55 protein-coding genes and 1 riboswitch (1 of these 56 only partly in view) are annotated in these 56,469 nt (G+C 65.3%); of the genes, 22 read left to right on the top strand and 33 right to left on the bottom strand.

Translation table 11 applies throughout. The annotated features are described in order from the left end of the window. Positions 1-770, top strand: partial view of an adenosylmethionine--8-amino-7-oxononanoate transaminase gene (locus AC1DYM_RS16410; protein ID WP_477340099.1) — the 3' portion only. 601 nt of this gene lie to the left of the window's left edge; the window shows 770 of its 1,371 coding nt (coding positions 602-1,371); its start codon lies beyond the left edge, outside the window; the stop codon is at positions 768-770. Here the strand turns inward: AC1DYM_RS16410 and AC1DYM_RS16405 are convergent. After that, on the bottom strand, positions 767-1,393 hold the full coding sequence (locus AC1DYM_RS16405; protein WP_477340097.1) for a DsbA family protein: 627 nt from the start codon (positions 1,391-1,393) through the stop codon (positions 767-769). The genes AC1DYM_RS16410 and AC1DYM_RS16405 overlap by 4 nt on opposite strands. Before the next feature lie 82 nt (positions 1,394-1,475). On the opposite strand from AC1DYM_RS16405, the gene AC1DYM_RS16400 reads away from it, so the two are divergent. After that, entirely contained in the window at positions 1,476-2,210 is a 735-nt protein-coding gene (locus AC1DYM_RS16400) for a 16S rRNA (uracil(1498)-N(3))-methyltransferase (RefSeq protein ID WP_477340095.1), read from the top strand. A gap of 97 nt (positions 2,211-2,307) precedes the next feature. On the opposite strand, the gene AC1DYM_RS16395 is transcribed toward AC1DYM_RS16400, so the two are convergent. The 12 genes from AC1DYM_RS16395 to glyA form a co-directional block, all read right to left on the bottom strand. Next, positions 2,308-3,282, bottom strand: a complete 975-nt coding sequence (locus tag AC1DYM_RS16395; RefSeq protein ID WP_477340093.1) for a potassium channel beta subunit family protein — start codon at positions 3,280-3,282, stop codon at positions 2,308-2,310. A gap of 9 nt (positions 3,283-3,291) precedes the next feature. After that, a complete protein-coding gene (locus AC1DYM_RS16390) occupies positions 3,292-3,792 on the bottom strand; it encodes a phosphatidylglycerophosphatase A family protein (RefSeq protein ID WP_477340091.1) in 501 nt (166 codons plus the stop codon). Beyond that, entirely contained in the window at positions 3,789-4,742 is a 954-nt protein-coding gene (thiL, locus tag AC1DYM_RS16385; protein WP_477340089.1) for a thiamine-phosphate kinase, read from the bottom strand. Before thiL ends, AC1DYM_RS16390 begins: the two co-directional genes overlap by 4 nt. A gap of 35 nt (positions 4,743-4,777) precedes the next feature. Beyond that, complete coding sequence (nusB, locus tag AC1DYM_RS16380) at positions 4,778-5,227, bottom strand: transcription antitermination factor NusB (RefSeq protein WP_046969465.1); 450 nt, start codon at positions 5,225-5,227, stop codon at positions 4,778-4,780. Further along, positions 5,224-5,691: a 6,7-dimethyl-8-ribityllumazine synthase gene (gene ribH, locus AC1DYM_RS16375; protein ID WP_477340087.1), complete on the bottom strand. Its 468-nt coding sequence runs from the start codon at positions 5,689-5,691 to the stop codon at positions 5,224-5,226. Before ribH ends, nusB begins: the two co-directional genes overlap by 4 nt. Positions 5,692-5,732: 41 nt before the next feature. Next, on the bottom strand, positions 5,733-6,665 hold the full coding sequence (ldcA, locus tag AC1DYM_RS16370; protein WP_477340085.1) for a muramoyltetrapeptide carboxypeptidase: 933 nt from the start codon (positions 6,663-6,665) through the stop codon (positions 5,733-5,735). Further along, entirely contained in the window at positions 6,665-7,756 is a 1,092-nt protein-coding gene (gene ribB / locus AC1DYM_RS16365) for a 3,4-dihydroxy-2-butanone-4-phosphate synthase (protein WP_477340083.1), read from the bottom strand. The genes ldcA and ribB overlap by 1 nt, the downstream gene beginning before the upstream one ends. A 12-nt stretch (positions 7,757-7,768) precedes the next feature. After that, on the bottom strand, positions 7,769-8,410 hold the full coding sequence (locus AC1DYM_RS16360) for a riboflavin synthase (protein WP_477340081.1): 642 nt from the start codon (positions 8,408-8,410) through the stop codon (positions 7,769-7,771). A 125-nt stretch (positions 8,411-8,535) separates the two neighbouring features. Then, a riboswitch (FMN riboswitch) is annotated at positions 8,536-8,686 on the bottom strand. An 84-nt stretch (positions 8,687-8,770) separates the two neighbouring features. Then, positions 8,771-9,751, bottom strand: a complete 981-nt coding sequence (locus tag AC1DYM_RS16355) for a Gfo/Idh/MocA family protein (RefSeq protein WP_477340079.1) — start codon at positions 9,749-9,751, stop codon at positions 8,771-8,773. Beyond that, entirely contained in the window at positions 9,748-10,812 is a 1,065-nt protein-coding gene (gene ribD, locus AC1DYM_RS16350) for a bifunctional diaminohydroxyphosphoribosylaminopyrimidine deaminase/5-amino-6-(5-phosphoribosylamino)uracil reductase RibD (protein ID WP_477340118.1), read from the bottom strand. Before ribD ends, AC1DYM_RS16355 begins: the two co-directional genes overlap by 4 nt. Positions 10,813-10,853: 41 nt before the next feature. Beyond that, positions 10,854-11,369, bottom strand: coding sequence for a transcriptional regulator NrdR (gene nrdR / locus AC1DYM_RS16345; protein WP_477340077.1), 516 nt, complete (start codon positions 11,367-11,369; stop codon positions 10,854-10,856). A 3-nt stretch (positions 11,370-11,372) separates the two neighbouring features. Beyond that, the gene (gene glyA, locus AC1DYM_RS16340; RefSeq protein WP_477340075.1) at positions 11,373-12,629 is read right to left on the bottom strand and encodes a serine hydroxymethyltransferase; all 1,257 of its coding nucleotides are present in this window, start codon (positions 12,627-12,629) and stop codon (positions 11,373-11,375) included. Positions 12,630-12,874: 245 nt separating this feature from the next. On the opposite strand from glyA, the gene AC1DYM_RS16335 reads away from it, so the two are divergent. The 3 genes from AC1DYM_RS16335 (at position 12,875) to AC1DYM_RS16325 (ending at position 16,415) form a co-directional block, all read left to right on the top strand. Beyond that, positions 12,875-13,885 carry a hypothetical protein gene (locus AC1DYM_RS16335; RefSeq protein ID WP_477340073.1) on the top strand — a complete coding sequence of 337 codons (1,011 nt, stop codon included), beginning with the start codon at positions 12,875-12,877 and terminating at the stop codon, positions 13,883-13,885. A 128-nt stretch (positions 13,886-14,013) separates the two neighbouring features. Continuing rightward, positions 14,014-15,348, top strand: a complete 1,335-nt coding sequence (locus AC1DYM_RS16330; RefSeq protein WP_477340071.1) for a hypothetical protein — start codon at positions 14,014-14,016, stop codon at positions 15,346-15,348. Continuing rightward, positions 15,345-16,415 (top strand): hypothetical protein, encoded by a 1,071-nt coding sequence (locus AC1DYM_RS16325; RefSeq protein WP_477340070.1) that lies wholly within the window; start codon positions 15,345-15,347, stop codon positions 16,413-16,415. The genes AC1DYM_RS16330 and AC1DYM_RS16325 overlap by 4 nt, the downstream gene beginning before the upstream one ends. Positions 16,416-16,466: 51 nt before the next feature. Here AC1DYM_RS16325 and AC1DYM_RS16320 read toward each other — a convergent pair whose 3' ends face one another. After that, positions 16,467-17,516: a zinc metalloprotease gene (locus tag AC1DYM_RS16320; protein WP_477340068.1), complete on the bottom strand. Its 1,050-nt coding sequence runs from the start codon at positions 17,514-17,516 to the stop codon at positions 16,467-16,469. A gap of 238 nt (positions 17,517-17,754) precedes the next feature. Here AC1DYM_RS16320 and ettA point away from each other — a divergent pair, with 238 nt between their 5' ends. From ettA to AC1DYM_RS16305, 3 genes are all read left to right on the top strand, one after another. Then, positions 17,755-19,413: an energy-dependent translational throttle protein EttA gene (ettA, locus tag AC1DYM_RS16315; RefSeq protein ID WP_046969474.1), complete on the top strand. Its 1,659-nt coding sequence runs from the start codon at positions 17,755-17,757 to the stop codon at positions 19,411-19,413. A gap of 127 nt (positions 19,414-19,540) precedes the next feature. Continuing rightward, positions 19,541-20,353 (top strand): orotidine-5'-phosphate decarboxylase, encoded by an 813-nt coding sequence (gene pyrF / locus AC1DYM_RS16310; RefSeq protein WP_477340066.1) that lies wholly within the window; start codon positions 19,541-19,543, stop codon positions 20,351-20,353. A gap of 123 nt (positions 20,354-20,476) precedes the next feature. Next, positions 20,477-20,860, top strand: a complete 384-nt coding sequence (locus AC1DYM_RS16305; protein WP_046969476.1) for a hypothetical protein — start codon at positions 20,477-20,479, stop codon at positions 20,858-20,860. 21 nt (positions 20,861-20,881) lie between these two features. Here AC1DYM_RS16305 and def read toward each other — a convergent pair whose 3' ends face one another. After that, on the bottom strand, positions 20,882-21,418 hold the full coding sequence (gene def / locus AC1DYM_RS16300) for a peptide deformylase (RefSeq protein WP_477340064.1): 537 nt from the start codon (positions 21,416-21,418) through the stop codon (positions 20,882-20,884). Between the two features lie 148 nt (positions 21,419-21,566). Between def and AC1DYM_RS16295 the strand changes: the two genes are divergently transcribed. Next, a complete protein-coding gene (locus AC1DYM_RS16295; protein WP_046969477.1) occupies positions 21,567-23,642 on the top strand; it encodes a carbon starvation CstA family protein in 2,076 nt (691 codons plus the stop codon). 10 nt (positions 23,643-23,652) lie between these two features. Further along, positions 23,653-23,859 (top strand): YbdD/YjiX family protein, encoded by a 207-nt coding sequence (locus AC1DYM_RS16290; RefSeq protein WP_477340061.1) that lies wholly within the window; start codon positions 23,653-23,655, stop codon positions 23,857-23,859. 4 nt (positions 23,860-23,863) lie between these two features. On the opposite strand, the gene AC1DYM_RS16285 is transcribed toward AC1DYM_RS16290, so the two are convergent. Further along, positions 23,864-24,580, bottom strand: a complete 717-nt coding sequence (locus tag AC1DYM_RS16285) for a FadR/GntR family transcriptional regulator (RefSeq protein WP_477340059.1) — start codon at positions 24,578-24,580, stop codon at positions 23,864-23,866. A gap of 134 nt (positions 24,581-24,714) precedes the next feature. Here AC1DYM_RS16285 and AC1DYM_RS16280 point away from each other — a divergent pair, with 134 nt between their 5' ends. After that, on the top strand, positions 24,715-25,857 hold the full coding sequence (locus AC1DYM_RS16280) for an aldose epimerase family protein (protein WP_477340057.1): 1,143 nt from the start codon (positions 24,715-24,717) through the stop codon (positions 25,855-25,857). 10 nt (positions 25,858-25,867) lie between these two features. On the opposite strand, the gene AC1DYM_RS16275 is transcribed toward AC1DYM_RS16280, so the two are convergent. From AC1DYM_RS16275 to AC1DYM_RS16250, 6 genes are all read right to left on the bottom strand, one after another. After that, entirely contained in the window at positions 25,868-26,773 is a 906-nt protein-coding gene (locus AC1DYM_RS16275; RefSeq protein WP_477340055.1) for a DMT family transporter, read from the bottom strand. Continuing rightward, positions 26,770-27,630 carry a glycosyltransferase family 2 protein gene (locus AC1DYM_RS16270; protein ID WP_477340053.1) on the bottom strand — a complete coding sequence of 287 codons (861 nt, stop codon included), beginning with the start codon at positions 27,628-27,630 and terminating at the stop codon, positions 26,770-26,772. The genes AC1DYM_RS16275 and AC1DYM_RS16270 overlap by 4 nt, the downstream gene beginning before the upstream one ends. A gap of 16 nt (positions 27,631-27,646) precedes the next feature. After that, complete coding sequence (gene purL / locus AC1DYM_RS16265; protein WP_477340116.1) at positions 27,647-31,510, bottom strand: phosphoribosylformylglycinamidine synthase; 3,864 nt, start codon at positions 31,508-31,510, stop codon at positions 27,647-27,649. A gap of 149 nt (positions 31,511-31,659) precedes the next feature. Then, positions 31,660-32,409 carry a DsbC family protein gene (locus tag AC1DYM_RS16260; protein ID WP_477340051.1) on the bottom strand — a complete coding sequence of 250 codons (750 nt, stop codon included), beginning with the start codon at positions 32,407-32,409 and terminating at the stop codon, positions 31,660-31,662. A gap of 90 nt (positions 32,410-32,499) precedes the next feature. Continuing rightward, complete coding sequence (gene xerD / locus AC1DYM_RS16255) at positions 32,500-33,429, bottom strand: site-specific tyrosine recombinase XerD (protein WP_477340049.1); 930 nt, start codon at positions 33,427-33,429, stop codon at positions 32,500-32,502. Positions 33,430-33,459: 30 nt separating this feature from the next. Next, positions 33,460-33,813, bottom strand: coding sequence for a hypothetical protein (locus AC1DYM_RS16250; protein ID WP_477340047.1), 354 nt, complete (start codon positions 33,811-33,813; stop codon positions 33,460-33,462). 201 nt (positions 33,814-34,014) lie between these two features. On the opposite strand from AC1DYM_RS16250, the gene AC1DYM_RS16245 reads away from it, so the two are divergent. Next, a complete protein-coding gene (locus tag AC1DYM_RS16245; RefSeq protein WP_477340045.1) occupies positions 34,015-34,503 on the top strand; it encodes an RDD family protein in 489 nt (162 codons plus the stop codon). On the opposite strand, the gene AC1DYM_RS16240 is transcribed toward AC1DYM_RS16245, so the two are convergent. Together AC1DYM_RS16240 and AC1DYM_RS16235 are read right to left on the bottom strand one after the other, a co-directional pair. Beyond that, on the bottom strand, positions 34,496-36,514 hold the full coding sequence (locus AC1DYM_RS16240) for a hypothetical protein (protein ID WP_477340043.1): 2,019 nt from the start codon (positions 36,512-36,514) through the stop codon (positions 34,496-34,498). The two genes, AC1DYM_RS16245 and AC1DYM_RS16240, sit on opposite strands and share 8 nt — an antisense overlap. A gap of 58 nt (positions 36,515-36,572) precedes the next feature. Next, complete coding sequence (locus AC1DYM_RS16235; RefSeq protein WP_477340041.1) at positions 36,573-37,601, bottom strand: hypothetical protein; 1,029 nt, start codon at positions 37,599-37,601, stop codon at positions 36,573-36,575. Between the two features lie 204 nt (positions 37,602-37,805). On the opposite strand from AC1DYM_RS16235, the gene fusA reads away from it, so the two are divergent. Further along, on the top strand, positions 37,806-39,845 hold the full coding sequence (gene fusA / locus AC1DYM_RS16230) for an elongation factor G (RefSeq protein WP_477340039.1): 2,040 nt from the start codon (positions 37,806-37,808) through the stop codon (positions 39,843-39,845). A 331-nt stretch (positions 39,846-40,176) separates the two neighbouring features. On the opposite strand, the gene AC1DYM_RS16225 is transcribed toward fusA, so the two are convergent. Continuing rightward, positions 40,177-40,470 (bottom strand): hypothetical protein, encoded by a 294-nt coding sequence (locus AC1DYM_RS16225; RefSeq protein WP_477340037.1) that lies wholly within the window; start codon positions 40,468-40,470, stop codon positions 40,177-40,179. Between the two features lie 283 nt (positions 40,471-40,753). Further along, positions 40,754-41,224: an SET domain-containing protein gene (locus AC1DYM_RS16220; RefSeq protein ID WP_046979924.1), complete on the bottom strand. Its 471-nt coding sequence runs from the start codon at positions 41,222-41,224 to the stop codon at positions 40,754-40,756. A 146-nt stretch (positions 41,225-41,370) separates the two neighbouring features. Between AC1DYM_RS16220 and AC1DYM_RS16215 the strand changes: the two genes are divergently transcribed. The 3 genes from AC1DYM_RS16215 to AC1DYM_RS16205 all read left to right on the top strand — a co-directional run bounded on the left by AC1DYM_RS16215 (position 41,371) and on the right by AC1DYM_RS16205 (position 44,396). Next, positions 41,371-41,871, top strand: coding sequence for a hypothetical protein (locus AC1DYM_RS16215; protein ID WP_477340035.1), 501 nt, complete (start codon positions 41,371-41,373; stop codon positions 41,869-41,871). A gap of 42 nt (positions 41,872-41,913) precedes the next feature. Further along, positions 41,914-43,689 (top strand): acyl-CoA dehydrogenase C-terminal domain-containing protein, encoded by a 1,776-nt coding sequence (locus AC1DYM_RS16210; RefSeq protein ID WP_477340033.1) that lies wholly within the window; start codon positions 41,914-41,916, stop codon positions 43,687-43,689. A 230-nt stretch (positions 43,690-43,919) separates the two neighbouring features. Continuing rightward, entirely contained in the window at positions 43,920-44,396 is a 477-nt protein-coding gene (locus AC1DYM_RS16205) for a GNAT family N-acetyltransferase (RefSeq protein WP_477340031.1), read from the top strand. Between the two features lie 90 nt (positions 44,397-44,486). Here AC1DYM_RS16205 and AC1DYM_RS16200 read toward each other — a convergent pair whose 3' ends face one another. After that, the gene (locus tag AC1DYM_RS16200; RefSeq protein WP_477340029.1) at positions 44,487-45,242 is read right to left on the bottom strand and encodes a SapC family protein; all 756 of its coding nucleotides are present in this window, start codon (positions 45,240-45,242) and stop codon (positions 44,487-44,489) included. Between the two features lie 263 nt (positions 45,243-45,505). On the opposite strand from AC1DYM_RS16200, the gene AC1DYM_RS16195 reads away from it, so the two are divergent. Further along, positions 45,506-46,114 carry an HNH endonuclease gene (locus tag AC1DYM_RS16195; RefSeq protein WP_046968993.1) on the top strand — a complete coding sequence of 203 codons (609 nt, stop codon included), beginning with the start codon at positions 45,506-45,508 and terminating at the stop codon, positions 46,112-46,114. Between the two features lie 76 nt (positions 46,115-46,190). Then, positions 46,191-48,086 (top strand): 1-deoxy-D-xylulose-5-phosphate synthase, encoded by a 1,896-nt coding sequence (gene dxs / locus AC1DYM_RS16190; protein ID WP_477340027.1) that lies wholly within the window; start codon positions 46,191-46,193, stop codon positions 48,084-48,086. 21 nt (positions 48,087-48,107) lie between these two features. Here dxs and prmC read toward each other — a convergent pair whose 3' ends face one another. Continuing rightward, complete coding sequence (prmC, locus tag AC1DYM_RS16185) at positions 48,108-48,929, bottom strand: peptide chain release factor N(5)-glutamine methyltransferase (protein WP_477340025.1); 822 nt, start codon at positions 48,927-48,929, stop codon at positions 48,108-48,110. 50 nt (positions 48,930-48,979) lie between these two features. Here prmC and AC1DYM_RS16180 point away from each other — a divergent pair, with 50 nt between their 5' ends. Then, positions 48,980-49,843: an alpha/beta hydrolase gene (locus tag AC1DYM_RS16180; RefSeq protein WP_477340023.1), complete on the top strand. Its 864-nt coding sequence runs from the start codon at positions 48,980-48,982 to the stop codon at positions 49,841-49,843. A 50-nt stretch (positions 49,844-49,893) separates the two neighbouring features. Continuing rightward, positions 49,894-50,751: an alpha/beta hydrolase gene (locus AC1DYM_RS16175; protein ID WP_477340022.1), complete on the top strand. Its 858-nt coding sequence runs from the start codon at positions 49,894-49,896 to the stop codon at positions 50,749-50,751. Between the two features lie 135 nt (positions 50,752-50,886). Here the strand turns inward: AC1DYM_RS16175 and AC1DYM_RS16170 are convergent, their stop codons facing one another. Beyond that, positions 50,887-51,789: a phytanoyl-CoA dioxygenase family protein gene (locus AC1DYM_RS16170; protein ID WP_477340020.1), complete on the bottom strand. Its 903-nt coding sequence runs from the start codon at positions 51,787-51,789 to the stop codon at positions 50,887-50,889. A 143-nt stretch (positions 51,790-51,932) separates the two neighbouring features. Between AC1DYM_RS16170 and AC1DYM_RS16165 the strand changes: the two genes are divergently transcribed. Next, positions 51,933-53,051, top strand: a complete 1,119-nt coding sequence (locus AC1DYM_RS16165) for a Gfo/Idh/MocA family protein (RefSeq protein WP_477340018.1) — start codon at positions 51,933-51,935, stop codon at positions 53,049-53,051. A gap of 54 nt (positions 53,052-53,105) precedes the next feature. On the opposite strand, the gene AC1DYM_RS16160 is transcribed toward AC1DYM_RS16165, so the two are convergent. The 3 genes from AC1DYM_RS16160 to AC1DYM_RS16150 form a co-directional block, all read right to left on the bottom strand. Beyond that, the gene (locus AC1DYM_RS16160) at positions 53,106-54,128 is read right to left on the bottom strand and encodes a LacI family DNA-binding transcriptional regulator (protein WP_477340016.1); all 1,023 of its coding nucleotides are present in this window, start codon (positions 54,126-54,128) and stop codon (positions 53,106-53,108) included. A 17-nt stretch (positions 54,129-54,145) separates the two neighbouring features. After that, complete coding sequence (locus AC1DYM_RS16155; RefSeq protein ID WP_477340014.1) at positions 54,146-54,496, bottom strand: hypothetical protein; 351 nt, start codon at positions 54,494-54,496, stop codon at positions 54,146-54,148. A gap of 192 nt (positions 54,497-54,688) precedes the next feature. Next, positions 54,689-55,102 carry a hypothetical protein gene (locus AC1DYM_RS16150; RefSeq protein ID WP_477340012.1) on the bottom strand — a complete coding sequence of 138 codons (414 nt, stop codon included), beginning with the start codon at positions 55,100-55,102 and terminating at the stop codon, positions 54,689-54,691. Positions 55,103-55,348: 246 nt separating this feature from the next. Here AC1DYM_RS16150 and AC1DYM_RS16145 point away from each other — a divergent pair, with 246 nt between their 5' ends. Then, positions 55,349-55,780: a DUF4879 domain-containing protein gene (locus AC1DYM_RS16145; RefSeq protein WP_477340010.1), complete on the top strand. Its 432-nt coding sequence runs from the start codon at positions 55,349-55,351 to the stop codon at positions 55,778-55,780. Positions 55,781-55,842: 62 nt separating this feature from the next. Here AC1DYM_RS16145 and AC1DYM_RS16140 read toward each other — a convergent pair. Next, positions 55,843-56,469 (bottom strand): ERAP1-like C-terminal domain-containing protein (locus tag AC1DYM_RS16140; RefSeq protein WP_477340008.1); only part of this gene is annotated, 627 nt, incomplete at its 5' end.

The following is a 56,469-nucleotide window of genomic DNA, read 5'->3' as shown; positions in this document are numbered from 1 at the left end:
AAGAAATCGCGACACGGCGCCTTGGCGAGATGCGCGCCCTGCTCGAACGGCACGCGCACGAAACCTGCGCGGTGATCGTCGAGCCCCTGGTGCAATGCGCCGGCGGCATGCGCATGTACGACGCGTCGTACCTCACCGGGCTGCGCGCGCTCTGCGACGAGTTCCAGGTGCATTTCATTGCCGACGAAATCGCCGTGGGCTTCGGCCGCACCGGCACCTTGTTCGCCTGCGAACAGGCAGGTATCTCCCCGGACTTCATGTGCCTGTCCAAGGGACTGACCGGTGGCTTCATGGCACTCTCCGCTGTCGTCACCACGAACGATGTCTACCAGGCCTTCTACGCCGAATACGCGGCGGGCAAGGCCTTCCTGCACTCGCACAGCTACACCGGCAATCCGCTGGCCTGCCGTGCCGCCACCGCCACGATGAAGATCTTCCGCGATGACCCCGTGCTTGAGCGCAACCGCGTGCTCGCCACGCATATGGCGAAGCGAATCGCCTCGTTGGTCGATCATCCGCATGTCGCCGACGTCCGCCAGACCGGGATGATCGCGGCCATCGAACTGGTCGCCGACAAGAAGACCCGCGCGCCCTTCCCTGCCGCCGACCGGCGTGGCCTGCGCGTGTATCGTCATGGTCTCGAGCACGGCGCGTTGCTGCGGCCGCTCGGCAACATCGTGTACTTCATGCCGCCTTACGTGATCACCGAGAGCGAGATCGACTTCATGGTCGACACGGCCATCGCCGGCATCGAAAAAGCCGTGCGCTAGATACGCGACAGCCCCACCGGGAGATCGCCCAGCCGGGCCATCTCCGGGTCGTCGAACAGATCGGGATGAGCGAGGAAGTCCATGGCGAAATCGTGGGCGTCCGCACCCCAGAACAATTCGCTGCCGATGGCCAGCGTCGGCACGCCGAACACCCGCTGCTGCATGGCCAGCTCGAAGTTGGCCTGCAGCGAGGCCTTGACCTCGGGCGCCGCCAACGCGGCACGCACATCGGCGATCCCCAACGAGGCCGCCAGGGGTGCCAGGGCCTCCGCGGTATCCGCCGCGCGTCCGTGGGCCCAGATCCATTCGAAGATCGCACCAACCGCTTCGACGGTGCCGCCCGCCGCGACGCACAGCCGCAGGGCCGGCAGCGGATTGAAGGGATGGGTCGGCGGAAACCTCAACGGCACATTGGCCTGGCGCGCCCGCCACAGGGCATAGCGGTAAGTGAACTCGCGCTTGCCATCGATTTCCGCCGGGCCGCGCTGCTCCATCTGCTTGAGCAGGGCACCGAACAGGATCGGCCGTAGCGACACGTCATGGGTCTTGCACAGCTCGCGCACCGCCGGCCACTGCAGCCAGCTGAACATGGAAACGAAATCGAAGTACCAGGCGATCGGCATGCACGGGCTCCGTCGTGAAGGCCCGACGATAGCGAGCCGCGCCGCTCGCTACAATGGACGTTCCGTGACACAAGGCTCATTCATGCGAACCATCCGCATCCACGTCGACATGCCGCTGGCCAGCGGCCGTGAGGTCGCCCTGCCCGCCCAGGCCGGCGAACACGTGGCCCGCGTGCTGCGCATGGAGGTCGGCGCGCCCGTGGTGCTGTTTGCCGGCGACGACGGCATGGAATTCGATGCGACCCTGGCCTCGGTCGGCAAGCGCGAGGTGGTCGCTTCGGTCGGCGAAGGCCGTGTCGTCGCCAACGAGTCGCCCCTGTCGCTCACCCTCGTCCAGGGCGTGGCCCGCGGCGAGAAGATGGACCTGATCGTGCAGAAGGCGACCGAGCTCGGCATCGCCCGCATCGTTCCGGTGCTCACCGAGCGGTCGGAAGTGAAGCTGGACGCTGCCCGCAGCGAAAAGCGACTCGCTCACTGGCGCGCTGTGGCATCGAGCGCCTGCGAGCAATCGGGCCGAGCGCGCGTGCCGGTGGTCGAGGCGGCCCAGCCGCTGGCGGCGTGGCTTGGTTCACTGGGCGAAGGCGGCCCCATGCGACTGGCCTTGCTGCCTGAAGGCGCGAAGCGTCCGAGCGAACTTCAGCTGAGCGGCGCCGCCATCCTCGCCATCGGTCCGGAAGGTGGCTTCGGCGAGCGCGATCGCACGGCACTGGATGCCGCTGGTTTCATCGGACTGAAGCTGGGACCGCGCATCCTGCGCACCGAAACTGCCGGCCTCGCCGCGATCGCGGCGCTACAGGCCCTCTACGGCGATATCTAGAAAATTTGTGGGAGCCGATTCATCGGCGATGGGTGCTCGCCGTAACTTGGCCCGCTGTCGCGGGATCGCCGATGAATCGGCTCCCACAAGAGCGGGGTCAGGCGCCTGACAACGCGCTGTCGATCCGGTGCATCACGGCATCGTCGAACAACGCGACCGCATCGAGCGCCTTCAGGTTTTCTTCCAGCTGCGCCGTCTTGCTCGCTCCGAGGATAACGGTCGAAACATGCGGATTCTTCAGGCACCACGCCAGTGAGAAGCGAGCCATCGGCAGCCCGAGGTCCGCTGCAATCGGCGCCAACGCACGCACCGCCTTCAGCTTCGCTCCATCGTCTTCGAGCAGCGCATCGCGCAACCACGCGTTGCCGGGCTGTCCGAGTCGCGAATCGCCGGGCACGCCGTCGTTGTACTTGCCGGTGAGCAGACCCGACGCCAGCGGCGACCAGATTGTCGTACCCATGCCGTACTGCTCGTACAACGACGCGTACTCGCGTTCGACGCGCTCGCGATGCAGCAGGTTGTACTGCGGCTGCTCCATCGATGGCGCGATGAGATGATTTTCGCGTGCGACACGATGCGCTTCGGCGATGAGCTCAGCCGGCCATTCGCTCGTGCCCCAGTAGAGCACCTTGCCCTGGCGAATCAGCGTATCCATCGCCCACACGGTTTCCAGTACCGGTGTATCCGGATCGGGCCGGTGACAGAAGTACATGTCCAGGTAGTCGACCCGAAGACGCTCGAGTGCCTGGTGGCAGGCATCGAACACATGCTTGCGTGAAAGGCCACGCTGCGTCGGCTTCGGATCGGTAACGGCACCGAAATACACCTTGCTCGACACGCAGTACGCGTCGCGCGGCAGGCGCAAGTCGGCGATCACGTCGCCCATCAGGCGCTCCGCGTCGCCCGCGTTGTACGTCTCGGCGTTGTCGAAGAAGTTCACGCCGTTGTCGTAGGCCAGTGCGATCAGGTCACGCGCTTCGGAGCGGCCGACCTGTCGTCCGAAGGTGACCCAGGCGCCGTACGAGAGGGCGGAGATCTTCAGGCCGGTTGAACCCAGGCGACGGTATTCCATGGCGATTCCTTAGCGAACGAGCAACAGGACCAGATAAAGAACGATGCCGGCGAACAGACCGGCGATCACATCGTCGAGCATGACGCCGAAGCCACCCTTCACGCGTCGGTCGAACCACGCGATCGGCCAGGGCTTCCACACGTCGAAAAGACGAAACAGGGCAAAGCCGAGGATGACGGCCCACCACGGTGCAACCAGCGCGGGCAGGAGCGCGATCCAGAGCCCGACGAATTCGTCCCATACCAGGCTGCGGTGATCGTCGACGCCAAGGATGCGCCCGGCCACGTGACACGCCCATACACCGATCACGAAGGCGACCACGATGACACCGATCCACGCGGGTTCGGAAAGGCCGCGCAGAAGCAACCACGGCACGATGGCGGCAAGCGATCCGAACGTCCCCTGCGCCTTCGGCGCGAAGCCCGATCCGAAACCGCAGGCGATCCACCCGGCAGGCGATGCCATCAGGCGACGGCGGTCGGCGGGATCGAGGACGTACTTCGTGCTCATGCGACGAAGTGGTTCCAGCCGGCACGCGACAGCACCATCTCCGCACCGTCAAGGCCGAGCACGCGCACGCCGGCCCCTTCCACGATGCGCCCGATGCGTGTCGCACCGCCGCCAAGCCGGGCCATGTTCGCCGACACTTCGCCAGCGCGATCGGCCGGCACGGTAAAGCAGAGTTCGTAGTCGTCACCGCCGGACAGTGCGAAATCGAGGGTGTCGGCGTCTTCGAAATGCGTGAGCAACGCAGACGAGCGTGGCAGCATCGCGGCATCGATTTCCGCACCGACACCACTGGCCTTGCAGATGTGCCCGAGGTCGGCGACGAGCCCGTCGGAGACGTCGATGCACGCCGTGGCGATGCCACGCAGACCGTTGCCAGCGGCAACGCGTGGGGTCGGGCGATTGAGTCGCTCGATGAGTGCCGCATAGGGCGAGGCATCCGCCTCGGCGAGGCAACGAAGGCCAGCGGCCGCGTCACCGAGCGTGCCGGTGACCATGATCGCATCGCCCACGCGCGCGCCGGAGCGCAGCAGCGCGTCCCCCGGCGCGGTGAAGCCATGCACGACCACCGTGACGGTCAGCGGGCCACGCGTGGTGTCGCCGCCGATGAGGGCAAGGCGCAGCGGTGTCGCCAGTTCGGCGAACCCGCGTGCGAGGCCGTCGACGAAGGCTTCGTCGCTATCGGGCAGCGTGAGCGCCAGCAACGCCCAGGCCGGCGTCGCACCCATGGCGGCAAGGTCGGAGAGGTTCACCGCGAGCGCCTTCCAGCCGATATCGGCGGCGGCAGTCCCGACGGGGAAATGGACACCTTCGACGAGGGTGTCCACGGCAACCGCCAGTTCGCGACCGGCCGGGACGGCGACCACGGCGGCATCGTCACCGATGCCGGTCAGTACGTCGTCGCGGTGAACGTCCGTATGCCGGCGGATGCGATCGATCAGGTCGAATTCCATGCAGCTTCCTTAGCCCGCGAGGATTCGCGGCATGATCAGGATCGCTTCTCGGCCGTACGCCAATGTGTCGCGAGTTTGTCCAGGACCCCGTTCACATAGCTGTGGCCATGGTCCGCACCGAAGCGCTTGGTGGCCTCGACGGCTTCGTTGATGACCACGCGATACGGCACGTCCGGGCGATACTTCAGCTCGTAGGCACCCATGCGCAGGGCCGACAGCTCGATGGGGTCGATCTGTGACACTTCGCGATCGACGAACGGCTTGATCCCGTCGTCGAGTTCCTTCACGTGCTTTTCCACGCCGCGCAGGATGTCCTCGAAGTATTCGAGGTCGGCGACGACCATGTCCTGCTCGTGACGGAACTGCTCGATGACGTTACCCATCTTGCTGCCGCCGATCTGCCAGGCGTACAGCGCCTGCAGCGCGCGGCGACGCGCGCGCGAACGGGCGGCGAGGTCGATGCCGTGCGGGGGTGTGTTGTTCATTGATCGAGCTTCGCGTAGAGGTTGACCATCTCGATCGCGACCATGGCCGCATCCACGCCCTTGTTGCCGGCCTTGGTACCGGCGCGCTCGATGGCCTGCTCGATGCTGTCGGTCGTGAGGACGCCGAACGACACCGGCACGCCCGAGGCGTAGGCGGCCTGGCCGAGACCCTTGGCAGCTTCACCGGCCACGTAGTCGAAATGCGGGGTCGAGCCGCGGATGACCGCGCCCAGGCCAAGCACGGCGGCGTACTTGCCGGAACCGGCGATCTTATAGGCGGCCTGCGGGATTTCGAACGCGCCGGGCACGCGGATCAGGTCGATCGCGTCTTCTTTCACACCGTGGCGAACCAGCGCGTCACGCGCGCCCTCGACCAGGGGTTCGACGACGAATGCGTTGAAACGGCCGGCAACGATGGCGAAACGGCCCTTGGGGGTGGCGAAATCGCCTTCGATGATCTTCATGGGTAGTCCTGTGGCGGGCGGGCCGCTGGCGGCCGGTTATTTTACGGGGTTTTCGGCCTGGGGTGGCCGCTGAAGGTAAGTACGGCGGTTCCGCCGGCGACAGCGAGCCGTCCCGGGGCACCAAAAGGCAGGGTGAACTTGGCCGCGTCGTGCCCAAACGGCAGGCCACGGACGATCGGGATGCCGGCCACGGCGGCGATCCGTTCGAAGGTCGCGTCAAGGTCGTAGCCGTTGTCGTACTCGGTGGTCCGGTAGCTGGTGAAATCGCCGATGACCAGGGCCTTCTGCCGGGCCAGCACGCCGGCGTGGACCAGATGGTAGAGCATGCGCTCGACCCGGTAGGCCGGCTCGGCGATGTCCTCGACGAAGAGGATCCCACCGTCGATCCCGGGGAAAAACGGCGAACCGATGAGGCTGGTAAGCATGGCCAGGTTGCCACCCCACACCGTGCCTTCGACATCCAGGTCGACGGCGTCCGGCGTGGTCCAGGTGGCGCGGCCTTCGTCGGCGGCCAGCGTGTCCCAGAAGTGGGACCAGGTCTGTGCGTCGAGTTCGGGCGCACCGAAATCCGCGCCCAGCATCGGTCCACCCAGGGTTACCAGACCACTCCGGGCGAAGAGCGCGCACTGCAGGGCCGTGAAGTCACTGTGCCCGACAAGGGCGAGCGGCGCCTCGCCGAGGCGGTCGCGCAGCCCTTCGTAATCGAGCAGGGGCAATAAGGGATGCGCGCCGTAGCCACCCCGAATGGCCAGGGCCACATCGGGCAAGGGCTTCGACGCATCGGCCAGCGCATTGATGTCCGCAGCGCGTTCGGCATCGCTGCCCGCGAAACGAAGCTGGCGGCGCTCGAGGACGTCCTTGCCCTGCACCGTGTGGCCAGCCTCTTCCAGTCGCGCGATGCCGCGAGCCATGGCTTCGGGGTTGTGCGGGTAACCGGAAGGAGCGATCAGGCGAATATCGTATGTCGGGGTCATCAACCAGCTTGCTCCACCACTTCCAGACCGAAGCCCGCGATGCCGACCAGCTTACGCGGGGTGCCGATGACGCGTAGTCGTCTCACACCCAGGTCGGCGAGGATCTGCGCACCGAGACCGGTCTGGCGCCATTCCTGGTCGTCCTTCGGTGCTGGCATCGGTGCCACGTCACGCCTCAGACGCGCCAGCAGGGCGTCCGGCGTATCTTCGCCGGAAAGCACCACCAGTACGCCACGCTGTTCGGCGTCGATCTTGCGCAATGCCTCGGTGACGGTCTGGCCGAGATCGTCGCGCTTGAGATGGAGGACGTCCGAAAGCGTGTTGCGCACATGCACCCGGGTAAGCACCGGCTCGCCGTTGGCAACATCGCCACGAACGAGGGCGAAGTGCAGGCCGCGACGGATGCCGTCGCGATAGGCGACCAGCCGGAACGGTCCGAACTCGGTGTCCACGTCTTCTTCGTGCACCCGCTCGATCGTCTTCTCGGTTTCGAGGCGATAGCGGATGAGGTCCGCGATCGTGCCGATCTTCAGGCCGTGCTTCGCGGCGAAGATCTCCAGCTCCGGACGACGTGCCATCGAGCCGTCGTCGTGCAGGATCTCGATCAGCACCGACGCGGGTTGCATGCCCGCCAGGCTGGCCAGGTCGCAACCGGCTTCCGTGTGCCCGGCCCGGCTGAGGACGCCACCGGCCTGTGCCGTCAGCGGGAAAATGTGCCCCGGCATGGTGATGTCGGCGGGCTTCGCATCCGCGGCAGCGGCGACCTGGATGGTGCGCGCGCGGTCGTGGGCGGAGATGCCCGTGGTCACGCCCTCGGCGGCCTCGATCGAGACGGTGAAGTTGGTGTGGTACGGCGAGTTGTTATCGCTGACCATCGGCTTGAGGCCGAGCTGTCGCGTATGTTTCTCGGTGAGCGTCAGGCACAGCAGGCCACGAGCCTCGCGGACCATGAAGTTGACGTCCTCGGGGCGCACCTTCTCGGCGGCCATGACGATATCGCCCTCGTTTTCACGGTCTTCGTCATCGAGGATGACGACCATGCGGCCCTGGCGGAAGTCTTCGAGGATCTCGGGAATCGTATTGAAAGGCATGGGAGGTCCGGGTCAGACGAAGCCGTGTTGCTTCAGGAAGGCCTCGTCGAGGCGCGGGGTGTCACCAGCGGAAAGCAGGCGTTCGATGTAGCGGGCGACCACGTCCACTTCGATGTTCACGCCGTCGCCGGCGCGACGCGCGGCGAACGTCGTGTGTTCCACCGTATGGGGAATGAGGTTCACGCCGAAGCGATTGCCGTTCACTTCGTTCACCGTGAGGCTGGTGCCGTCGATGCAGACCGAGCCCTTGTGAGCGATGTAGCGCGCGATGTCACTGGGCACCTCGAAGGTCCAGCGCAGCGAGCGGCCGTCGGGAACGACGGAGACGACCTTGCCCGCCCCGTCCACATGGCCGGAAACCAGATGGCCACCGAGGCGGTCGGCCAGGCGTAGCGCCTTTTCCAGGTTCACGGTGTCGCCGGCCTTGTGCTTGCCGAGCGTGGTGTGGGCGAGGGTTTCATTGGAGACGTCGGCGGCGAAGCTCGTCGCGTCGAAGTCGATCACGGTCAGGCAGACGCCGGAGACCGAAATGCTGTCGCCCAGGGCCACATCGGCCATGTCGAGTGCGGCGGTATCGACGACGAGGCGCACGTCGCCACCACGCGGTTCCAGCCGCGCGATGCGGCCGACGGCCTGGATGATGCCGGTGAACATATCAGTGGCCTCCCTGCAGGGAGAGCACGATGGCGATCTGGTTTTTCATGAAACGTTTCCCGCGGTAATGAGCGAAAAACGCCCCAAGGCGCATGGCGTCGAGCGTCCCCGGGGGAACGTGCGATCGCCGTCTTCTTTCATCCGGACTGTGACCGTCGGCTCCGGCGTCGGACCGGATCTGCTGACCTTCCGGCCGAAACCGGAAGCGCTCGCGGGCTCGTTTCCTCGCGGAAACCTACCGCCGGTGGGGAGTTTCGCCCCGCCCTGAAGACGCTGTGGAGGCTGGTTTCCCAAGGGAAACCGGCCGGCGAAGAATAGCATGGGGTCCGCCAGCCCAATTGCAACAACCGAACCCACCCGTCAGGCTTTCAGCACCTGGTCCATCACCCAGTTCGTCCGCGCGCCGCTCTCGGCCGTCGAGGGACACACGCCCTTTCCGGTGAGTTCGGCCACGATGGATTCGATCAGTGGCTGTTGTATGTGCCGGGGATTCGCCAAAAGGATGTCTTCCACATGGCCGCCGGCTTCGAGGCGAATGGCCTCTTCGCCGAAGGTGGCGAAAACCAGCCGACCACGGTCGCCAACGATTTCGACCCGATCCTCCCGCCGGTCCGCACAGAAGTTCCACAACCCCGTGCCAAGCACCCCGGAGCCGAACCCGAAGGCCATGGCCACGGTGTCCTCGGCCGGATAGGCGTCCATCTGGTGCGAGACCATGCCACGCGCTTCGACGATGGGACCGAGCAGGAAGTCGAGGATATCCAGCGTGTGGCAACCAATGTCGACGAAGATGCCACCACCCGACAACGCGGGACGTACCGTCCAGGGCAGGTTGGCCGGATCCTGGTAGCGTGCCTCGAAGGGATGATGCAGGAGCACGTTGACCAGCCGCGGCGTGCCGATGGCACCCTCGGCAAGCAGCGCCGCGATGCGCAGGAACCTCGGCAGCATGCGACGGTAATAGGCCACGAACACCGGCACGTGGGCCGCCCTGCCCGCCTCGACAATGGCCATGCATGCCGCATGGTCCATCGCCATGGGCTTTTCGACGTAGACGGGCTTGCCGGCAGCGATCGCCATCAGCGCATAGTCGCGGTGACTCGACGGCGGCGTCGCGATGTAGATGGCGTCGACGGTCGGGTCGGCGATGAGTGCCGCCGCGTCGTCGTACCAACGTGGCACCCCGTGGCGTTGCGCGTAATCGCGCGCCTTGTCGCCGTCCCGACGCATCACCGCGACCAGGGAGGAATCGGGGACTTTCGAGAACGCGGGGCCGCTCTTGACCTCGGTCACCGCACCGCAGCCAATGATGCCCCAACGTACGTGGGACAGCGTACTCACCGGGTGGGACGAAGCTGCAGGCGCATATCGTCGCCGACCTGCCGGCGGTCCACCGTGTGCAGCTTCCAGCGCGACGCCATGTCGTCCAGCGGCGGCAGGTTGAGCATCGGACGGCCGGTATGACCCAGCAGGATCGGCGCGATGTAGACGAGCAGTTCGTCAGCCAGGCCAGCGGCGAGCAGCGCACCACAGAGCACTGGACCGGCTTCGACATGCACTTCGTTGACGTCCTCGCGCGCCAGCCAGTGAAGGACCGCGCGTAAATCGAGACCACCGCCATCGTCTCGACGCATGGCGGCGCGACGGACGTCGGAAAGATGCCCGGGCACGGCCGCGTCCTCCGCATGAAACAGCACCGTCGGTGCGGTGCCGTCCAGCACATGTGCGCCTGCCGGCGTACGCAGGCGTGTATCGACGATCGCACGCAAGGGCGGCACGAAGGCCTCGCCTTCCGGCAGCCGCGCGGTGAGGTGAGGGTCGTCGGCAAGCACCGTGCCGCTCGCGGAAAGGATCGCCGACGCACGCGCGCGCCAACGCTGTACGTCGGCACGCGCGGCCTCACCGGTGATCCACTTCGATGAGCCGTCGGCGAGCGCGGTGCGTCCGTCCAGGCTCATCGCCAGCTTCACCCGCACCCACGGGCGCTGCCGCTCGATGCGACTGAAGAAACCGATGTTCAGCTCGCGCGCGGCATCGCGCATCAGGCCGACCTGTACGCCGATACCCGCCTCGCGCAGCTTCGCGATACCGGCGCCATCGACCTTGTCGAACGGGTCTTCGTGCGCAATCACCACGCGACCGACACCTGCGGCGATCAAGGCGTCGGCGCAAGGCGGCGTCCGGCCGTGGTGGGCGCAGGGTTCCAGCGTGACGTAAGCGGTAGCGCCGCGTGCGGATTCACCTGCTTCGCGCAGCGCGAAGATTTCCGCGTGCGGTTGCCCCGCGCGCGGATGCCAGCCGGTGCCCAGCACGGTGTCGCCGCGCGCAATGACGCAACCCACGCGCGGGTTCGGTTGGGTGGTGTACAGGCCGCGCTCGGCCAGGCGCAGGGCATGCGCCATGTGTACGTGGTCCATGGCGGGGAAGAACGGCCGCGACATGGTCAGCTCTTGCGCCCACGCCTGGTTGCGTCGAGCAACGGCAGTTGCAGGCCTTCGAGCGACGGCAGGTCGCGTTCGAGCTTCTCGATCTCCTCGCGAAAGGCGTGAACGTCCTCGAACCGGCGGTACACGGAGGCGAAGCGCACGTACGCGACCTGGTCGAGCGCTTTCAGTTCGCGCATCACCAACTCACCCACCTGCCGCGATGGGACTTCGCGCTCGCCGCAGCGACGCAGGTCGTTGACCACGGCGCGCACCGCACCGTCCACCGCGTCGCTGGCCACGGGACGCTTCTGCAAGGCGCGCTCGAAACCCACACGCAACTTGTGTTCGTCGAAAGGCTCCCGACGATCGCCGGATTTGACGATCGCCGGAAGCTTCAGCTCTGCCGTTTCGAACGTATTGAAACGCTCGCTGCATTGCGGACACTCACGGCGACGCCGCACCGTGCCACCGTCCTCCGTGAGACGGGAGTCGATGACACGCGTGTCTTCGTGCTGGCAGAACGGACAGTGCATCGATCAGCCGTAGACCGGGAATCGTGCGCACTGTGCCGTGACCTTCTCACGCACGCTGGCGATGACCGAATCGTCACCCGGGGCGTCGAGCACGTCGCACATCCACTGGGTGAGTTCCACCGTGGCGGCTTCATCGTAGCCGCGGGTGGTGATGGCCGGCGTACCGACGCGCAGGCCCGAGGTGACGAAGGGCGAGCGCGGATCGTTCGGCACCGCGTTCTTGTTTACGGTGATGTGCGCCTTGCCCAGGGCCGCTTCCGCGTCCTTGCCGGTCGCGTCGCGACCGATCAGGTCAATCAGCATGAGGTGGTTCTCGGTGCCGCCGGAGACGATCTTGTAGCCGCGTTCGATGAAGGTCTTCGCCATGGCCTTGGCGTTCTTCACGACCTGTGCCTGGTAGGTCTTGAACGAGGGTTCCAGCGCCTCCTTGAAGGCAACGGCCTTGGCCGCGATCACGTGCATCAGCGGCCCGCCCTGGATGCCCGGGAAGACGATCGACTGGAGTTTCTTCTCCAGTTCCTCGCCCAGGCCTTTGGCGACGATGATGCCGCCGCGCGGTCCGCGCAGCGTCTTGTGCGTGGTCGAGGTGACGACGTGCGCGTGCTCGATCGGGTTCGGGTATTCGCCCGCGGCGACCAGGCCGGCGATATGGGCCATGTCGACGAACAGGTAGGCGCCGACTTTGTCCGCGATGGCGCGAAAACGGCCCCAGTCGAGAATCTGCGAGTAAGCGGAAAAGCCGGCGACGATCATCTTCGGCTTGTGCTCGACGGCGAGGCGCTCGACTTCGTTGTAGTCGACGAGGCCCGACACCGGGTCGATACCGTACTGCACGGCATTGAAGAGCTTGCCCGACAGGTTGACCTTGGCACCGTGGGTGAGATGTCCACCATGGGCCAGGCTCATACCCAGGATGGTGTCGCCCGGCTGCAGGAGCGCGAAGTACACGGCCTGGTTGGCCTGCGAGCCGGAATGCGGCTGCACGTTGGCGTAATCGGCGCCGAATAGTTGCTTCAGACGGTCGATGGCGAGCTTCTCGGCCACGTCGACGTATTCGCAGCCACCGTAGTAGCGCTTGCCCGGATAGCCCTCGGCGTACTTGTTGGTGAGCACCGAACCCTGGGCTTCCATCACGCGCGGGCTGGCGTAGTTCTCGGAGGCGATCAGTTCGACGTGATCTTCCTGGCGACGGGCCTCGTTGGCGATGGCCTTGGCCAGTTCGTCGTCATAGCCGGCGATCGTTGCATCCTTCGGGAACATCTCGACCTCTTGGGGGCAGGTGGGAAAGAAGACGGAAAGTGTAGCGCTCGCGGGCGTTTGCGGCCACTGCCCAGCGTCTCACCAGCCCCGCTATCCGCCTGGATGCGCCCCGCGGGGACGTCCCGGAGGTTTCCCCGACGTAAAACCCAGTGCTCGGACTACAGCCCCTCCCCGTGGGGCTGCGTAGGCTCTGCCTCGGGCCAGGAAGGCCCAGCCCCGCCGAAAGGAAAGCACCGATGCCATTCATGACCCGTAAGCTCACCCTTACTCTCGCCGTCAGCCTGACCGCAGCCGCCTGGCAGGCTGAGATCCTCGCGCAAACGCCTGCTGCAAGCGTGTTTGACGCACACATCGCCGCCGGGTTACCCCAGGCCTTCGTGCTTCCCCGCGAGACCGATGACGAACGAGGCCCCGGCGTGGACCGGGTCGTGATCGAGGAGCGTCTCGATACCGACGTCGCCTACCCCGATGGCAGCCACGCCACGACGTACGCCGGAACGGCTGGCAGCCATGAAGCCGTCTTCACCCGCCTGGGCAAGACCTTGAGCGTCTCGGTACTCGGTCAGTCGGTCGAGGCCGGGGCCACGATCGCTCAGCATCGAACTTCACCGGCACCCGTGCCGGACGATGCGATCGTTCCATCGTTCACACCCCCCGCACGCATCTACGCAGCGCTTGCAAACCATCCTCCTGCGGAACTCCGGTTCTGGATTTTCCTGCACGACGATGCAGGCGAATCGAACTATGCGAAGTTTCACAACTGGTATGTCGCGTGGTGGATCCGCGACATGGAGAAAACCGTCAAGCCGGGCGTTCCGGTAAAAGTCTTCATCAAGGACCACCTTCCCGGCGTCACCGATTTCGACTATCGGCAAGGGCGTCGCGACGAGTCCCTGTTCGCCTTCAGGAGCGCGGCGGATGGGTACCTCTACAAGATGGGTGTCATGCCGTCCGCACTGACCAAGGTCATGCTCTTCGTGGGCGATCGGCCGGATAACTGGAAAGGTGCCTACGGCATCGCACTGCCGCGCGACACGGTGGCGATGGCGGCCGGCACCGGGCCGCGACACGGCGTCGCCCACGAATTCGGGCATACCCTGAACGCGCTGCATGAATACGCCGAAACGCGCTTTCCCTGCGTGACCAACATGAGCGCCTATGTGCCCGGCTTCTTCAGCTGCCAGATCTACTCGGGACAAAACGATGTACAGATCAGGGAGTACGTGCAGCAAACGGTCGAGCGCGAAGCCAATTGAGCGTCGTGGGTAAGGCAACGCCGGTCTTGCGGCCGAATCGGCCGCGTCGTCCGTAGGCCTCGGAAATAAAGGAGGGCCGTCACGCTAGGTTGCGTGGACATCCTTCCAACCCGAACGAGACGCCCCCCATGACAACACGCACACCCCTCTCCGCGTTCATCCTGCTGGCGCTTTCGACAACAGCAACCCACGCGGCGACATGGGACGCCTCCACCTCGCTAGGCGTGTTCGACCAACACATTGCCAGTGGCCTGCCGCTTCGCGGCCTTCGCATTCTGGCCACGGACGACACGGGTCGGCTCACGCGAGCTCGACTCAACGTCGATACCCAGCTGGACACCCGGGTCATGCTGCCCGACGGCAGCCACATCGTTACCTACGTGGGCCAATGGCGGGGCAAGCAGGTCACCGTTTCTCGCGGCGACGGTCAGTTGCTCATCGACACCGGTGAAACGACGACCACACCCCCGGCGACATCTGGCGACTCCGTCGCGCGATTCGACCTCGCCATCGCCGCCGGACTGCCGGCACGCATTCCCCTCGATGGCAACGTGGTGACTGCTGCTCGAGCCGCCGCCGACGCGCTGGTCGTACTCGAGGCCTTCGGTGGTGACATCGTGTTCGCCGACGGCAGCCATGGCCAGATGTATGACGCCACATGGCACGGGTCATCGGTTGTCGTCACCCGATCGGGCAACCACCTCGATATTACCTCGCTGTCAGCGACCGGCATCGGCATCACGGGCTTCACCGCCGGAAGCGACGCGGTCGAATACGAAAGCCTGCCCGCTGAAACGACGGCCGAAAAGGGCTTGCCTGGCCCGAGCAGCGCATTCGCCGTTCCGTCGCGCACTGCCGCGATGACTTCGGAGGATCTCAACCCGAGCCGGCTAACCTTCCATCTCATGCTTCACGACGATGTCGGCGTCAACTCGCAGCACATTCACGCCGGTTATGTGGCGTGGTGGCTGGCCGACCTGCAGCGCAATGTCCTTCCCGGCAAGAAGGTCGACCTGCTCTACAGTCACCGGATTCCCGGCGTCACCGACGTGAAGTACAAATACATCGGTTCACTGCACGACTGGTCGGATGTCGTCGGGCACTACGCGCTGGAACAGGGCATCCCGCGCACCTACAAACACAAGTTCATGCTCATCGTTAAGGGCCTTCCCGAACCGGAGCGTCACGGTCGCTCCTGGCAAAAGGGTGGGGAAGGCATCGCGTCGATCAGCGGAAGGTACCCGGAAATCGCCCACCAACTTGGCCACCTCCTGGGCGCGACTCACGCCAGGGCCGAGGTCCGCTACGGTGGATGGTGGTGTGAAACCAATATGTACACACCCAGCCTGATCGTGCGCTCGAACTGCTATGGCTATTCGGCGGAGAATGCATACCAAATGAGGGAGTACATCACGACCGCCGACGGCCACATCGAGAACAGTCGCTGGTCGGAAGACCGATGACCATGCGGCTTTACGGTGCCGCCCGGGCCATGCTCGTGCTGTCGCCGTCATGGGTTACGCCGACAGGCCCTGCCGTCATCGATCAGTTCGATGCRCTGGCCGCAGGATCGCTGCCCATCGGCCTGAACGTTCCCGCCTTCGACCGTGGCTCGGACGAGGGCCGCATGTCGACCCTCGTCGTGACCTCGCGGCTGCACAGTTCAGTGACCTTCCCTGACGAAGGGCCGTCGATCGTCTACGACGCAAGTCTCGACGGTTTACCGGCGGTGGTGACACGATCCAGCAAGGGCCTGGATATCAGCGTCGTCAGGCAGGATGGCGTACACGTCACCACGATGACCTCGGGTATAGCGACCATCGAGCATACGCACGGACTCGCCGCCGGTACCCGGACACCTGTCGAGGAAGACAAGCGAAGGCGTCGTCGCTCAGTTGAATACGACTTCGACGACGATGTCGAAGAGGTCAGCGGGCCCATGGAGCCGATGCCGCTGGCAGACCCTTTCGCGCCGCTCGAGATACGGGTTTTCCTGCACGCCGAGATGCGCGTGAGCGAGGCGAGGAGCATCCATGCCGGCTATGTCGCATGGTGGTTGCGCGACATGGAATCGAACATCCTGCCCTCCGACATGCCGATCAATGTCACTTACATGCAGCCGATTTCAGGTATCAGTGACTTCTCCTACGGCACCGCCTCGTCACTGAACACCTGGCACGCCGCGGTCGACCGGTTCACGAGAAGCCGGGGTATCCGCCGGTCATGGAAGAACAAATATGTGCTCGTCACACGGTACCAGCCCGCGGAAGGAAAACTGGGCCAGGCCAGGCCAGCGAGCGGCGTGGCCATTGCAGGATTGTCCGGCCCTTACAGCGTTGTCGCGCATGAACTGGGGCACCTGTTCGGGGCCCGACATGCCGACGCGGAGTGGCGATGGGGCTGGTGGCCGTGTACGACCAGCATGCACTTCAACAACGCGGGCCTTCTGGCCAATTGCTATGAATACTCGGCGCCGAACGTCGCTCGCATCCGGCAATATGTCGATCTCAAGGGATACCTTCCTCCCTGAGGGCGTCCCACCGAACTGGCCCTCTCATGAGAGGGCCAGCGGGAGCCATGCTCACTCGGGTGAGGGTGCGTCCATCATGCGACGCGGCGCGTATGTGTCCGGCCCGTGCCTCATGTATGAACGGATGGCACGCCGATTGGCGGAGGAATATTCCAGGCAGTCCGCACGCACCCGACTCGAAATGGAAAGCATGTTGGTCTCACACCCCCACCAGCCGCGCGTCTCTCCGGCGGTGTGGGTGGCGCCCAGCATATGGCCGATCTCGTGGGCGACAATCCTGGAACGACCAGCGATCGATGCAATGGCCTCGTTGCCGCCTTCATAAGCTACGCCCGTCGTCCCCGGCATGGGCCGTCCGGCCGTGAGCAACACGTACTTGTGCTTGTAGGACTGGTCCACGCCGAGACCGTACCGGGGATCCATGACTTTCAGCGTAAGTTCGAACTGCCTTAGCGATTCGACACCACCGTAGGCCATCGAGGTCAACCAGGGCAGTTTCTCCCAATAGCTGACATGCATCGTCTCCACTGACAGCACGTTGACCGCCATGTCGGCCAGCCACCACGCCACAAAGCGTGCATGCAGCTCCCTGGCATCTCGGTCGAGCAGGTCGTCGTGCTTCAGGAAGTGAAAATGCAGGATATGCGCTGCCGGATCCTCGAAGTGGCCGGGTGCGAGCGAGCGACGTGTCCGCGTGGCGTCCGGCGCCTCGTTCATGGGTGCATGATTGACCGACGCCAGCTCCTCCGGAGTAGCGTGGAACGACGTCACTTCGGTATCGCCGTTACGCATGACGGTCGCATCCAGGGAGTCGCCTGCTCGCGTGAATACGGCTGCCTCACCTTGAAAGACCCCGTTGTACATGGATCCCCGGATGTCGCCGGGAAAAGAGACATCGACGTTCAGGCGGCGCCGGACGGAAAAGTCCGATCCGGAGCGCTTCGTCCGGGCGAGTGCGTCGGGGGGACCCTCCTCCGCCGTGGCCAGTTGGGCGACCGCGGCGTCGAAGCGGGCGACCATTCCGGGGGTAGCTGCTGTCGCGGCGGCGGGGACCAGGGCGAGGGCGAAGGACAGGCAACTGAAACGGGGGTGGAAAACCATCGTGGGCGGACTCCGTGGGGAAGGCCGTCCAGTCTCGGGGCCGCGCCTGAAAGCGTCTGCGGGGCGAGTGCCCGGCCAGGTACGACGGGTCTCCGCCGGTTCGAGTCCGCTCCCGCCCACGCGAGCCCCTGGCGTGTCGCCTGCGACAGCGCCCCGGCACCCGAAGCCGCTATAATCGGGGTTTGCCCACCCGGCGTGCATCGGCCCCGGGGGCGCGGCCTTGGCCTACGGAGCATCCATGCAGTACATCTACACCATGAACGGGGTGAGCAAGATCGTCCCCCCGAAGCGCCAGATCATCAAGGACATCTCCCTGTCCTTCTTCCCCGGCGCCAAGATCGGCCTGCTGGGCATCAACGGCTCGGGCAAGTCGACGGTGCTGCGGATCATGGCCGGCGTCGACACCGACTTCCAGGGTGAGGCGCGCGCCAATCCGGGCACCAAGATCGGCTACCTGGCCCAGGAACCGGACCTCGATCCGACCAAGACCGTCCGCGAAGTGGTCGAAGAAGGCGTCGCCGAAGTCCTCGATGCACAGAAGCGCCTGGAAGAGGTGTACGCCGCCTATGCCGAGGAAGGTGCCGATTTCGACAAGCTGGCCAAGGAGCAGGAAGCCCTCGAGGGCATTCTCGCCGCGAACGACGCGCACGCCCTCGAGCGCCAGCTCGAAGTGGCCGCCGACGCCCTTCGCCTGCCGCCGTGGGAAGCCCTGGTCGGACCGTTGTCCGGTGGTGAGAAGCGCCGCGTCGCCCTGTGCCGCCTGCTGCTGTCGAAGCCGGACATGCTCCTGCTCGACGAGCCGACCAACCATCTGGACGCCGAGTCGGTGGACTGGCTGGAGACCTTCCTGCACGACTACCCCGGCACCGTCGTGGCGGTCACGCATGATCGCTACTTCCTCGACAACGCGGCCGAGTGGATCCTCGAACTCGATCGCGGTCGTGGCATTCCCTGGAAGGGCAACTACACCGAGTGGCTGGAGCAGAAGGGCGAGCGCCTGCAGCAGGAAGCCAACCAGGAAAAGTCGCGCCAGAAGGCACTGGCGAAGGAGCTGGAGTGGATCCGCACGGCCGCCAAGGGACGTCAGTCCAAGGGCAAGGCGCGCATCAACCGTTTCGAAGAGCTGAACTCGGTCGAGTACCAGCGCCGTAACGAAACGAACGAAATCTTCATCCCGCCGGGCGAGCGCCTGGGCCAGGAGGTGATCGAGTTCAAGAACGTCACCAAGTCGTTCGGTGACCGCGTGCTCATCGAAGACCTGTCGTTCAAGATTCCGCCGGGCGCCATCGTCGGCATCATCGGCCCGAACGGCGCGGGTAAATCCACGCTCATGAAGATGATCATGAACCTGGAGAAGCCGGACACCGGTGAGGTCAAGCACGGCCACACGGTCAAGCTGGCCTACGTGGACCAGTCGCGTGACGCGCTCGACCCGAAGAACAACGTCTGGCAGGAAGTGTCGGGCGGCTCGGACATCCTGCAGATCGGCAACTTCGAGATCCAGTCGCGCGCCTACATCGGCCGCTTCAACTTCAAGGGCACCGACCAGCAGAAGATCGTCGGCAGCCTGTCCGGTGGTGAGCGTGGCCGCCTGCACATGGCCAAGACCCTGCTCCAGGGTGGCAACGTGCTCCTGCTCGATGAGCCGTCCAACGATCTGGACGTCGAAACGCTGCGCGCGCTGGAAGACGCGCTGCTCGAGTTCCCGGGCTGCGCTGTGGTCATCTCGCATGACCGCTGGTTCCTGGATCGCATCGCCACGCACATCATTGCGTTCGAGGGCGATTCCCACGTCGAGTTCTTCCCCGGCAACTACAACGAGTACGAAGCCGACAAGAAGCGCCGTTTTGGCGACGATGCCGGCCCGAAGCGCGTCAAATACAAAAAGCTGGTCTGACAGAACCAGCCCCCTGTAGGAGCCGATTCATCGGCGATAGGCCTTCCAGCTTCACCGCTTCGTTGGCTTTTCGCCGATGAATCGGCTCCTACATTTTTCAGACACCACAAACAAAGCGAAGCCGACCATGAACTTCATGACCGCCCTGAAGGACGCCTGGCGTCGCAACGACTCCCTGGTCTGTGTCGGCCTCGACCCGGAACCCGGCCGCCTTCCCGCCGGCCTCTCCGGCAACGAGGGCATCTTCTCCTTCTGCCGTGACATCGTCGACGCGACTGCCGGGCTGGTCTGCGCCTATAAACCCCAGATCGCCCACTTCGCCGCRCAGCGTGCGGAAGGCGTGCTGGAGCGACTGATCGCCCATATCCATGAGCGGCACCCCGGCATTCCGGTGATCCTCGATGCCAAACGCGGCGATATCGGCTCCACGGCCCGGCACTATGCCGCCGAGGCGTTCGAGCGCTACGACGCCGACGCCGTCACCCTGAACCCCTACCTCGGCCGGGACTCCATCGAGCCCTTCCTGGAACGCGCGGACAAGGGCGTGATCCTGCTCTGCCGCACGTCCAACCCCGGTGGCGCCGATTTCCAGGCGCTCGACTGCGGCGGCCAGCCGCTCTACATCCGGGTGGCGGAGACGATCGCGCGGGATTGGAACGGAAACGGCAACTGTGCGCTGGTGACGGGTGCAACCTGGCCGGAAGAGCTCGGTCGGGTTCGCGCCGTGGTCGGCGACATGCCCTTGCTGGTCCCCGGCATCGGCGCCCAGGGTGGCGACATCGAGGCTGTCATGACTCAGGGAAGGACCCGGGACGGCACCGGCCTGATGATTTCTTCTTCGCGCGCCATCCTTTACGCTAGCGCCGGCTCGGACTTCGCGGACGTAGCACATCGGGCGGCGGATGAAATGAGAAAATCGGTCAACTCGTACCGCCAATAAGCAGCGAAACGGAAAACAGTCGTAAATTGTACGACTTGGCAACTGCAAAAGGCTTACGCTGCTACTCCGGGCTATCCAACAATACGGGGTCTTGAAGCGCCAAAGCGCTCAGCCGGAGCTGTCATGCCACCTATCAACCGAGGTTTTTCCCAACGCTTGCATGTCGCGCTGGACATGGCTGGCGTGAAGAAAGGCCGCGGGCGGATCACCCAGCTGGCCGATCTCTTCGACGTCAGCCGGGAAACCGCCCGAAAGTGGCTCAGCGATCTCGGCCTGCCGGAACTGGAACGCCAGATCGACATGGCGACCCGGTTCGGCGTGAACTTCGAATGGCTGGCCACCGGCCGCGGCGCTCCGAACGGCGCCACGGGCGTGCGGGAGAGCCCCGCCCTGTATCGCGCCGACTCGCGGGAGCAGTTGCGCCTGGTCGGGCTGGTGAGCCGCCTGCCCAAGGAGCGCCGAAAGGCACTCCTGGTGATCGTCGAAGCGCTGGCCGAGGCCGAATAAACGCCGGCGCCACGAATCACCTCAATCGTCGCCGATGTCCATGCCAGGAAAAAGCACTTCGGTGTAGCCGAACTTGCCGAAATCGGTGATCCGCGAAGGGTAGAGGCGGCCGATCAGATGGTCGCACTCATGCTGGACCACCCGGGCGTGAAAGCCTTCCGCCGTACGGTCGATGACCTCGCCCTTGGGGCCAACACCCTGGTAGCGGATCAACRAATAACGATTCACCGCCCCGCGTAGCCCGGGGACGGAAAGGCAGCCTTCCCAGCCCTCTTCCATGTCCTGCGACAGCGGTGTGATCACCGGATTGAGCAGGATGGTTTCCGGCACCGGCGGCGCCTCCGGATAACGCTCGCTGCTGTCGAACCCGAAGATCACCAGTTGCAGGTCCACACCGATCTGCGGCGCTGCCAGGCCCACGCCACCGGCGTGGTGCATCGTGTCGAACATGTCGGCGATGAGGGCATCCAGTTCGGTGCTGCCGATCATCGCGTCGGGAACCGGCGGCGCAATGCGCAGCAGGCGCTCGTCGCCCATCTTAAGAATCTCGTGAATCATCGTTATCGCCAGGGGAGTGGGGATGACCCGAGCATACGATGCCGGCCGGCCATTCGACCAATGGCTAATACGACAGGCCCTCGTCACGCATTGACCCCCGTGACCGGGGGGACGACCCTTGTCCCATCCGCGAGGGGAGTCGAAGACCATGCACAGTGCCATCCCGAAACCGAGCCCCGCAGGGAAGATCCTGTGGGCCGCCATCGCCATCGTCGGCGCCTGGTGCCTGGGTGTCGTCGCCCTGCGACGAGACGAACCGATCAACGCCATCTGGCTGGTCACCGCGTCCATCGCGGTCTTCCTCATCGGCTACCGTTTCTATAGCCGGATGATCGCCACGGGCGTTCTCCAGTTGGACCCGTCGCGTGCCACGCCAGCCGTCCTGCGCAATGACGGGCTCGACTATGTCCCCACCGATCGCTGGGTGGTCTTCGGCCATCACTTCGCCGCCATCGCCGGCGCAGGCCCCCTGGTTGGCCCCGTCCTTGCTGCCCAGATGGGCTACCTGCCCGGCACTCTGTGGATCCTCGTCGGCGTCGTCTTCGCCGGTGCCGTGCAGGATTTCATGATCCTCGGGCTCTCGCTTCGCCGCGACGGCCGCTCCCTGGGCCACATGCTGCGTGAGGAGCTGGGCGAAGTGCCCGGTGTCATCGCCATGGTCGGCGTACTGGTGCTGATGATGATCGTGCTGGCGGTACTGGCCCTGGTCGTGGTCAAGGCCCTCACCCACAGCCCCTGGGGAACCTTCACCGTCGCCGCGACCATTCCGATCGCGCTGCTGATGGGGGTATACCTGCGTTATATCCGGCCCGGCCGCATCCTCGAGGTCTCGATCATCGGGTTGGTGCTGCTCCTGGCCTCGATCTGGTACGGCAAGACCGTCAACGACACGCCGGCCATGGCCGTCCTGTTCGACTTCGACGCGAAGGCCCTGGCGTGGCTGCTGATCGGCTACGGCTTTTTCGCCTCGGTACTGCCGGTGTGGTTGTTGCTTGCCCCGCGCGACTACCTGTCCACCTTCCTCAAGATCGGCACCATCGCCCTGCTCGCCCTGGCCATCTTCCTGGCCGCGCCGACCCTGCAGATGCCGGCGGTGACCAAGTTCATCGACGGCACCGGCCCGGTCTTTGCCGGCAACCTGTTCCCCTTCCTGTTCATCACCATCGCCTGCGGTGCGGTCTCCGGCTGGCATTCGATCATCGCCTCGGGCACGACGCCCAAGCTGCTCGCCAACGAGGGCGAGGCACGCATGGTCGGTTACGGCGGCATGCTGATGGAGGCCTTCGTCGCCATCATGGCGCTGATCGCCGCATCGTCCCTGCATCCCGGCGTCTACTTCGCGATGAACTCCCCCGGCGCGCTCGTCGGCACGACCGTCGAACAGGCCGCGCAGACCATCAGCACCTGGGGCTTCCTGGTCACGCCGCAGGAGCTGACCGAGACGGCGAAGAACATCGGCGAAGGGACCATCCTCGGTCGCGCCGGCGGCGCCCCGACCTTGGCGGTCGGTATGGCCCAGTTGCTTCACGGCATCCTGCCCGGCGAGGGCATGATGGCCATGTGGTACCACTACGCCATCCTGTTCGAAGCCCTCTTCATCCTGACCACGGTAGACGCCGGCACACGGGTCGGCCGCTTCATGATCCAGGAGCTGGCCGGCATGGCCTACGCCCCCCTCAAGGAGACCAAGTCCTGGGTGAGCAACATCATCGCCACGGTGATCTGTGTCGGCCTGTGGGGTTATTTCCTCTACCAGGGTGCCGTCGATCCGCTGGGTGGCATCAACACCTTGTGGCCACTGTTCGGCATCGCCAACCAGATGCTCGCCGCGATCGCGCTGATGCTCGCCACCCTGGTCACGGTGAAACTCAAGCGCGAGCGTTACGTGCTGGTGCCCGGCCTGCCCGCCGCGTGGCTGGTGATCTGTACGCTCACCGCAGCGGGGCAAAAGCTCTTCGATGACAAGATCAGCTTCACCGCCGCCGCGCAGAAATACGCCGACGCCATGGCATCGGGCAAGTTGCTCGCGCCGGCGAAGACAGCCGAGGAGATGCAGCGCATCGTGACCAACAACCGGGTCGACATGGTTCTCACCGGCCTGTTCATGCTGCTCGTGCTGACCATGCTGTTCTTCTCGCTACGCGCCATTGCCCGCGCCTGGCGCGCCAACCATCCGACCGCGCACGAAGAACCGTACGTCGCGCTGTCGAGCGTCGCATCGTGAGGAACCGGTCATGAATACGACAGCAGGGTCAGGCCTGCGCGGACTGTGGAGGTGGGCGGTGCAGACCGCCCGCCTCTGCTGCGGCGTGCCGGATTACGACGTCTACGTGAATCACCTCCGCGAGCATCATCCCGAACGGAAGATCCCGAGCTACGGTGAGTTCTTCCGCGAGCGGCAGGAAGCGAGGTATCGAGGCACCGGCGGACGCTGTTGCTGAACCGTCAGGTGCGGCGCTTGCCCGTGCCCTTGCGCATGTTCGCCCGCGAGTCCGCGATCATCGTGCGCATGGCGATGGCGGCCTCGTTGGGCCGGCGGCGACGGATCGCCTCATAAACCGCGCGATGATGCGGCAACGAGTACTTGAAGTTTTTCGCCGTGCGCGCCGACATCACGAAATACGTGGCCAACGCCGTCTCGACCACCGAGAACAGCGAGCTGAGGAGCTCATTGTTGGTCGCGGCCAGGACGGCGTCGTGGAAACCCAGGTCGGCTGCGGCCCAGGCATCGAGGTCGGGGGCATCTTCCATCGCGTCGAGTGCGGCGCCGATCGCCACCAGCTGTTCCGGTGAACGACGGCGGGCCGCCGCCATGACGGCGGCCGGCTCGATGATCTCGCGCATTTCGACCAGCTTCTCGACGAAATCTTCCGTCGGCATCGCGGCGCAGCGCCAGGACAGCACGTCCGCATCGAGGTGATTCCAGTGCGCGGGATCGCGCACGCGCATCCCGGTCTTCTGCCGGGTCTCGATCAGTCCCTTGGCCGCGAGCACCTTCAGGGCCTCGCGCAGGACGGTCCGGCTGACCGACATCTGTTCGGCCAGCTGCGACTCACCCGGCAGCGATTCGCCTGGGCGAAGCACGCCACTGACGATCGATTCGCCGATTTCTTCGATGACGCGCGCATGCAGATTGCGCGCTCCCCCTGTCTTCAAAGCCATGGACGTTCCAATACGGGACGAAACGAGAGGCCTATCCTAGCCGACTTGGCCGCCGGGACGATGACGCACCGCAACTTGTCATTTGTCTGACAAATATGATCTTGTCAGCGGGTTGATGGCAACCGGAGTGAATGATGAGAAAGTTCGGAACGGGTTTGGCCACCGCGATCCTGCTGGCCAGTGCGACGGCCGCGACGGCCGGTGAAGCGTCAAAAGCTTCGTTTGGCAGTACGCCCGACGGCAAGGACGTGACCCTGGTCACGCTGACCAATGGCCACGGCGTCACCGCAAAAATCCTCTCCCTCGGCGCAGCGCTTTACGCACTCGACGTACCGGACAGAAACGGCAAGCCCGGCGATATCGTGCTCGGCTACCCGGACCTGAAAGGCACCTTCGCCATGCCGCAGTACTTCGGCGACACGGTGGGCCGATATGCCAACCGCATCGCCAAGGGCAAGTTCACCCTCGACGGCAAGCAGTACAACGTGCCCGTCAACAACGGACCCAACTCGCTGCACGGCGGCAAGGTCGGCTTCGACAAGGTGATCTGGAACGTCGACAAGGTCGAGTCCGGCGCGACACCCAGTGTCACCCTGACGTATGTGAGTCCCGACGGGGACCAGGGCTATCCCGGCAAGCTCACGGCCACGGCGACCTACTCGCTCAACGACAAGAACGAACTGACCATCGCGTACTCCGCGACCACGGATGCACCGACGATCGTCAACATCACCAACCACACGTACTGGAATCTGGCAGGCGAAGGCTCCGGCAGCGTGATGGACCAGAAACTGATGATCGCCGGCGACGCCTATCTGCCCACCGACGCCACCGCGATTCCCACCGGCGAGATCCGCAACGTAGCGGGTACCGATTTCGATTTCCGCAAAGCCAAGCCCATCGGCAAGAACGTCCGCGATGCGAAGGAAGAGCAGATCGTTTTCGGTCGCGGCTATGACCACAACTGGGTGATTTCCCGCAAGGAAGCCGCGGCACCGCGTGAGGTCGCGCGGGTGAGCGATCCGAAGTCGGGCCGCGTGCTGTCGTTGTGGTCGGCGCAGCCCGGCCTGCAGTTCTACTCGGGCAACTTCCTCGACGGCACCAGCTCGGGCAAGGCGGGCGGCGTGTATCGGCAGGGCGACGCCTTCGCGCTGGAACCGCAGATCTTTCCCGATACGCCGAACCATCCGGACTTCGGCTCGGCACGGCTGGAACCGGGCAAGACCTACCGCAACGTCATGACCTACAAGTTCTCGACCGACAAGGGCGCCAAGTAGGGCCCGCGCCTCACACCTCGTGATGCAGCGCTTCCGCCGGCTTCTTGCGGCGGAAGCGTGGTGCGAGCTCCACCATGTACATCGCGGCGAGCACGAGCGCTCCACCGCCGACCATGCGCACCGTCAGCACGTCCACGCCAAGCAGCACGGCAAAACCCGCCGCAAAAACCGGCTCGGTCGTCATGACGATCGCCGCGCGCGTCGCCGGCATGTGCGCCTGCGCCCAGGTCTGCACCAGCATCGCGAACGCCCCGGCGACCAAGGCCATGTAGAGCACGGCGATCCAGGCCTTGGTATCCGGCGGCAGTGCGGGCCCATGGTGCGGCAGGGTCGCCAGCAAGCAGACCGTCGCGATACCCACCATCTGTACGGCGGACATGCCGAAGGCGTCGCCCGCTTTCGACCAATGGCCCAAGCCGACGATATGCAAGGCATAGAGCGCGGCGGACGCGAGGGTAAGCAGGACACCAAGATCGACCTCGAACCCATTCAGCGCCAGGACGCCCAGCCCGACCATCGCCAGGCCTACCGCGACCCAGGTACTGACCGGCATCCGCTGGCGAAAGATCAGCAAGGCGAGGATCGGCGTGATCACCACGTACATGCCCGTGACGAAGCCGCTGACGCTCGGCGACGTGAGCGCGAGACCTTCGGTCTGCAGCCACTGTGCCAGCCCGTAGAGCACGCCCAGCGCGAGGCCACGCACGAGCTGTGCCCTGCTCAGGCGCCAGACCGGCCGGGCGAACAGGACCAGCATGACAGCCGCGGCGATCGTGAAGCGCACCGCAAGGAAGTCGGTGACCGACATGCGGCCGACGACGTCCTTGATCAGGACGAAGGTGGAACCCCAGATGGCGGTGACAGCAAGCAGGCCGAGCGTGGCGGGTCCGCTCTCGCGCGATGCCGTACCGCTCACCGGCGGCGGCGCCGGGCGAGCTGGCCCGGGATCTTCAGGAGAAAGTGCGACCAGATGCCCAACCAGACAATCGCCCGGACCAGCGCGTTGCGTGCCGCGGGATCGTGCCGGCGGAACCACAGGTACATGCTGCGATGCTTGTGCCGGCTGACGAAGATGGGCCGATGACGGCTCGAGCCGCCCTTGCCGTGCAGCACGCGGACATCGCCGGCGAGCAGTACGTGATAGCCGCCGTCGCGGGCGCGCCGGCAGAGATCCATGTCCTCGCAATGGAGGAAGAAGGTTTCGTCGAAGCCACCGAGCCGATCGAACACCGCACGCGGCATCAGCACGATAGCACCCGAGACGATCTCCACGTCCTCGGCGCCATTCGGCATCGGGCCCTCGATATCGATCCCGTGGTCTCCCCGCCGGCCGAGCATCGTGCTCAGCGAGCGGCGCAGCAACGGGTCGCGCCGGCGCGACGCGGGGTCGGGATGACCGGCGCTGTCGCAGACGACGGCACCGACGATGCCCGTATGGACGTCCATGTGCGCGGCCATGCGCGCGATAGTGTCCGGTTCGACCAGGCAATCGGGATTGAGGACCAGCAGCCGATCGCCGTGGGCCTGGGCCGCACCGCGATTCACGGCCGGCCCGAAGCCGAGGTTGGCCCGGTTGTAAATCACGCGAACGCGGTTGTCGTCGGCATAGGCGCGATCGAGTGCTTCGGGGATGCCATCGGCCGACCCGTTGTCGACGATGACGACCTCGACGGGCACGTCGCTGGCGAGCGCGTGATCCACGCACTCGCGCGTAAACGGCCCGCTGTCGGCGAGCACGATGACGATGCTGGTAAGACCCGCGTTAGTCGTCACCGAACCGTTACTCCGTTCAGCCCACCCACACGCGCGCATTGCGGAACATGCGCATCCACGGCGAATCCTCGCCCCAGTTCTCCGGGTGCCAGCTCAGCTGCGCCGTCCGGAACACGCGCTCCGGGTGCGGCATCATGATGGTGACGCGACCGTCGGCAGCGGTGAACGCCGCCAGGCCGCCTGGCGAACCGTTCGGATTGAGCGGATAGCTCTCCGTGGGCTTGCCGCGATTGTCAACGAACCGTGCGGAGCCGTGGCTCTTCGACGGACTGCATACGTTCGGGAAGTACACCCTGCCCTCGCCATGCGCAACGGCGACGGGGATGCGCGAACCGGTCATACCGCGGAAGAACACGCTGGACGAATCGAGGATCTCGAGCGTGGCCAGGCGCGCTTCATACTGCTCCGACTGGTTGCGCAGGAACTGCGGCCAGTGCTTCGCGTCCGGGATGATGTCCTTCAGCTGCGACATCATCTGGCAGCCGTTGCATACGCCGAGGGCGAACTTGGTGCCGTCCTCGAAGAAGCGCGCGAACTGCTCACGCAGCGCGTCGTTGTAAAGGATCGAAGTGGCCCAGCCGCGACCCGCGCCGAGCACGTCACCGTAGGAGAAACCGCCGCAGGCCGCGAAGCCACGGAAATCCTTCAGGTGATGACGACCCGTGGCGAGATCGGACATGTGCACGTCGACCGCGTCGAAACCGGCGCGACTGAACGCCGCCGCCATTTCGACCTGGCCGTTGACGCCCTGCTCGCGCAGGATCGCAACGCGCGGACGCACGCCGGTGTTGATGTACGGTGCCGCGATGTCTTCCGCCGGATCGAAGGTGAGCTTCGGAGAGATGCCCGGATCGGCGTCGTCAAGCCGCCAGTGGTTCTCCTGCTCGGCACTCTGCGGGTTATCGCGCAGGCCCTGCATGGCATAGCTGGTTTCGTTCCAGGCCCGGAACAGTTCGGTGAAGTTCCACTTGAACGCCGTCTCGCCGTTGAGGTGGAGCTTGATGCCGAGCTTTTCCTTCGGACGACCCACGTGATGCGTCATGCCGGCAAGGTTGTACTTCACCAGCAGCTGTTCGAAGGCCTCACGATTGGCCGCAGCGATCTGCACGACCGCGCCGAGCTCTTCGTTGAACAGGGCCCGCAAGGTGGCATCGGCCCAGCCGTCCAGACGCAGCTCGAGACCGCAGCGGCCGGCGAACGCCATTTCCAGCAGGGTGACGATGGCACCGCCATCGGAGCGATCGTGATAGGCCAGCAACAGGCCCAGCGCATTCGCTTCCTGGATGAGTTCGAACATCGCACGAAGGCGCTTCGGGTCGTCCAGGTCCGGCGGCACGCCGCCAGCACGGTTGAACACCTGGGTGAGCGCCGAACCGCCGAGGCGATCGCGACCGGCACCGAGGTCGATCAACCACAGCTCGCTATCGCCGCGATCGAGCTTGATCTGCGGTGTCAGCGTGCGACGGACATCGTCGACACGGGCGAAACCGGTGATGACCAGCGACACGGGCGAAACCGTCTTCTGTGCCTTGCCGGTGTCGTCGGTCCACACCGTCTGCATGGACAGTGAGTCCTTGCCGACCGGGATCGAGATATCGAGCGTCGGGCACAGCTCCATGCCGACGGCCTTGACCGCGTCGAACAATGCAGCGTCTTCGCCGGGGTGGTTGACGGCGGCCATCCAGTTGGCGGACAGGCGCACTTCGTCGAGCTTCAGCGAAGCGGCGGCCATGTTGGTGATGGCTTCACCCACCGCCATGCGTGCCGCGTCGGCACTGTTGAGCAGGGCGATCGGCGCCCGTTCGGCCATGGCCATGGCTTCGCCGGTGTAGCCGTCGAAGTCGGTCATGGTCACGGCCACGTCGGCCACCGGCACCTGCCACGGCCCGACCATCGGGTCGCGCGCGTTGAGGCCGCCGACGGTGCGATCGCCGATGGTGATGAGGAAGTTCTTGCTACCGACGGCCGGCAGGCGCAGGACGCGCATCAGCGCTTCGTCCATGCCGATACCGGTGAGGTCGGCCACGAGGTCCACGCGCGGCTTCACGCGCACGGCATCGCGGTGCATGCGCGGCGGCTTGCCGAACAGCACGTCCATGCCCAGGTCGATCACGGTGATGTCGCGGCGCGGATCCTTGACGATGAGGCGCGGTTCCGCGGTGGCGTCGCCGACCACGGCATACGGGCAGCGCTCGCGTGCGCAGAAGGCTTCGAACAGCGGGAGGTCTTCCGCGCCGATCGCCAGCACATAGCGCTCCTGCGATTCGTTGCTCCACACCTGCATCGGCGACAGCGTGGGGTCGTCGCACGGCAAGGCGGAGAGATCGATGATGCCGCCGACACCGGCGTCGTTGAGGATCTCGGGAATGGCGTTGGACACACCACCGGCACCGACGTCGTGGATGCTGACGATGGGGTTCTCGTCGCCACGCGCCCAACAGCTGTCGATCACCTGCTGGCAGCGGCGCTCCATCTCGGCGTTATCGCGCTGCACCGAGGCGAAATCGAGCTCAGCGCTGGAGGTACCCGACGAGACCGACGACGCGGCACCACCGCCCAGGCCGATCAGCATGGCCGGGCCGCCGAGCACGATGACCTTGTCGCCCGGACGGACCTTGCGCTTCTGGACATGGTCCGGACGGATAGCCGCGAGACCACCGGCGATCATGATCGGCTTGTCGTAACCGCGACGGACACCCTTGTCGCCGGTCTCCTGCTCGAACGTGCGGAAGTAACCACCCAGCGCGGGACGACCGAATTCGTTGTTGAACGCGGCGGCACCAAGCGGGCCATCGCGCATGATTTCGAACGCCGACGCCATGCGCGGCGGCAGCGGGCGATCTTTTTCCCAGGGCCGCGGCAGGCCCGGGATGCGCAGGTGCGACACCGAGAAACCGGTGAGGCCGGCCTTCGGCTTGCCACCGCGACCGGTGGCGCCCTCATCGCGGATTTCGCCGCCAGCGCCCGTCGCGGCGCCAGGCCACGGGGCGATCGCCGTCGGGTGGTTATGCGTCTCGACCTTGATCGCGTACGGCGCGGATTCGGCCACCGTGCGGAACACACCATCGCTGGGGTCGACGAAGAGGCGATTGCCCTCGTAACCCTCGATCACCGCCGCGTTGTCGTGATACGCGGACAAGGTATGCGCCGGGGAATGCTGGTGGGTGTTCTTGATCATGCCGAACAGGGAGTTTTCCTGCGTCTGGCCGTCGAGCGTCCAGGTCGCGTTGAACACCTTGTGCCGGCAGTGCTCCGAGTTGGCCTGGGCGAACATCATCAGCTCGGCGTCGGTCGGCGCACGGCCCATCTCGGCATAGCGATCGGCGAGATAGTCGATTTCGTCGTCGGCGAGCGCGAGGCCCAGCTGCTGGTTCGCCGCGGAAAGCGCGGCGCGCGGATCGGCGCCCAGTTCCACATGGCCTAGCGGACCCGGCTCACCGACGAGGAACAGGCCGGAGGCATCCGCCAGCGAAGCCAGCGGCGACTGCACCATGGGATCGCAGAACGCCCCCATGATGGCGGCGTAGCTGGGGTCGCTGGGATCCGGCATGCCGGTGACTCGCCACGCGGTACCGCGCTCGACCCGGCGCACGTCGAAACCGGCGCCATGGAGGATGTCGGTGGCCTTGCTGGACCAGGGCGAAATCGTGCCCAGGCGCGGCACGACCCAGAAGGTGGCCTCGTCCGGGGTGCCCGGCTTCGCTTCGAGCACCGACAGCAGACGCGCGCGCGCCTCGCCTTCCGGTGCGACGGCGACGTCGACGAAATAGGTGAACCAGGCGGCCTGGACGCGCGTGCCGTGATGCAGGGCATCCAGGTGCGCGTTCAGTCGTTCGAGGCGAAACGGTGAGAGGGCGCTCTGCCCGTCGAGTGCGATCATGCGGGGGAAAAGGCGCTGCAGGAAAACGCCCATTCTACATGATGTTGCGCGGCAGCATCGGGGTGACGCATCGCCGCTGAAGCGGCTCCCACACAGGGCATGGCCTGCCTCGGGCCTGTGGGAGCCGCTTCAGCGGCGATCCGGGTGGCTCAGCCGTTACGGGCGGAGCCCGCCGGGGCGTTCAGGGCCTTCACCATCTGCTCGGGCGTAAGGTAGCCCCCGATCACGTCACCGCTTTCATTGACGATGGTCGGGGTGCCGTTCACGCCAAGACGCTCGCCGAGCTCGAATTCGTCCTTGACCGGGTTGGCGCAGCTGGCGGTCTTTACCGCGGCGCCGGTCATGGCCGAGTCGAAGGCGCTCTTGCGGTCCGCGGCACACCAGACCGAGACGGCCTTGGTGTATGACGGGGTGTCGTTGCCCGCCGTGGTCTTGACGCCTTCGCGCGGCCAGAACACGTACTCGACCGCGATGCCCTGCTTGTTGAGTTCCTTGATCTGCGAGTGCAGCTGGCGGCAGAACCCACAGTCCACGTCGGTGAAGACGGTGATCGTGTGCTTCGGATTGGCCGGCGAGTAGACCAGCCGCTGGGACTCGGGCACCTTTGCCAGCTCGGCCTTGCGCATACCGGACCAGGCGGCGGCGCTCAGGTCGGTCTTTTTCTGCAGATCGACCAGGTTGCCGTTGAGCATGTAGTGGCCGTCTGCGCTCACGTAGACCATGCGGCCCGACGCGACCACCTGGTAGTAGCCGGGAATCGGCGCGGGCGCGATGCTCTGCACCTCGATGCCGGGGCCGATTCCTTCGACGGCGGCGCGCACGGCGGCCTGGTCGTCGGCAGCGCTGGCCGTCATGGCGAACGTGCCAGCCAGGAGGGCCGGGAAAATCTTCTTGAACATAGCGGACTCCAATCTGCTACCGGGGGAGAAGCGGGGCAGGTGTTGGAACACGCGCCGCGCCATCGGTTCCCCCGATTGTGCCATGGCCACTCAGCCGCGAGGGTGATGCTGGGCGTGAAGCCGCTTCAGGCCTTCCTTCGCCACCAGGGTGTAGATCTGCGTCGTACTGAGCGAGCTATGGCCCAGCAGCATCTGCAGGGCACGCAGATCAGCTCCATGGTTGAGCAGGTGGGTGGCGAACGAATGCCGGAGCACGTGCGGTGAGACGCGGCTGGCCGGGATGCCCACCTGCATGGCGTAGCGCTTCACCAGGGTCCAGAACATCTGCCGGGTCATCCCATCGCCCCGTCGGGAAAGGAATAGCGCCGCCGGCTGGCCGTGTCCCTTGGCGAGCTGCGGCCGGGCCTCGCGCAGGTAGGTCTCCACATGGCTGAGCGCCTCCTCGCCTACCGGTACGAGCCGGTCCTTGCCGCCCTTGCCGGTGACACGCAGCACGCCTTGCCGCGTATTGAGGCCGGCAAGCGGCAACTCGACGAGTTCCGACACCCGCAAGCCCGACGAGTACATCAATTCCAGCATCGCCCGATCGCGCTGACCGAGTGGCCCCGTCAGATCCGGCGCGACGATCAGCGCCTCGATCTCACGCTCGGCCAGGGCCTTGGGCAGGCTTCGTGGCATCCGCGGACGCTGCATGAGCAAGGTGGGATCCTCACGCGCGCCATCGTCCCGGGCCAGCTGCGCGAAGAAGCGGCGAAATGCCGATTGCCTTCGCGCCATGCTGCGCACCGCGACGGGCTGGCTGCCGTGATACGCGGAAAGGTCCTCGCGCCCGGCCGTTGCGAGCGAGCGTCCGCGTGTGCCGAGCCAGCGCGCCAGCCCTTGCAGGTCCTGGCGGTACGCTTCGAGCGTGCGATCGGCCAGGCCGTCCTCGGCCCAGATGCGCTCGATGAAGCGCTCGATGAGGCGGGCATCATCGACGGCAAGTTCGGCGGCAGGCGATGTTTCGGAGGGGGCATGCATGCGTGGATGGTCGCATGCGGGGTCCTCACCTCAAAGTCGCTGGATGCTCGACTGGAACCCTGCGACGACATAGCCGAGCTCGTGCTCGACGCCATCCTTGAGCGCCTCACGCTGGTCGGCCGGAAGTTTCGCCTTGCGAGCCTCGATCGCGACACGCTGCATGCCCTCCACCACGGCATCCGCCTGGGAAAGTAACGCCACCACCGCCTTGGCCAGCGGCGTCGCCGACTCCGCATTCGCCGACACGCCGGTCACTGCGCCGATGTGCTGGTCGGCCTGGTCGCGAATGGTCTGCGACTCGATCGGGGACGTCGAGCCATCGCCGTCGATTTGCCGGAGGTAGGCATCGAGCGCTGGGTTGGATGACTTCAGGATCAGGCTCATGGCGGCGCTCCGTGCGGTTGTCCAGGGTCATGCCAGCGTAGGCACCGAACACCGAAAGGGTCAACGGAGCCGATCGGGAAGAAACGCGATGAAAGCCAACGATGGCGGGCCATCGGGGCCGAAATGACGCCACGAATGACCGACGCCGCCAGGCTGTCGTCGCCCGTCTACAATGCAGCGTCGCCACCGCCCCGGAATCGCATGACCCCGACCTCGCCCGCGCCTGCCTGGCGACGCTTCGCCGCCATCGTCTACGACGCACTCGCGGTGGTCGCCATCGTCATGGTCGTCGGGTTGCTCGCGCAGATGGCGACCGGTGGTCGGCTGTTCGACGAACACGGCCACATGCTCACGTGGTGGTACCAGCCGCTGCAGGGCGTCGTGGTCGGTGCCTATTTCCTGCTGTCCTGGGTGCGTGGCGGGCAGACGCTTGGCATGCGGCCGTGGCGCATCCGCGTCACCGATGCGGAAGGCGCGCCCGTGACCTGGATGCGAGCCCTGGTGCGCCTCATCGTCGCCGCCCTGCCCCTCGCTCTTGTCCTGGTCTATCCGCTGACCTCACTGAAGGCCGCGCTCTGGGCGCCGGTGATCGGCTGGCTCGTTTTGTTGCTGCCTGCGTGGTTCGATCGGCGTCGCCGGGCCATCCACGACATGATCGCCGGCACCGAAATCCAACGTCTGCCTACTTGAACTGATCGCTGGCTGGCACCCACGAACCGCTCGCTGCCTTCGGCGCGGGCACGTTGATCTTGATCGAGGCTTCGCAGCCCGGCGGCAGCGGACCGCCGGCAATGCGCGCGGCCGTGCAGTAAGCGGTGTTGTCCAGCGCGACAGGCGCCGCCGCCACCGTCGCCGCATTCGCCGGCGGCAGGTTCTCGGCCAGCGGTTTGGCCGGGGCCATGGTCTGGTTTTTCACGGTGGCGTCGGCATTTGCCGGCGCGGGCGGACCATCGCCACCGCTGCAGCCCAGGCTGAAGATCGAGATGGCGTTCATCGCGGCGCTCGCGTTCTTCGCGCCGGCCGTGCCGGGCCCCGCCGTGCAGTTGAGGCGGATACCACGCGGCAATGGCACGGCGAAATGCGCTGTGCTGGCTTCGACGCCATGGCGGAGTGCCGTGTCCACGCTCGACTCGCCCTTCGGCGTCCACGCGCCGTCGAAGCGCGTCGGCTTGTAGTCCACGTGGAAATGCGGGCCGTTCTGCACGGTCACGTTGCCGCGCGGCTTCAGTTCCGTATACGCGCCCACTTGACCCGTTTTGTCACCCTGCCCTCCCACCACGCCGTCGCTACGGTTCGAGGTGCCATTCGCGCCGGTCAGCCGGTCGCCTTCATCGACACCCTTGGCGGCGCCCGGCTTGCCGGACTCCTGCGCAGCGCCTGGCGTGTTCGAGCCGGCGACGTTGGCGTCGCCCGGCGATGCCTTGCCGGCAGGCTGCCCCAGGACGGCCTCGGCCACCTGGTTCTGGCCCTGTTTGCCCTCGGTCGCGGCGGCCTGAGCGGCAGCGGCCTCACCCGTCGCCGTATCACCGGGCGCCTGACCCGGTGCCGAGGGCGCCGTGTCGGCACCGGCGACCGGACGCTGCATCTCCCCCGGCGACACCGAGGGCGCCTGCACGGACGGCCGATCGACAGTAGCGACCGGGGCCGACACGGACGGCTTCGCCACGGCATCGGGTAGCGGGACGGCCTCGAGCTCCGCCTCGGCCCCGACGGCAGGCGCCTGCACGGTCTGCACCGTTTGTGCCGAGACTTTCGGCGGCACGGGACGCGTATCGACGGTCAGATCCGGTGTCGGCGCCGCAGGCTCGGGCGCGACCTGCGGCAACGGCACGTCCTGCGGGGTCGGCGGCGCCGAGCTCTCCTCGACCTCGGGACGCGGGACGGTGGCCAGCGTCATCGCCTGGGTCGGTACCGGCGTCGTGCGTTCCGCCGTGATCGTGGGCGGCGTCGGCGTCACGGTCATCTGCGATGCCGGTGTCGGCGGAATATCCAGCGAGGCAGGCGGCGGCATGGCTTCCGACCCTTCTTCCTGCGGTCGGCGCACCGGCTCGGGCTGGAAGGTCGGCGGCACGACCTGCGGCTTTGGCGTATCGACGGCAAGATCGGGCGGCGACGGGGTCGGCAGCGGCACTTTCTCGAGATCACGCTGCGGTGGCGGTGCCTTGGGCTGAACCACCGGGCGCTCGGCCACGGCCGCCACGCTCGGTGGCGGCGCGACGGGTTTCGGCGCCGGTTTGACCTTGGGCGCCGGGACCGCGGGTGCCGCGACGGCCGGACGGGACGGCGTCTTCGTCGCCGCGACGGCGGCCGCATGCGACCCGCGCGCCGCGCGGCTGGCCTTGGTGTCCCACGTGGTCGTGTGCTTCACCTTGGCCACCGGCGCCGTCGACGGCGTACCGCGCGCGGGCGGCACCGGCGGAGGCGGCTTGTCGAGCAGGCGCACCTGCAGGGCATCCGGCGTGTCCGGCTCCGGTGGCGCTGGCAGCACGTTGTACGCCGGGCCGAGGATCATCCCGAACAGGAAGACCAGGTGGATGAGCAGGGTGCCGACCCAGCCGGCAATACGCCGTCCGCTCGCGCGCGGCTTCTCACGCAGGAGACGTCGATAGACGAGCGCACGCATGGCCGCCTCGCGAGGCGAGACGGGCAGCGAATTCGCGGCGATCGATGGATCGCTGTCCGGCGGGCGAGGGGTCTGCATGGACGGTTAGTGTCCATGCTGCGGGCGCCGCAGACAATCGCTGCGTACGCCCGTCGTGTCACTTGCCGGCGCGACGATCGCGCTCGGCGTTCTCCTGGTCCATGGCCTTCAGAGGAATATCCGATGCACATCCTTGCGGCAGGGGCTTGTCCGCGCGGAACGCGGCAATGCACTGCGCTTCGGTTGGTGGCGTCGGCTGGTCGGGGAGGTCCTTCGCCAGGGGGTTCGCCGGCGCCATGCTGAGACGGACGTCGCCATCCTTCTTCGAGGCCTTCGAGGGATCTTCACCGCTGCAACCCGCCGGCAGGACGAACAGGACGGTCGCGCAGTTCACCCGCGTGCCGTGGCCCAGGTCGACGGTCTGCTTGACGGTGGTCTTCTCGATGACCTGACGAACGCCTTTGCTCAGGGCATTTTCGTCGCGCGGTGCCCAGTCTTTTTCGAAGCGCGTCTGTGTGTACGTCACCGTGGTCTTGTGCGACATGATGCCGGTGTCGTCGGTAGGCTTGCGCGCGACGAAGTCCGGCTTCGATCCGGCACCGGAGGTTGGCATCGCCACGCTGCCATCCCTGCCGAACAGATTGGCCGTCGGCGCCTGGCTCGCAGGCGCGGGCGTCGGCGAGGCGGCCTCGGCCGGCGTTTCATCCTCGGGCTTCTTCTTCGGCGGTGGCTCGGGGCGCGTCGCCTCCGGCGAACGCACCTTGGGCGGCGGCTCGGACACCGGCGGCGGGGGCGGCACGTCGGCGACCGCCGGGGGCGGGCGTGTCGGTTCGATGAAACGCACCTCAAGCACATCGGCTTGGTCGACGGGCGGGGCGAACGCGACCTGCACCCGCGGCTGCATCTCGTAGCGCACCAGGAAGATCAGCACGATATGCAGGACGAGGGCCGCCGCCAGGGCCAGCGTGAAGCGCACCCGGTCACGCGGCGGTGGACGGCGACCGATGGCATGCAGGGCGACCAGGCTGGCCGCATCCAGGGGTGCCAGACCGCGCGAGCGCGACGATGCCTCCGGTTCGAGCCGGTGGGGTTCGACGAAGGGCGGTGGCGCCTTACCGGGATATTGCACGCGAGCGGGAGTCCCCATGGGGCCTTCGGAAGTGGGACAGGATAGTGGCGCGCGGCTGAGCACAGCGTAAGCCCTGGCCTAGAGACCGCGTCGTCAGATAAAGATTCCCCTTGCGTCCGGTACGGGTTCGGAGAACCCTTGGAATCGGCGTTGGCGCGCCTGAATCACCACCGCCATGAGCGTCCGGATTGCCCGGACGGCCTTGAGAAGGAGGGTCGCATCGTGTCGCCATCCACGGAACGCATCCGCAGCCTTGCCCTTGCCGGTCACGCCGGCGCCGGCAAGACCACCCTGTTCGAAGCCATGCTTCACGCCGGTGGCGCACTGACGACCCCCGGCAGCATCGAGCGTGGCAGTACCGTTTCCGACACCGACCCCATGGAGAAGTCACGGGGGCATTCGATCGACGCATCCATCGCCTCGATCGAACGACACGGCTATCGCATCCATCTGCTCGACACGCCGGGATACGCCGACTTCCGCGGGCCCGCACTCGCCGCGCTCGCCGCCGCCGACACGGTGGCCATCGTGGTCAACGGGGCGAACGGGATCGAGCACGGCACGCGCACKATGATGGCGCACGCCAGGGAACGGGGTATGGCTCGCATCCTCGTGGTCAACCGGATCGACGCCGAAGGCCTCGACCTGCCAGGCCTGGTCGACGCGTTACGCGAGGAATTCGGCAACGAATGCCTGCCGCTGAACCTGCCGGCATCGAAAGGGCACTCGGTACGCGATGCCTTTTTCCAGACCGCGGGCGACACCGATTTCTCGTCGCCGGGAGAGGCCCATCAGCGCATCATCGACCAGGTGGTCGAGATCGACGACGAGGTGATGGAGCATTACCTCGAAGCCGGTGAGTCCGCGTTGTCCGCGGCGGAAATTCGCGGCGCACTCGAGCACTGCCTGCGCGACGGACATCTCGTGCCGATCGTCTTCACCAGCGCCCGCGACGGCATCGGTGTCGACGAACTGCTCGAACTGGTCGAGCGCATCCTGCCCTGCCCCACCGAAACGAACCCACCGCCGTTCCGCGATCGCGCGGGAGCCCCCTTCGACGTCGCCGCCGATGCATCGCGTCACGTCGTCGCCGATGTGTTCAAGATCGTCAACGATCCTTTCGTCGGAAAACTCGGTGTGTTTCGCGTCTGGCAGGGCACCGTGCGCAAGGACGCCCAGCTGTTCGTCGATGACGGACGCAAACCGTTCAAGGTGGCGCACCTGTTTCGCCTGCAGGGTCGCGAACATATCGAGGTAGACGAAGCGTTGCCGGGCGACATCGCTGCCGTGGCGAAGATCGACGACATCCATTTCGACGCCGTACTGCATGACGCCGCCGATGAATCGCGTATCCACCTCGAGCCATCTGCCTTCCCGGCGCCGATGTTCGGGCTTGCCGTGGAGCCGGCACACAAGGGGCAGGAACAGAAGCTGTCGCAGGCCCTGTGCAAGCTCGCCGAGGAAGACCCCTGCTTTCGCGTCGAGCATCACAAGGAACTCAACGAGACCGTCATACGCGGACTCTCCGACCTGCACCTGAAACTCATGCTGGAGCGCATGAAAGCGCGTTACGACGTCGACGTGATCACGCATCCGCCGCGCATCGCCTACCGCGAAACGATCGGCGCGAATGCCGAAGGCCATCACCGGCACAAGAAGCAGACCGGGGGTGCCGGACAGTTCGGCGAAGTCTTTCTGCGCGTGGAGCCGCTGGAACGCGGCAAGGGATTCGTCTTCGACGACGAGACCAAGGGTGGCGTGATCCCCGGACAGTTCATGCCGGCGATCGAAAAAGGGGTGCGCCAGGCGCTGGACGGCGGCGCCATCGCGGGCTATCCGATCCAGGATGTCCGCGTCGTGGTGTACGACGGCAAGCACCATCCGGTCGATTCCAAGGAGGTCGCCTTCATCAGCGCCGGCCGCAAGGCCTTCCTCGACGCGGTGTCGCGCGCGCATCCCCAGGTGCTGGAACCCGTGGTCGATCTGGAGGTGTCTATCCCGGAGCGCTATGTGGGCGACGTCACAGGAGGTCTGGCATCCAAGCGGGCGCACATCATGGGCACCGACTCGCTACGAGGCGGTGAGACCCTGATCAAGGCGCGCGTGCCGCTGGCGGAGCTGACCGACTATCCGACCCAGTTGAAGGCCATGACCGGCGGACAGGGCCGCTATGCGATGGCATTCAGCCATTACGACACCGTGCCGGCCGGCGTCCAGCGGAAGTTGGCCGAGCAGTGGAAGCCCCGGGCCGAGGAAGACTGAAGCGGCGCGCTAGGGACCACGCTGTTGTAGGAGCCGATTCATCGGCGATAGGCCTTCCGGCTTCACCGCTCCGTTGGCTTTTCGCCGATGAATCGGCTCCTACATGTCCTCATTGCGGCTTTACGCTTGGGCTCGGGCATCGTGCCGATGCCCGAGCTGACCGATTACCCGACGCCGTTGAAGGCGATGACAGGCGGCCAGCGCCGCTAAGCAACGGAGATAAGCCTTTCTGAGGCGGCGCCGGCCGGGGTGCAGCGAAAGTCGATGGAAATGTGGAAGTCAAAATACATTTTGCGACAACGACGTTTTACACATAACTCGCACTCATTACTTAGCCATCCTGAATACGTACAACGAGCGTCCTATGTCCATCAACGTAAGCTGCATTAGCCGAAATATCATACGTCGTCGCCATTTTGCCGGTCATGCCACTTTCTATTGCGTCATAAAATTTGCCAGGATCTGACTCGTCATCTACAGACTGGCTCTCGGCCTTCCTTGAGACCGGTAGATCCTGTAAGGGTAATTGAACCAGTTCAACTACTGCGCCAGAGGACTTTGCCTCCGCCTCTAGCGCATCCTTGACCTCGCTGTAAGGTTTCCCGACCACTGAATTTGGATTCATGACACTACCTCCATGTAGCACGTGATTTAGCGCAGCTTGCGCGTCGGTAGTAAATACATTACGGAGTTAGCCACGCGTTAAAAACACGATGATACGAAGCCTTTTTTTCAGCATCAGCCCGTCAATTCGGCAGACATGAAGTTAGTCATCTGAGCCCTTTGCATATCATGTTTGCAATGGACAACGAGGAGGCCAAGGATTTGTCGTCGAGCTTCGCGCGATGTCTTAGCGAACTGTCAGCGCTTGTTCACAAAACTTACGATGGTGTCCTCGGCCGAATGCTTCAGCGCTTGGGCTTGAGCATCGTACCGATGCAATTGGGCGCACCGCAGAGGCAGGCCCACACCTTCTTCAGGCGGGCCGTGTGCGGCATGTCCAGGGTGATGCCGTAGTCGTAGGTCAGCTCTTCGCCCGGGGCGATGTCGCGGATGGCCTCGATCAGCACGCGGTCCTTCTTCGACGGCTTGCCCTCCACCGCCTCTTCGATGACGGCCTGGCAATTCGGGTTGCAGCCGTGATTGATCCAGCGCGCCGTATTGCCGTTGCTGTTGCCGTCGACGATGAAGCGCTCGTTGAGGGTGAACAGGAAGGTGTGGCCGGTCTCGCCACCATCGCCGTATTTCTTGTCGGCCTGGGCGTGGGTGATGCGATCGCCCTTGTATTCGACGATCTCGTCGCCGGCCTTGATGGCGCCAGTGGCGAAAACGCCGTTTCCGTGAATGGGAGAGCGTCGGGCGGCGATACGTCGGGTCATGGGAAGGCACGTAGAAAGGTCAATGCGGATGATGCCTGCTCGACCGACGCTTGGGAACCGCGTTTCAAACGCACGTCTCGCGCGTATGGCCCGGCCGGCGCTACCATCGAACGACTGTTCGACGCCAACCGCCGGAATTCCAGGGAATGACCTCGACCCTTCGCACCACCGTTTTTCGCTTGTCATTGCTGGCCGCGACGGCTCTCCTGGCGGCCTGCGGCCCCGAGAAGAAGAGCGTGTATCCGCCCGCCGTGACCCTGCAGCAGGTCGCCGCCAAACCGGGCGGGACCTGGCATGTGACGCTGCGCCTGCGTAACAACAGCTACGGCGGCATGTCCTTCGATCGCTTCCAGGGCACGCTTCGCGTCGGCGATCTCGGCGGCGTGCTGCTCGACGCAAAAATCGACCAGGACATCCCCTCCTTCGCGGCCGACGTCACCGTCATCGACATCCTTCCCACGGCCGAGATGTCCAAAGCCCTGGCCGAGCTCGCGGCCAAGGGCAGCAGCGGGTCGCTGCCTTATGCCATCGACGGCAGCATTTCGGCCACGCCGGAGAAAGAGGACAAGTCGCGCACCTTCGACGTGCACGGCAAGAACTGGCTATCGCCCGTCCCCGGCATCCCCGACACCTACCGCTCTCCCTGATCACTCCACAGCCGCGCTTGCCGCGCCTCGCCAGGATTCACGATGACGATCTACAAAGCCCCGCTCAATGACATGCGCTTCGCGCTCTACGACGTGCTCGGCGCCGAAGCCGTGCTCACCCGACTCCAGGGCGGTGAGGCGCATTCGCGCGACCTGCTCGATGCCGTGCTCGATGAGGCCGCGCGTTTCAATGAACAGGTTCTGGCTCCGCTGAACGCCTCGGGCGACCAGGAAGGCTGCGTCTATGACAAGGCCACCGCGACGGTCACTACGCCGAAGGGCTTCAAGGAGGCGTATCGCCAGTACGCCGAGGGTGGCTGGGCCGGCCTGACGGCACACGAAAAGTTCGGCGGCCAGGGCCTGCCCGCCGTGCTCGGCGCGATGACCAAGGAAATGATCGACTCGGCCAACCTGGCTTGGGGCATCTACCCGCTGCTTTCGCACGGCGCCACGGACGCGCTCGAACACCACGGCACCGAGTGGCAGCAGGAAACCTTCCTGAAGCCGCTAGTGGATGGCCGCTGGACGGGCACCATGTGCCTGACCGAGCCCCAGGCCGGCTCGGATCTCGGCCTGCTGAAGACCCGCGCCGAGCCCAACGCCGACGGCAGCTACCGCGTCAGCGGCACCAAGATCTTCATCAGCGCCGGCGAGCATGATTTCTCCGAGAACATCGTCCACCTCGTGCTGGCCCGTCTGCCGGACGCCCCAGCGGGCAGCCGCGGCATCTCGATGCTCATCGTGCCCAAGTTCAAGGTGAACAAGGACGGCTCGCTCGGCGATCGCAACGCCGTTGCCGCCGGTGCGATCGAGCACAAGATGGGCATCAGGGGCTCGGCCACCTGCGTAATGAATTTCGACGGTGCCGAAGGCTGGCTGATCGGACCGGCGCACAAGGGGCTCATGGCGATGTTCACCATGATGAATGCAGCACGCCTCGGCGTCGGCATCCAGGGTCTCGCCGTCTCCGAGCGCGCCCTGCAGAACAGCCTCAACTACGCCCGCGAGCGCCTGCAGATGCGTGCCTTGTCGGGCCCGGCGTTCCCGGATAAGCCGGCCGATCCGCTCACCGTGCACCCCGACGTACGTCGCATGCTGCTCACCCAGCGCGCCTTCGTCGAAGGTGGTCGCGTGTTGGCCGCCTATGCCGCGCTGCAGGGCGACATCGAATCGCGCGATGCCGACCCGCAGGTCCGCAAGAACGCGGGCGAACTGCTCTCGTTCCTCATCCCGATCGTCAAGGGCCTGCTCACCGAGGCGGCACAGGAGTGCACCAAGGAAGCCCTGCAGATCTTCGGCGGCCACGGTTACATCGCCGAGCACGGCATGGAACAGTTCGTCCGCGACGCCCGCATCATCACGCTGTACGAAGGCACCACCGGCATCCAGGCGCTCGATCTGCTCGGCCGCAAGATCATGCAGTTGCAGGGAGCCGGCCTGAAGCATTTCCTCAACGAGATCTCGACCTTCTGCCAGACCAACGCGGACAACGACGCCGTGAAGGCCTTCATCGGCCCGCTCGCCGTCGCGACCAAGACCTGGGGCGACGTGACCCAGGCGATCGCACAGCGTGCGCAGGCGAATCCCGAGGAACTCGGCGCCGCGGCCGTGGATTACCTCTACTTCTCCGGGTATGTGAGCCTGGCCTACGTCTGGGCTCGCAGCGTACTGGCTGCCGGCGGCTCGTCCCTCTCGGCGAACGACAAGCAGGCCAAGCGCGATACCGCGACCTTCTACTTCACCCGCATCCTGCCGCGCATCCACGTGCACAAGGCGGCGATCGAAGCCGGTGTGGCAACGGTGCCCGAGCCGCTCTGACGGCGGCGGCTTTGGTAGGAGCCGATTCATCGGCGAACGGGTGCTCGCGGCACCCTGGCCCGCTGCCGCGGGATCGCCGATGAATCGGCTCCTACCCCGCTCCGTTGGCCTTTCGCCGCTGAAGCGGCTCCCACATTCCCTCATTCGCCGGCGGGGCTTCCGTCGGCCAGCGTGAAGGTGTAGAAACAGACTCTTTCCGGAATCCTTCAGCCGCGACGGTGCCCGATACGATGAGCGACTCCCCGTTCCTGATCCGTCTCGCCGAGAGCGACGACGATGAGTTCATCCTGGATCTGGTCCCCCGTTTCATCAGCTTCCCGCTGCCCAACGGCCGTACGCGTACCGATTGCCTGAAGGGCATCGAGGCCGATCTGGTCCATCACCTCGACGACCAGCCGCCCAACAGCTACATCTTCGTCGTCGAAAACGAGGACGGCGAGGCCGTTGGCTTCCTGCAGCTGCAGAAGACCAAGGACTTCTTCACTCATCGCGACAACTGCCATATCGCCAATATCGCGGTCGCCCAAAAATACGAAGGTGTTGGCGTCGGGAAGTTCATGCTCGCGTATGCCGACACCTGGGCAAAGGAACATCACTGCCAGTTCGTCACCCTGGCCGTGCTCCCTGGGAACGAGAAAGCCCGGGACCTCTATGTCTCCCACGGCTTCGATACCGACCTGATGCGGCTGGCGAAACCGGTGCGCTGATCAAGGGCATCGCCGCTGAAGCGGCTCCCACATTCCCCATGAAAAAGGCCACCCAGGGGTGGCCTTTTTTTCGCACGAACCGGGGGTCGGTCAGACCGTAGCCGGTGCGTCCTTGGCTTCACGTGCATCCAGACGCGCAGCCATGCGGTCGATGTTGGCCAGCGACACCAGGTGGGCGTAGATCCAGCCGAACGCACCCTCGCGCAGGAACTCGTGGGCAACTTTCTCATCAAGCGTGCGCAGCTTCTCTTCGTTGATCACGAACAGGCCGTTGAGGTTGATGCCCTTGCCTTCCTTCTGCAGGGTGACGGTGCGCTCTTCGAGCAGGTTGTGCTCGCGCAGCTTGCCCATGAACCACTGCGTGCGGGCGACGTGGTCCTGGAACTCGCCCAGGAACTTCACGGCGTTGGTCAGGGCCGGCGCGTCGGTGCCGTCTTCATTGAAGAGGCGCTCGCCTTCGCTGTCGTTGAAGCCTTCGTAGGCCTCGTCGAGGAACACGGTGAAGTCGTCGCCCTCGGCGCCGACCGGCTTCTCGGCCAGGACGAACGGGTAGCGGCGGATGAAGGCCGGGATGTACATGCCCGTCTCCCAGAAGCCGTTCTCGCCGACCAGGAGGTTCTCGCCCTGGCGAAGGCCGAGGAGCGCCATCGGGCCCGCTTCCTCGATCGAGTTGCCGGCGAACAGGATCGGGTAGTCACGCGCCGCGGGCGCGAATTCCACGCCCGTCAGCGGCACGGAGTGCGCGCCGGCAGCGAAACGGATGTTGTTGACCGCCTTGATGCGGAGGTCGCGGTGCGCGGTGCGGTTCAGCGGAACCGGACGCTCGTAGAAAAGCACTTCTGCCACAGTGAAACCCTCTCGTACCCGTCGGACCTGGGAAGCCACCCCGGCCCCCCTTCCAAACCCGTCGGGCGTCTGTCGAACGCCCACTATATCAGCGCCGCGCGGCCCGGACAGCCCCGCAAGAAGCGGGCCGGGCTGGTGCTTTTCTGTAGCAATAATGGGCTATGCTCGGGTCAACGCCCCTTGTGGGGTCGGATCGATGCACCGATCCGCACGGAGTTCGACTGGCTGGAACGCTCTTTCGCTTATGTGAAGGACGAGACACGATGACGATGGAAGTGCTTCAGGATGACCTGCCCAGGGTGACCGCGCTGAACACCACGCGCGTGCTCTCCCTTGATGCGGCGGGCCGTATCCTGGACTGGATCAGCTGGCAGGACGCCGTCTGCCTGTACGTTCGTGGCGTGGTCGCCTGGACGCTCGGCGACCCCTGTCTGACCGTCCACGGCGGCCTCAGCCGCGCCAGTGGACTCCAGAGCAGTCTCGAGCTTCACCCCATCGTCGCCAGCACCGGTCATTGCCGCGAACACGCCATCGACCCGGCACCTGCCCTCACCAACACCGCCCTTTTCGCACGCGATCGGCACATCTGCCTGTATTGCGGGCATCACTACACCCGTCACGAACTCACGCGCGATCACGTCCTGCCCCTATCCAAGAAGGGCGCGGACGAGTGGGAGAACGTGGTCAGCGCCTGCCTGGCCTGCAACCTGCGCAAGAGCAACCGCACGCCGCAGCAGGCCAACATGCCGCTCCTGGCCGTGCCCTATCGCCCCAGCTGGGTCGAGCACCTGATCCTGTCCAACCGCAATATCCTGGCCGATCAGATGGAATTCCTGGTGGGTCACCTGCCGCGAGATCGCCGGCCCGCCTGAGTCCGGCCCCGGATTGCCCGCAAAGATTCACGCCCCGTCCCTTGCCCCGGCCCGTCCGTAGGCGAACAATAGAGGGATGAACGACCTCTCCCGCTACCCTTATCTGGCGCAGATCGAATCGCCGGAGGATCTCCGGCGCTTTCCGGACGACCAGCTGCCGGCGATCGCCGACGAATTGCGCCGCTACCTGATCGAGGCCGTCGCCTCCTCGGGCGGACACTTCGGCGCGGGCCTGGGCGTGGTCGAGCTGACGGTCGCCCTGCATCATGTCTTCGACACCCCCCGCGACCGCCTGGTCTGGGATGTCGGACACCAGTGCTATCCGCACAAGATCCTCACCGGCCGGCGCGACCGGATCACCACGATCAAGAAAAAGGACGGCCTCGCCCCTTTTCCGCGCCGCGAAGAGAGCGAGTACGACACGTTCGGTGTCGGCCATTCCTCGACTTCGATCTCGGCCGCGCTGGGCATGGCCATCGCCCTGCAGCGTCGGGGTGACAACCGTAAGGTCATCGCCGTCATCGGCGATGGCGCGATCACCGCGGGCATGGCCTTCGAGGCCCTGAACCACGGCGGCGACGTCGAGCCGAACATGCTGGTGATCCTCAACGACAACGGCATGTCGATCAGCGAAAACGTCGGCGCGATGACCAAGATGATGGCTCGCGCGATGTCCAGCCGCACGCTCAACGCGTGGCGCGAGCGCGCCAAGAAGGCGATGCCGCGCGAGTCGTTCTTCGGCCGCTTCTTCAAGCGCTGGGAGGAACACGCCAAGGGCATGTTCGTGCCGTCGACGTTGTTCGAGGAACTGGGCTTCCATTACACCGGGCCGATCGACGGTCACAACATGGCCCAGCTGGTCCAGGCACTGGAGACGGTCAAGGATCTTCCGGGCCCGCAGCTCATCCATGTCATGACGACCAAGGGCAAGGGCTACGAGCCGGCCGAGAAGGGTCCGATCGAATACCACGCCGTCGGCCCGTTCGACCCCGTCGCTGGCTTGGTCAAGAAAGGCGCGCCGGCCAAGCCGACCTATACCGATATTTTCAGCGACTGGCTGTGCGACATGGCGGCCACCGACGAGCGCCTGCTCGGCATCACACCGGCGATGCGCGAAGGTTCGGGCCTGGTTCGCTTCTCGAAGGAATACCCGCAGCGTTATTTCGACGTCGCGATCGCGGAGCAGCACGCGGTGACGCTGGCCGCCGGCATGGCAGTGGAAGGCGCGAAGCCGGTGGTGGCGATCTACTCGACCTTCCTCCAGCGGGCCTACGACCAGGCCATCCACGACGTCGCCCTGCAGAACCTCGACGTAACCTTCGCCATCGACCGCGCAGGCGTCGTCGGACCGGACGGCGCCACGCATTCGGGCAGCTTCGACCTCTCCTTCATGCGCTGCCTGCCGAACATGGTGATCATGGCGCCGGCCGACGAGCACGAATGCCGGACCATGCTGAGCACGGGCTATCAATACAAGGGTCCCGCCGCCATTCGTTACCCCCGAGGTACCGGCCCGGGCGCGAAAATGGTCGAAGCACTGGAAACCTTCCCGATCGGCAAGGCTGAAGTGCGCCGTCGCGGCCATCACGGCCTGGCCATTCTTTCCTTCGGCACCATGCTCGCGCCCGCCGCGGTGATCGCCGCCGAAGTGGATGCCACCCTGGTCAACATGCGCTTCGTCAAACCGTTGGACGAGGAACTGATCCTCGAGATGGCGCGCACGCACAAGGCCTTCGTCACCATCGAGGACAACGCCATCGCCGGCGGGGCCGGTGCGGGTGTGGCCGAGTTGCTGGCTGCCAACGGCGTGACGATCCCGATCTTCCATCTCGGCCTGCCGGACGCCTATCTGGAGCACGGAAGCCGCGAGGAAGTGCTGACGATGGCGGGCCTCGACCTGCCCCAGATTCGCAGCGCGATCGTGGCGCGATTCCCGCAGTTCATCGCCAGCGCGGTGGCCAGCGCGGGGTAAGTCCCCGCGCTCGCGCGACGCTCAGGACTCCCTGCAGCCGCCGCTGACGCGGTCGCGCTGTTCCAGATCCTGAGCGGTAAACGTCTTCATGAAGCCGGCGTGCTCCAGCACGCCGCGCACTGCGTCGCCCTGGTTCCACCCGTGCTCCATCAACAGCCAGCCACCTGGCACGAGTTGACGCAGTGACATGGCCACGATGCGCCGGATGTCGACGAGGCCGTCCGCGCCCGAGGCAAGCGCCGTCATCGGTTCGAAGCGCAGGTCGCCTTCGCGCAGATGGCGATCGTCCGCTTCGATATACGGCGGATTGCTCACGATGAGGTCGAACGACTCGCCAGCCAGCGGAGCGAGCCAGTCGCCATGCGCGAACGTGACGCGCCCCAGGTCAAGGCGCTGTGCGTTACGACGCGCGACCGCCAGCGCTTCCGCGCTCGCATCCACGGCGACGACCACAGCATCCGGACGCTCCCTGGCGATAGCCAGCGCGATCGCCCCACTGCCGGTGCCGAGGTCGACGACGCGGCCGCCACGCGGCAATCGTTCAAGGGCCAGCTCCACCAGCAACTCGGTTTCCGGTCTCGGGATCAGAGTCGCCGGGGTCACTTCCAAGGTGAGCGACCAGAAGTCCCGCGTGCCCGTGATGTAGGCGATCGGCTCACCCAGGGCCCGACGGCGCACGAGTGCCTCGAAGCGGTCCAACCCGGAGGCCTCCGCGGCGTCGTCGGCATGGGCAAAGAACCATGCGCGATTCACGCCGAGCACGTGGGCGAGCAACAACTCGGCTTCGAGGCGGTCGCCGAGGGCTTCCGTCGCTTGGCGCAGGATCGTGCGAATGTCGGTCATCCACGCATTCTAGCGTCGATGGCCCCGGCGCCTCGCCTTAGACTAGGCGGATGACCGGTCGCGCCGCCCTCCTCTTCTCCCTCCTGATGCTCGCCGGATGCCAGAGCGCCTTTTTCGGCACGGTCAACCTGCGCCAGCCGTCCAACGAGGTCGTCCCGCACCGGAACATCACCTACGACGCAGCGTCCGCACTTGCGCTGGACGTCTACGCGCCGCTGCACGCGGAACACGCCCCCGTGGTCGTTTACTTCTACGGTGGCAGCTGGATGAGCGGCAAGCGGCAATGGTTCCGCTGGATGGGTGAAGCGCTGGCGGCCGAGGGGGTGGTAACCATCGTGGCCGACGTTCGTCTGTGGCCACGTACGCGACTGGATGGCTTCCTTCACGATGGCGCGGAAGCCGTTCGCTGGGCACACGATCACGCCAGCGAGTTCGGTGGCGATCCCTCGCACCTTTTCGTCATGGGCCATTCGTCGGGCGGCCAGATCGCCGCGATGCTGGCCATGGACAAGCAGTGGCTCGCTACCGTGGGCATGAAGCCACGCGACCTGGCCGGCTTCATCGGTGTAGCTGGGACCTACGACTTCATCCCCTTCGACGAGCCCGAGTTCTACGACATGTTCGGGCGCACGCCGGAGGACGAGGCGCGCTCCCAACCGATCAACTTCGTCGATGGCGACGAGCCGCCCGCCCTGTTGCTGCAGGGAGAGAAAGACACGATCGTCTACCCATCGGAGGCCATCGCCCTGGAGGGCCGCTATCGCCAGCAGGGAGAGCCCGTCGAACTGAAGCTGTATCCGAACCTCGGACACGAAAAGCTTCTCCTCGCCTTTGGCCCGTTGAAAGCCAGGGCGCCTGTCCTCGCCGACACGATGGCCTTCATCCGACGTTATTCGGGCAGCCCTTCACGCTGAGCACGGCCGACGGTGCATCCACCTTCACGCCGGATCCGTAAGTTACCGGCATGACCCGACTCTTTCTCGCTGCCCTCGGCAGTCTTCTTCTCAGCGGCTGCCAGTCCGCTCTCTTCACCGCCGTCAACGCACGCCAGCCTTCGGCCGGTGTTGTGGCGCATCAGGACATCGTCTTCGATGCGCCCCACGGCCTATCGCTGGATGTCTACTCGCCACCCCAGGCGCATGAGGCACCCGTCGTGGTGTTCCTCTACGGCGGAAGCTGGAAGAGCGGGAAGCGGCAGTGGTACCGCTGGGTGGGCGAGGCACTGGCTGCCAGGGGCATCGTCACCGTCGTCTCCGACTACCGGCAATGGCCTACCGTGCGACTCGACGGCTTCATGCAGGACGGCGCCAAGGCGGTCCGATGGACACACGATCATGCCGGGGAGTTCGGCGGCGATGCGGCACACCTCTTCGTGATGGGCCATTCGGCGGGTGGACACATAGCGGCGTTGCTGGCCACCGACGGCCGCTGGCTCGGTGCCGTCGGCATGAAGCCACGCGATCTCTCGGGCTTTATCGGATTGGCGGGGCCTTACGACTTCCTTCCCCTGACCAACGACGATTTCATCGACATGTTCGGCCACACGGCAGAGCAACAGGCCCGCTCGCAACCGGTCAACTTCGTCGATGGCGATGAACCTCCCGCCCTGTTGTTGCAAGGCGAATCCGACGGCACCGTGAAATCCTCCAATGCGCTTTCACTGCAGAGACGCTATGAAGCGCGGGGCGAGCACGTCGAGGTAAAGCTCTATCCCGACACCGGTCACATGGGCGTGCTGTTCGGTCTTGGCACCGGCAAACACAAGGCTTCCGTGCTGGACGACGTCGTGACCTTCATCCAAAAGCAGTCCACGCCACCTTAGGCCACACCGCTCTGTGTAGGAGCCGATTCATCGGCGATGGGTGCTAGCCGAAACCCGGCCCGCTGCCGCGGGATCGCCGATGAATCGGCTCCTACAAAGCGCAGCTGATCGGCCAAGTTGCGGCGGACGCGTTGGCTACCGCGCCTTCATCGCATCGCGCCCTTCCGCATTACCGCCGCGCGCCGCGTCCAGCACTTCCGGGTACGGATAGTTCAGCCCCAGCAACTGGCGAATATCCGGGCTCGCGTTCTTGACGAACTCCGCTGGCAGTGCCGCCGGCATGTCTTCCATCGGCTTGACGAACTTCGGCAGGTATTGGGTGATGATCGCCGAGCGATCGATGCTGCTGCGATTGGGCATGGCGCAATGCCAGACGGCACCGAAGAAGATTACGGTATCGCCCGGCTCGCCGAGCATGCGCTCGCAGCGTTCGAAGAACCGGTCGCTTTCGTCCGGGTAGTGCAACTCACGCTGCGTGCCGGGGACGAACGCCGTCGCGCCGGTTTCTTCCGTAAACGGATCGAGCATGATCGTCGCTTGTGCATTCAACGGGAACGTCGCGTTGATGCGCGCGGGATGCGTTTCCGGTGAATGGAAGTCCCAATATGGATAATCGATATGCGGCTCCTGACCGGGCCCGCCCGGGAGAATCCGGTTCGCCGCGATCGATCCCATGATGAACTCGCTGCCGATAAAGGCACGCATCACTTTCATGATCGCGGGATGAGCTGCCATCCGAGAGAAGATCTCGCCCTTGCCGAGCAGATTCCAGACCCGTCGCTGCAGATTGATCCGCCCTGCCTTTTCCGCATCGCCCTGGAAGTGGGTGACCTTGCGGCCACGCTCATCCGCGTCGGATTCACGCATCACGATGTCGCGCGCCTCGGCAATCTCCGCAGGCGTGAACAAGCCACGTAGCGTGACCGCACCGACGCCATCGAGTAGCTCGCTCACGACGGTTTCGGTATCCAGCGTCTCTTCGGTAAAGACACGAATGCGGGTGGGCGAGCGGGGAAACGAGTGCGCGGAGGCATGCATGGCTGGCTCCTGCCGCGATGGCGGCGTGGTTAAGGCGGGCGAAGGCCGGTTCGAGGACTACGCTATGCCGTTTTGCAAGCGCTTGCAAACCGCACTGCAACATCCCTAGAGTCGGCCTATCACCCACCAGCAAGAGCCAAGCGATGAGCGAACTGAGGATCGGCCTGATCGGCGCCGGCTACATGGGCAAGGCGCATACCGCGGGCTTCCAGGGCGTCGCGGCCATTTTCGAGACCACCCTGCGTCCGGTCTGCGAGATGATCGCCACCTCGACGGCCGAGGGCGCGGCTGAGCAGGCGCGGCGTTGGGGCTGGCGCCGTTCGACCGGCGACTGGCGTGAGCTGGTCGCCGACCCTGGCGTCGATGCCGTCGTCATTGCGACACCGCCACGCACCCACCTCGACATGGTCATGGCCTGTATCGCCGCCGGGAAACCTGTCTTCTGCGAGAAGCCCCTTGGCGCAAGCGCCGACGAATCGTTGCGCATGACAGAGGCGGTCGAACGTGCAGGGCTGCCCAACATGATCGGCTTCAACTACATCCGCACGCCCGCAAGCCAGCTGGCCCGGCAGATCATCGCCTCGGGCGAAATTGGTGACGTGATCCAGGTCACCGCGGAACACGTGGAAGACTACCTTCACGATCCCGCCCTCCCCGCCTCCTGGCGCACACGCATCGCCACCGGGACGGAAGCCGGTGCGCTAGGCGACGTCGCGCCGCATATCGTCAACGCCTGCCTGCGTCTGGTCGGGCCCATCGCCAGCCTGGTGGCCGACACCCACATCGTGCACGCGCGGCGCGATGGCCCGAATGGACCGGAAGCTGTCGAGAACGACGACCAGGGCCAGATGTTGCTGCGCTTCGCCAACGGCGCTACCGGCAGCATCAGCTTCAGCCGCATGGCCGCCGGGCGGAAGATGGGCTACACCTACCGGATCACCGGCACGCGTGGCGCCATTGCCTTCGACCAGGAAGACCAGAACGCCCTCTGGCTCTACGACGCCGCCCGCGAACCGTCACGCAGGGGCTTTCAGAAACTCCTGATGGGCCCCGCGCACCCGGACTACCTCGCGTTCAACCAGGGCGTCGGACACGGCACCGGCTACAACGACCAGATCATCATCGAAGCGCGTGACTTCCTGCAGGCCATATCGACAGGTGAATCGGTGTGGCCAACCTTCCGCGACGGCTACGAGGTTGATCGCATCATCGAAGCCGCCCTGCTGTCGCATCGCGAGCGCCGCTGGGTGGCGATCGACTAGCTACGGCGGTATGCAGGAACCGACCACGCCGGTGCTGCCACGCCACGAGACCATTCACGCGTCGCGGAGGCTTCCCCGAACGACCAACTCGCACGCAAACAACTTGCTTCGCGGTACCGCCTCAGGATCTTCCATCCACGCGACGATTCGTTCGATCGCATGCAACACCATCTCGCGAATCGGCTGCTTCACCGTCGTCAGCGAGTAGGAAGCCCAAGCGGCCAACGGCATGTCGTCAAAGCCGACGACGCTGAGCTCACCGGGGACATCCACGCTACGTTCGCGGCAGGCGTCGATCGCCCCGAGCGCCAACACGTCGTCGCCACAGAACACGCCATCCAGCCGATCGTTTCGATCCAGCAACGCATGCATGGCGAGACGGCCGTGCTCATGCGTGTAGTTACCGGCATGCAGCGTCTGCCTTAACGCAGCCCCCGCCGCCTCGGCGAAACCCTTGCAACGATCGATCGTCGAGGCATCGCGATCGGAGCCACCAAGGAAGGCAAGGCGCCGCAGCCCACGCAAGCGCATGGCCTCCGCGACCCGACGACCACCCTCGACGTTGTCCACCGTTACCACCGGCACGGGCGATGACCTGCCTGCCCGGCCGAACACATGCAGCACCGGCAGGCCTGCCGCTCGACACGAAGCGGCAAAGCCGGCCGGTGGCGCAGACGTGGCGATCAGCACGGCGTCGACGTTGTACTGCTGGAGCATGTCGAGCGCCGCCTTGCCGTCCTCGTCCTCACCCAGGTTGGCGAGCAAAGGCCGCAAGCCGCGTGCCTGCAGCTCGCGGGTGAAAAGGTCGAAGACCTCCATGAAGGTCGGATTGGCAAAGTGGTTGGAAACCAGCCCGATCAGCTCGGTGCGACCCGTCATGAGACTGCGCGCAAGGCGGTTCGGCTTGTAGCCGAGCCGCTCGGCCGTGTCGGTCACAAGCTCCCGCGTCCGCGCCGACACACTGGCGCCGGGTGTAAACGTACGCGAGACCGCCGAAATCGAAACGCCCGCCGCCTCCGCCACATCGCGTGCGGTGGCGGGGGACACGCGGGTTGGCAACAGGCTACGTGAGGGCATGCGCCAAGGTTAGCGCATCAGGCGACGACCGAGATGGGGACGCTCTGCGCTTCCATCATTTTCATGCGTTCCATCAGACCTGCGTAGAACGCCGCCAGTGGTTTGGAGCTTTGCCCGCGAGCGGCATCCAGCTTACCTTCCATGTTCGCGGTGAAGTCCACGGGGACGTCGGGTCGCTTTGCGTACCACTCCTGCGGAATCGAGCTACTGATGGCGGAGCCGTCCGTTGCCGTCATCCTGTTACGCCGGACCATGTCGTTGACATAGGCCTGAAGCTGCCTCGGCGTAACACGGGAGAAATCGATGGTACTCGACACATTTGCTTTCGCTGCGCGGGCACCGGTTCGGGCATCGACCGGCGTTCGCATAGTCGTCCCTTTTACCGCGTACGTACCCGGCCCCAAGACCGGACTGATGTTATTCATGCGAGGCACCTCTTGATGAGCTTGCTTCAAGAGACCAGAGAAAACGGAGCGACGAAAGTCAGTTCAGCATGAAAGCGGTGGATGACTGCGCATTCGTTCGTCGTCGACCTACAACGGCACGACGGATCCGGCGCATCAGGCAACGACCGAGATGTGGACCGACCTTTCCTCCGATATTTTCATCCATGCCAACATGCCTTCGTAGAACGTCGTGTCTGACGTGAATCCGTGGGCGCGAGTAAAGTCTGCAAAGCTCTTCACACGCGAGGTGACGTCCACGGGCACGTCAGGACATTCGCTGTACCACTCGTCGGGTATGGAACAAAAGAGCGACGAGCAATAGAGCATTTCGGTCTCGTCTATCTCTCCGCTCATGACTCGCTCATCAATGTACGCGTGAAGCGACCGGGGCGTGATGTGAGAAAGGTCGAGGTCTTTTTTCGCTCCGGCGGTGGACTGAACCACGGAGATCGGGGCGACTGCATCCTTCCTGGCTACCACGAAAGCTCTGAGCGGATGGGTGATGCTAACGGGCAAAGTTACTTGCATGTCGACCCCTCCTGATTGATATCAATCAAAAGAGCAGAGAACGGTTCGGTGCGAAAGGCTCAAGTGTGAGATCGCGCGAATAGCTCTCGCAAGTTAGTGGCTATCACCTACGCCTACGGCGGTATCGATAGCGATCACACGTGGTCGCGGTGAAGGCCATTGAAGAACTCGTCCTCCGCCCATCGATTCCGCAGATACCGAGCGAAGATCATTTCCTCAGCCAATCCGGCTGAACGAGATCTTCTTATGAAGCGCGTCACCATCCATTGCGTAGTAGCAGTTCTCATGCTCAGCGTCGGAACGATTCACGCCAGCAACCAGCTTTCGCGGGTATATGTACATCACGTGACTTCAACCAAAGGAGGCACCGAGTTGATACCCCAAGGGGGATCGTGGACCGCGAAAGATCATGGCGGTGCGCGTTTCCAAATCGTCACCGACGAGATCGGCTACGGCCACGGCGCGCAGGCGCGACTGCTTGGCGTCCCATTGCGCGAGATGAAATACGAGTCGCTCTGCAACGTTCGCGGCCGCCTCGGCCCTTGCCCGAATGGCGCGACGATTATCGGCCATCGCAGCACGTGGGATGCCAGTGGGCGCGAGGGCGGTAATTTCGAGGTCGTGGTCTTGCCGAGCGGTTCCGGTGGCGCACAGCGCGCCACCCTGCAGATCCGCTGATAAAACGAAGAGGCCGAGCGATCACTCGCCCGGCCTCTTTGTTTTCTACCTGACGAAGAAAATCAGCGCGTGATGGCCTTCGGATCCTGCTTGGCCTTGAGGGCCGCGCAGAGCAGGGTCGACTCGCTGGTCTGGGCGAGATCGCGTTCCGCACCGCTCACCTGCGCGAGCTTCGGCTTGAAGAACTCGCTCATGCGATCGGCTTCCGCCTTCGAGCAGCTACCGGCTGCCGCCATGGTGACCACCTTGCCGCCGGCGAAGCTGCCGGTGCGCGCGATGATCTTGTCGTAGTTGGTGACGTACCACTTCCACAGTTCGTTACGCGAGGCTTCGGAATCGCGGCTGCCACGGAGCAACGAGGCCATCTCGCCAACCTTCACGTCCTTGCTCAGCGAGAAGTCGCGGACCTTGTTCGCCTGCGCCACGTCCTTCGCACTCGCGAGAGCCGACAGCATCGCATTGCGCTTGGCCGGATCGGAGGTCTTCGGGATCTCAGCGATCAGTGCATCGACGGCCGGTGCACCGCGCTCCTGCACGGCCACGCCGAGGGCGTCACCGAGCAGATCCGGATCGGCCGCATCGAGGCTGAGACGACCATCCTTCACCTGCAACGCGGCGTCGCCCTGCTTCAGCAGCTCGGCGCGAACTTCCGGCGCGGCGATGTCGTCGTCACCGAGGAAGCCGGCGAG

The sequence above is a fragment of the Luteibacter sp. P1_D3 genome (assembly GCF_056406135.1).
Note: the sequence above shows the minus strand (reverse complement) of the source record. Positions and strands in the feature narration are given on the sequence as shown.

Coding starts and splice junctions, on each gene's coding strand:
- thiL (WP_477340089.1), bottom strand. CDS start 4,742: ATGGAATTCGACCTGATCGATCGCATCCGCCGGCATACGGACGTTCAC.
- purL (WP_477340116.1), bottom strand. CDS start 31,510: ATGATCGCACTCGACGGGCAGAGCGCCCTCTCACCGTTTCGCCTCGAA.
- AC1DYM_RS16390 (WP_477340091.1), bottom strand. CDS start 3,792: ATGAGCACGAAGTACGTCCTCGATCCCGCCGACCGCCGTCGCCTGATG.
- glyA (WP_477340075.1), bottom strand. CDS start 12,629: ATGTTCCCGAAGGATGCAACGATCGCCGGCTATGACGACGAACTGGCC.
- dxs (WP_477340027.1), top strand. CDS start 46,191: ATGAACGACCTCTCCCGCTACCCTTATCTGGCGCAGATCGAATCGCCG.
- AC1DYM_RS16175 (WP_477340022.1), top strand. CDS start 49,894: ATGACCCGACTCTTTCTCGCTGCCCTCGGCAGTCTTCTTCTCAGCGGC.
- AC1DYM_RS16195 (WP_046968993.1), top strand. CDS start 45,506: ATGACGATGGAAGTGCTTCAGGATGACCTGCCCAGGGTGACCGCGCTG.
- AC1DYM_RS16320 (WP_477340068.1), bottom strand. CDS start 17,516: ATGGTTTTCCACCCCCGTTTCAGTTGCCTGTCCTTCGCCCTCGCCCTG.
- AC1DYM_RS16225 (WP_477340037.1), bottom strand. CDS start 40,470: ATGAATCCAAATTCAGTGGTCGGGAAACCTTACAGCGAGGTCAAGGAT.
- AC1DYM_RS16205 (WP_477340031.1), top strand. CDS start 43,920: ATGAGCGACTCCCCGTTCCTGATCCGTCTCGCCGAGAGCGACGACGAT.
- nusB (WP_046969465.1), bottom strand. CDS start 5,227: ATGAACAACACACCCCCGCACGGCATCGACCTCGCCGCCCGTTCGCGC.
- AC1DYM_RS16145 (WP_477340010.1), top strand. CDS start 55,349: ATGAAGCGCGTCACCATCCATTGCGTAGTAGCAGTTCTCATGCTCAGC.
- AC1DYM_RS16240 (WP_477340043.1), bottom strand. CDS start 36,514: ATGCAGACCCCTCGCCCGCCGGACAGCGATCCATCGATCGCCGCGAAT.
- ribB (WP_477340083.1), bottom strand. CDS start 7,756: ATGCCTTTCAATACGATTCCCGAGATCCTCGAAGACTTCCGCCAGGGC.
- AC1DYM_RS16295 (WP_046969477.1), top strand. CDS start 21,567: ATGCACAGTGCCATCCCGAAACCGAGCCCCGCAGGGAAGATCCTGTGG.
- AC1DYM_RS16150 (WP_477340012.1), bottom strand. CDS start 55,102: ATGCAAGTAACTTTGCCCGTTAGCATCACCCATCCGCTCAGAGCTTTC.
- AC1DYM_RS16220 (WP_046979924.1), bottom strand. CDS start 41,224: ATGACCCGACGTATCGCCGCCCGACGCTCTCCCATTCACGGAAACGGC.
- AC1DYM_RS16290 (WP_477340061.1), top strand. CDS start 23,653: ATGAATACGACAGCAGGGTCAGGCCTGCGCGGACTGTGGAGGTGGGCG.
- ldcA (WP_477340085.1), bottom strand. CDS start 6,665: ATGACCCCGACATACGATATTCGCCTGATCGCTCCTTCCGGTTACCCG.
- AC1DYM_RS16330 (WP_477340071.1), top strand. CDS start 14,014: ATGACAACACGCACACCCCTCTCCGCGTTCATCCTGCTGGCGCTTTCG.
- AC1DYM_RS16160 (WP_477340016.1), bottom strand. CDS start 54,128: ATGCCCTCACGTAGCCTGTTGCCAACCCGCGTGTCCCCCGCCACCGCA.
- AC1DYM_RS16250 (WP_477340047.1), bottom strand. CDS start 33,813: ATGAGCCTGATCCTGAAGTCATCCAACCCAGCGCTCGATGCCTACCTC.
- AC1DYM_RS16360 (WP_477340081.1), bottom strand. CDS start 8,410: ATGTTCACCGGCATCATCCAGGCCGTCGGCCGCATCGCGCGGCTGGAA.
- AC1DYM_RS16280 (WP_477340057.1), top strand. CDS start 24,715: ATGAGAAAGTTCGGAACGGGTTTGGCCACCGCGATCCTGCTGGCCAGT.
- AC1DYM_RS16285 (WP_477340059.1), bottom strand. CDS start 24,580: ATGGCTTTGAAGACAGGGGGAGCGCGCAATCTGCATGCGCGCGTCATC.
- nrdR (WP_477340077.1), bottom strand. CDS start 11,369: ATGCACTGTCCGTTCTGCCAGCACGAAGACACGCGTGTCATCGACTCC.
- AC1DYM_RS16335 (WP_477340073.1), top strand. CDS start 12,875: ATGACCCGTAAGCTCACCCTTACTCTCGCCGTCAGCCTGACCGCAGCC.
- AC1DYM_RS16180 (WP_477340023.1), top strand. CDS start 48,980: ATGACCGGTCGCGCCGCCCTCCTCTTCTCCCTCCTGATGCTCGCCGGA.
- xerD (WP_477340049.1), bottom strand. CDS start 33,429: ATGCATGCCCCCTCCGAAACATCGCCTGCCGCCGAACTTGCCGTCGAT.
- AC1DYM_RS16215 (WP_477340035.1), top strand. CDS start 41,371: ATGACCTCGACCCTTCGCACCACCGTTTTTCGCTTGTCATTGCTGGCC.
- AC1DYM_RS16210 (WP_477340033.1), top strand. CDS start 41,914: ATGACGATCTACAAAGCCCCGCTCAATGACATGCGCTTCGCGCTCTAC.
- prmC (WP_477340025.1), bottom strand. CDS start 48,929: ATGACCGACATTCGCACGATCCTGCGCCAAGCGACGGAAGCCCTCGGC.
- ettA (WP_046969474.1), top strand. CDS start 17,755: ATGCAGTACATCTACACCATGAACGGGGTGAGCAAGATCGTCCCCCCG.
- AC1DYM_RS16155 (WP_477340014.1), bottom strand. CDS start 54,496: ATGCGAACGCCGGTCGATGCCCGAACCGGTGCCCGCGCAGCGAAAGCA.
- AC1DYM_RS16245 (WP_477340045.1), top strand. CDS start 34,015: ATGACCCCGACCTCGCCCGCGCCTGCCTGGCGACGCTTCGCCGCCATC.
- AC1DYM_RS16405 (WP_477340097.1), bottom strand. CDS start 1,393: ATGCCGATCGCCTGGTACTTCGATTTCGTTTCCATGTTCAGCTGGCTG.
- ribH (WP_477340087.1), bottom strand. CDS start 5,691: ATGAAGATCATCGAAGGCGATTTCGCCACCCCCAAGGGCCGTTTCGCC.
- AC1DYM_RS16305 (WP_046969476.1), top strand. CDS start 20,477: ATGCCACCTATCAACCGAGGTTTTTCCCAACGCTTGCATGTCGCGCTG.
- AC1DYM_RS16170 (WP_477340020.1), bottom strand. CDS start 51,789: ATGCATGCCTCCGCGCACTCGTTTCCCCGCTCGCCCACCCGCATTCGT.
- ribD (WP_477340118.1), bottom strand. CDS start 10,812: ATGGCGCATGCCCTGCGCCTGGCCGAGCGCGGCCTGTACACCACCCAA.
- AC1DYM_RS16260 (WP_477340051.1), bottom strand. CDS start 32,409: ATGTTCAAGAAGATTTTCCCGGCCCTCCTGGCTGGCACGTTCGCCATG.
- AC1DYM_RS16235 (WP_477340041.1), bottom strand. CDS start 37,601: ATGGGGACTCCCGCTCGCGTGCAATATCCCGGTAAGGCGCCACCGCCC.
- AC1DYM_RS16165 (WP_477340018.1), top strand. CDS start 51,933: ATGAGCGAACTGAGGATCGGCCTGATCGGCGCCGGCTACATGGGCAAG.
- AC1DYM_RS16400 (WP_477340095.1), top strand. CDS start 1,476: ATGCGAACCATCCGCATCCACGTCGACATGCCGCTGGCCAGCGGCCGT.
- AC1DYM_RS16395 (WP_477340093.1), bottom strand. CDS start 3,282: ATGGAATACCGTCGCCTGGGTTCAACCGGCCTGAAGATCTCCGCCCTC.